Origin of the sequence: Nonomuraea antri (assembly GCF_013283785.1) — a bacterium.
GTDB lineage: Bacteria > Actinomycetota > Actinomycetes > Streptosporangiales > Streptosporangiaceae > Nonomuraea > Nonomuraea antri.
In genome coordinates, this window is the sequence record NZ_JABCPZ010000066.1 from 1 (window position 1) to 44,891 (window position 44,891).

The following is a 44,891-nucleotide window of genomic DNA, read 5'->3' on the forward strand; positions in this document are numbered from 1 at the left end:
GGTGGAGAGTGAAGGCGGGGCCGGGGTGGTTGCGCCAGTAGCGATCCCAGGTGGTCACGTGGTCGTGCAGCCTCTGCACGAGTCGGGCGCGATCAGGGCCGTGACCGTAGACGCCGAATTCCCTCCAGCACTGCTCGTCGTCCCCAAGGAGTTCACGGAAGGTGAGGTAGGCGAAGCTGCGAGGGGTGATGAGAGCGGGACAGTACCAGCGGAGGGCGGGCTCGACGAGGCGGCCTTCCTCGCGGGTCTCGTCTCTCCAGATCGTGCCGAAGGCGTCGTCGGCCGTGGCGCCCCACAGGTTCAGCGAGTCGAACGGCTGCGCCCAGTCGAAAGTGACACCGGTCCACAGCTCGCTCCGCTCACCCCGCAGCGCACTCTCAAGCGCGGCGACGTCAAGCGGAGGCCCGCTTTCCAGTGTCAGCTTCACCGCTCCACCCGCCAGAGCCACCACCTGATCCGGCAGCGCGCCTTGTCCCTGGCAGGCGACGAACCCGCACACAGCTGGATCCAGTCCATCGAAATGATCGCCATCGCGGATGAAGGTGAGCGACCTGCTGACCGTGGAGAACCTCAGAGGCACCACCATGCGGCCGGCCGGGGCGAGCAGATGTCCCCAGGGAACGTCGTAGACGCCGGCGGTGACGATGATGGCGTCGAAGCCGCCCTCGGGGGTGTGCTGCTCGACGGTGTGCTCGGCGTCGCCGAGGACGACCTTCACCTGGGGGAAGCCGGTTTCGGTCAGAAAGCGGGTCGCCCGTTCGACCACCCATGGGTCGATGTCGAAGGAGACGACCAGTCCCTCGGGCCCGACGATTTCGGCGATCAGCGCCGCGTTGTAGCCACCGCTTCCGATCTCTGCGACTTTCGCCCCGCGAAAGAGCCGGGCGGCTTGCAGCATCTCGGCCTGGAGCCAGGGCGCGCTGATCGAGCTGGTCGATGTGCCTGCGGCGTCGCGCTTGGTGGTGACGGTGTCTCTGGCGGAGTAGGCCGCGGCCAAGGGCGCTTCGGGCGCGAACCGGTGGCGCGGGACCTTGGCGAAGGCCGCTTCCACCTGAGGCGATCGGACCGAACCTCGCTCGATCAAAGTGGCGACCATCTCGGCCCGCAGGCGATCCGGAGATTGCGGGGAGACGGCGTCTGTGGTCATCGAAATAACGATACTTTCGCTCGTCGACGGAGTCAGGCGACTGGGACCACAGTGGGCGGTCATAGCCGCCTGCGGGACTGTTCCTGGCCGTCTCTTGCAGCTCGCGCATATTGAGCGCGGGGCACGTCCCAGTTGGACGTGGCGCTGGTCCAGATGGTCGGGATAGTCGATAGTTGCCCTGAAACTCTCGCTCTCGACAGAGTGACCGGCCTGACCGGGGAGAAGCTTGCGGCCGCAGTCGACGCGGTCCGCGGGCGCGCTCTGGCGGTCGCTACCGGCCTGGCCGCGCTGGCCACGGTCTATTACAGCTACTTCTCGACACGTTTCTTGGACGCTCTGGCGGCGGCAATCATGAGATCGAAGAGACCTTAGTGGGTTTGCCGAGAAAAGTTCGATTCTCCGACACCTCAGACCGTTCGTCAGTCCCACCAGAATTCCCACGAATTGAGTCCGACAAGACGCTCCGCGTAGGCGGCAAGCGTGGAGGGGTGACTGTTCTGCCAGATGTTGTCCGGGCAGAAGGCGAAGTGCTCGGCTGCGACGTGGAACGCCTCCTGCAGCGTCGAAGGCGGGGCGGCGATGCTCAGATACAGGGTGGCGTAGCCGACGCCGACGACCACGGCGCCGAATCGGTCCTCCCAACTGCGCACGACGGCGGCGATCTCACCGGTGTCGTTGGTGTAGTTCACCGGGCCCGTCCATCCAACGGCGGCCAGGGCATCCGCTCCCCGGCCCGCTAACGACTTGCCCGGCGCCAATCCGGGCCAGAGCTGACCGTAGGGTGCGGTCACGGCGATTCGCTCGGTCTCCGGCAACCAATCGGTGTCCGTATCGACCTTGGTGCATCCTGCCCACCAAGTCTCCAGGAGAGCAGCGTGGTCGTGGAGATCCGGAGAAGTGATCATCTCTGGCAAGAGTTCTCCGGAAGATCGGCCGAGGCCGAATCCACCGTCATCCATAGGCCCGGATGGCCTTCGCCCTCGTCCGTGTCGACGAGGCGGCCGGGTGGCAGCAGGCCGCACAGTTCCACGATGCTGTCCACGCGACCGGTCAGTGCTGCCAGTTCCGACAGAAGCCGCTGTTGCGAGCACATCCCAGCACGATAGGACATGATCGCTACAGGCGGCTGAGGGTCAGAACGCCCCCGGCTTCCGAACGCCATGCAGCCGCGAAGACATCGCGTCATTTACCGTCGAGAAGCACATACCGGGGCGTGGCCGACCGGGCTCACCGGGGCATCGCGGACGATCAGGACCGTGTCACCGCAGATAGTGCGTCACTATCTGCGATAGAACTCGTAATCGTCTCTGGCTCCGATCCGATTTCTGCACTCAGACTCCTCGCAGGCCAACTCGATCACATCGATCGCCAAGCTGCTGGGTCTCACCTGGGGCGCCGGGCAACCACATCCTGACCTGCGTCAGCTAGCCGAGCGCTGCGAGGTTGCCGCGCACCGCGATCGTCAGCGGATGATCCGGGCCCAATACCCGCTCGCAGTCGGCCAGCGTCGCCTCCAGCAGCGGGATCGCCCGGCCCAGGTCCCCCGCCGAGTAGTGTGCGGTGGCGAGGTTGTTGCGGGAGGTCAGGGTGTCAAGGTGGTCGCCGCCCAGCACCCGCTCCCGATCAGCCAGCGTCGCCTCGTACAGCGAGATGGCCCGGTCCAGATCCCCCGCCGCCTGGTAGGCGTAGGCGAGGTTGTTGCGGGAGGCCAAGGTTTCGGGGTGGTCGCCGCCCAGCACCCGCTCGAATTCAGCGAGCGTCTGCTCGTACAGCGGGATCGCCCGCCCCAGATCCCCCACTTCCCGGTAGGCGTAGGCGAGGTCGTTGCGGGAGGTCAGGGTGTCAAGGTGGTCGCCGCCCAGCACCCGCTCCCGATCAGCCAGCGTCGCCTCGTACAGCGGGATGGCCCGGCGCAGGTCCCTCGCCGAGTAGTAGGCGGTGGCGAGGTTGTAGCGGGAGGTCAGGGTGTCGGGGTGGTCGCCGCCCAGCACCCGCTCACTGTCGCCCAGCGTCGCCTCATAGAGCGGGATGGCCCGGCCCAGATCCCCCGCCGCCTTGCAGGCAATGGCGAGGTTGTTACGTGAGGTCATGGTGTAGGGGTGGTCGCCGCCCAGCACCCGCTCACAGTCGGCCAGCGTCACCTCATGAAGCGTAATCGCCCGGCCCACATCCCCCGCCTCCTGGTAGGCGTAGGCGAGGTCGTAGCGGGAGGACAAGGTGTGGGGGTGGACGACGGCCAGCACCCGCTCACAGTCGGCCAGCGTCGCCTCGAACAGCGGGATCGCCCGGCCCAGGTCCCCCGTCGTCTGGTAGGCGGTGGCGAGGTTGCCGCGTGAGGTCATGGTGTTTGGGTGGTCGACGCCCAGCAGTCGCTCGTAGGCGATGTTCGCGCGCTGGAAATAGTCGATCGCGCGGGTGACGGCTCCCTGATCTTCGAGGAAGAGGCCGGTCTCGTTGAGCAGATAGGCGCTGACTGGGGTATCGGTGCCGGTGTCTGTGTGGTCGGCCAGGGCGGAGATGTGGGGCAGCAACGTTCGCCAGGTCGGCCGGCCTTCGGGGTGATCGGGCCGGCCGGGGATGGCGTTGTTGAGCAGGGTGGTGGCCTGGTCGCGGGCGGCGTCGATGTCGGCCGGCCGACGGTGCGGGTCTGCGGGGTCGGGGGTGCGGGCGACGGCTTGCACCAGGTGGTGCACCGTGACCGTCTCGGCGTCGAGGGTGATCATGTTGTAGGCGGCCAGTTCCCCCAGCGCATGGGGCACATCCGCGGGCCTCGCGTCCTCGCCTTCCAAGACCTGCAGGTCGTCCAGCAGGGTGCGGGGAATCGGCTCGGCGCCGTACCAGGCCAGGATGCGCAGCAGCGGCCCGGCCATCGGGACCTCGGCCAGCCGGTCGAGGGTGAGCCGCCAGATGCGGGCGATGGTGCGCTCGCCGTCGGCGCCGCGGGCGGTCCGGTCGTACATCACCGCGGGCCGGCGTCGCAGAAGGTCCAGGTAGGCGCGCGCCGACAGCCGGCTCTGGTGCAGGTAGGCGCCGGCCTGCTCGATCGCCAGCGGCAGGCGACCCAGCTCCGCCACGAGCTCGGCCGCGCCGTCCAGGCTCTCGTGTCCGCTGGGGCCAGGATCAGGACGATCATGGGTGGCGATCCGCATCAGTAGCTCGATCGCCTCCTGTTCGCCGAGCACGTCCAGGCGCAGCACCCGCGCGCCGGCCCGGTGCCGGCCCTCGCCCAGCCGGCTGGTCATCAGCACCTGCCCGGCCGGCGTGCGGTCCAGTAGTGGTGCCACGTCGGCCGGATCGACGACGTCGTCGAGCACCAGCAGCCAGTTCTCATGAGCGGCCAGCCAGGCCGTGGCCCGCTGCGCGAGCGCCTTCAACGGCAGCGCCGTGGCCAGCTCCGGCTGCAACGCCACCGCTAATCCGGCCAGGCCCGCCTCCACCGCCGCGGGGCTGTCCGCGGTGATCCACCACACCGGATTCGGCCCGCCGCCAGCACTTCGAACGGCCTGCGCTTGGGCGTAGCGGGCGGCCAGCGTGGACTTGCCGACCCCGCCCAGCCCGTGCACCGCGGCCACCACCACGTCCCTGCCGCCGCGCAATGCAGCTTCCAGAGCGGCGAGTTCCGTGTCGCGTCCGACGAACACGCCGGTGTGGCGGGGCAGGTTCATCAGCCGGGGCGGCGCGGCCACCTCGCTGACCGGTCGTATGGCGCTGTCCGGCAGCGCGTACCGGGTGACGCCCGCTTGGTCGGCGGCTCGCGCGTGCCGGCGCACGTGGTACGCACGGTCGATGGTCGAGGCGATGCCCGCAGTGCCGTCCTCGACCGTGATCGACGATGACCCGGCAGATTTCTGCCTGGGGCTGTGTGGCCGTTCGCGCTCAGGACCCTGATCGCGGGAGTTGGCGACCAGCGCGTACCCGGCCACGGCCAGCCCGGCCAGGCCGACGAACAAGCCGATCGCGCTGGTCAGTTTGTCGGCCTCATCCAGGCCGACCTGGGCCAGGTAGACGGTCAACCCGGTGAGGGCCGTCATCGCCACCACGCTTCCCGCCCATAGCGGCATGCGTCTGCGCATACCGGTCATCATGAAACCTCACCCAAGATCATGCGAGGTTTCTGCGCCGTTGCAGCCTGAAGGCGTTGTTCATCCCGATGGAAACCAGATCCCCCGACCCGCAGCCCGTCCGCAAACGCGCTTTTGGGACGAGCTCTCACCAGCGCCAACCCGCCGTTGCGCTGGACGCACCCGATCGCGAGCCGTGGGCGAAGGCGCCGGCCCCGTGCCGGTCATGGGGCCGGCATGGGTTGTCTCCGTAGCGGGCGTTCGGGTTCGGCCGGTTCTTGGCACCAGGGACGGTGCGCATCGCGACCGCGGCACGTACGGGACGGGCCAGTTCCTCATGGCCTGCGGCGGGCAGCCACACCAGGGCCGCATACAGGTGCTCGGCGTCGCAACGGCTGCCGCTGTCGTCGGCCACTTCATCGCCGCGGATGAGCTCGCACGCCGAGGTGGCCACGGGCGACGGGGCGGAGCCGCTGGTCGTCATCGCGCGTGCGCTGCTCGGTCTCCGTGCGCAGGCACTCGACAGCATCCAGCAGTTCCATCAGGTACCAGGTCAGATCCTGATCTTTGCGGCTGTGGAAGGCGTCGGCTCTCCGAATATCGGGGTCGGCCGGGCCCGACGACGCCGGGCGTGGCCAGCCGCCGCTCGGTCAGCGTCAGCACTGGCGTGCCGAGCAGCTGATGCCTGCCTTGGTCGTCCGGCCCGCTGACCTGCTCGCCCGGCCCGGCGACCTGGCCGGACTCGTTGGCGAGCGTGCGCTCGCGCTGGGCCACGAGGGCCCGGGTGTGGGGATCGGCGGGGTCGAAGCCGGGCGTCGCCGATGAACGCCGGGGCGCCGGGGCGCCGGGTTCGACGATGGCGGCCGCAGCCGTCCCACACCCGTGATTCCCAGGTCAGTAGACCTCATATGCCGGCAGGCGGCTCGTCATTGCCGATCACTCGTATCCGGAGAGAGCCGCCCGGTTCTCGTGCTTCCGAACCTGGAACCAGCCGTCGAAGCCGACGATGAACCAGTCGCCCTACGTGGCGTCCTCACGCCGAGCGCTCGAGCCTCGGGAGCCAGCCCCGAAACCGTCGGGGAAATGCCGGCCGTGTCCGGTGGCGCCGTCACGAGGTTCGCCATCCGCCACACTGGTGGCCCTGCCCCGGCTCCGAGATCATCACCCCATGAGTCTGACCCGTGCTCTCGGCACGCTCCCCGCGCAGAAGTCGTTGTCCTCGCTAGTCCTGTGCGCGCTGACCGGCCTCGCGCTGAACGCCTTCACCGGCCCTTTCACCTGGATGGCCGCGGGGCTGGGCGTCGTGCTGGTCGTGGTCTCGTTCGTGCTGGCTTTCGCGCTCGGGTTCATCTTCAAGAGCGCCGTGCCGCAAATGGAGGTCATGGTGCAGGCGGCCCTGCTCAAGGAGCTCGTACGAGCGTCGGTGCTCTACAAGTCACAGGCGGGCGCCGCCGAAGCGGCCTGGATCGGCTTATCGGCGGCAGTCGCGATCTCGGTGACCAGCCTGCTCGTCCTGATCAACGCCGTGGTGAAGACGGGCGAAGTGCTCGACGACTGGTGGTCCAGGTCCGCCTGGCACCCGCTGAGCCTGATCCGCAGCGGGGGCACGATCGCCGCGGAGATCGGCTTCTGCCTCCTGCTCGCCTGGAACGGCTGGCTGATCATCGCCACGGGACTCGCGGTGATGATCACCATATGGATCTACTCGGACGAGACGCGGGCCAGGTACAACACGGCCGCGGGCTACCTGGCGTTCGCGGCAGGAGCGGCGCTCTGGATGGTGGCCGGGTGAGCGTGTGCCCATCCGGGTGAGCGCGTACCCGGTCAGGTGAGCGCGTACGGCTCGGCGGAGCCGTACTCGGGGCATGACGAGCATCCGCCCGGCATGTCCCGTTAGGGGCTGTTCGAGGTTCGGATCTTGATGAGGGCCGCTGACGGGCTGTCCATCGCTGGTACAACTCGGATGTGGCACTGCGGGTGCCGAATATTCATCCGTGCATGTCATGGAGGTGGTGCGTTCTCTTGCGCTCCCGTAGCGCGCACTCCACGACATGATGCTGCAGCGGCAGGTGACCAAGCCCGCGCTCACGTCGGCTGAAGCGCGCCTCGCGGACATGCCCGGTCCCGGCTAGAGCTGCGGTAGCCGGTCGGCAGGCGAGAGAGCCCGCCGCTCGTGGAGCCAGAAGAGATAGACCTGGAGGTGTGCCGCCAGCTCTCCGTCGAGGTACGCCATGTAGTCGTCAACGGCCTGGGCCGTACCCTGCCCGGACCTCTCGTCATCGGCCTCCCACGCGGATCGCCGAGCCACCAGATATTCTCTGATCCGAGCCCGGTCGCGCCACCATTCCCGAACCGCCGCCGGAGTCCAGTGGACATCGCCGTCACAGCCGTAGCCGGAGAACACCTCGGCCTGTGCGGCGTCGACCAGTTGCCGCAGTTCCTCCGTCGTGCGCGGCTGCCGGTAAACGTACTCGGTGAAGTATTCGCCCTCATAGAGCACGAGCGCCGGGGCGTGGATCCGGCCGGTGCCGCAGTTGTCCGTGGCGGCGCCGTAGAACGGGCCGGGCACGTTGAGCCACTGGCGATCCGCCCACCGTCCCTGGAACGCCGCTCGCGCCTCGCCGAGCAGAGGCACCGGATCGAAGTAGAGGTCCACGGCGGAAGGGTAGCCGAGTCGCTGAAGGATTCACCGGGTAGGCCCCCGTGCCGGGGCAGGAGCTGGGTTCCGCGGCCGTTGACGAGCATTGTGCCTGCCGATAGTCATATCCGCCCAGGTCATGGCCGTCTGGAGGCTTCGCGTCGCGGCGCGAGTTCCAGCTACCGGGGAAGGGCAAACACATACGACATGATGATTGGCCGTGCTCCTTTCTCTGGCCGCTCTCACCGTCACGAACACGTTCGCAGCGCTGCGGCTGCGGCCTTGGGCGATCGAGACAAGGACATCGAGATCCTCGCCCTACGCCACCAGATCACCGCCCTCGAACGCCGACTCGGCGCCGACACCGAACTCGGATTCGTTTTCGAGGTCCGGGCCTTTCTCGCCGTTCTCCTGACCTCGCTGCCCCGCGAGGTCCTACGTCGGCTACAGATGCTCATTCAACTGGACATCGTCCTGCGCCGGCATCGTGATCTGATGAAACGGCGTCATCCCCGTACCTGCCGGCCGAAGCGGCCTGGCGCGCCCACCCACCGTCCAGTCCATCCGAGAGGCGGGTCCACGGTGAGTTCACCACCCTCGCTATCAAGATCACCCTGTCCACAGTGTGGGAGAACCTCAAGCAGGCGGCGCATGATCCGGCACCTGAGCGGGCGTCCACCACATGGGCCGACCTCCTGCGCTCACAATCCGATCCTCACCTGATCCTCACCAGCGGGCAACAAATCAGCGCCGGCTCGCCGCCCAGGAGCAACTAGCAGGACGGCAACCACCAGGAGAGCAACTCCTCCGCCGTCCCCGCCCGGCCAGGCTCTGATCGGCCGTATGCACACCGGTGACGAGAAACGACGTCACCAGCTACCGACACGCGACGATCACCGGCTAATTGGCCACAACGGGCCATCCGGTGGTGGCTCCTACAATGCGTGGCATGATCAGCCGCATTGCGCTCAACCGCGCCACCCTCGCCCGCCAGCTGCTGTTGCGCAGGCACTCGTTGACGGCGCTGGAGGCGGTCGAGCACCTGGTCGGGTTACAGGCGCAGGCGCCGTTCCCGCCGTACTTCGGGCTGTGGTGCCGTCTGTCGGGCTTCCGGCCGCAGGAACTGGCCGAGCTGCTGACCGGGCGGCAGGTGGTGCGGATCGTGCTCATGCGCGGCACCGTCCACCTTGTCAGCGCCGCCGACTGCCTGTGGTTGCGTCCGCTGACGCAGCCGATGCTCACCCGCTCCTTCCAGCACGCCTTCGGCGCCCGCATCGCGGGGGCCGACCAGGACGCGGTGGTCAAGGCGGGGCTGGAACTGCTGCGCGAGGGGCCGATGACGGCGGCGGCGCTCGGTACGGCGCTGGCCGGCGCCTTTCCCGGCACGGCCGCGGCCGACCTGTCGCAGATCCTGCGCAGCCTGGCCGCGCTGGTGCAGGTGCCGCCGCGGGCGGTGTGGGGGAAGTCGGGCCAGGCCGCCTATGCCACGGCCGAGGCATGGCTGGGGAGGGAACCGCACGCCGAACCCTCTCCCGAGGAGCTCGTCCTGCGCTACCTGCGAGCCTTCGGCCCCGCCACGGTGGCCGACGTGCAGGCCTGGTCGGGACTGACCGGTCTGCGCGAGGTGGTGGAGCGGCTGCGGCCCCGGCTGGTGATGCTGAGCGACACGATGTTCGACCTGCCGGACGCTCCCCGCCCCGACCAGGACGTCCCCGCCCCCGTACGCCTCCTGGCGCCCTTCGACAACCTGCTGCTCAGCCACGCCGACCGCACCCGCGTCATCGCCGACGAGCACCGCAGGCGCGTCATCACCGTCAACGGGCAGGTGCACGGCACCGTCCTGATCGACGGCTTCGTGCAGGGCATATGGAAGCGCGACAAGACGACGGTGACCGTCGAACCGTTCGCGCCGTTCACCGACGACCAGGCCGAACAGGTGCACGCGGAGGCGGCGGCGCTGCTGGAGTTCGCCGAGCCGGGCAAGGCGCACCGGATCGAGGGACTGTAACGCTGTCATCGCGCACCCGGACTGTCTGGAACGCGACTCGGGTCCGCTTCAGTGGTGACGGAACGTGAGGGCTCGTCTCGGTCCACGATCCCCTCTCGCCGTGCTGTGGGAGTGGACGGACCTGGTTACGTCGTCATCCGCGACGACAGGTCTGGCGACAAGAGCAGCACCCGCCGCCGCCCGTTTCTGCCGTATTCCGGTGGCACCTGTAGAGGGCACCAGCGCGTCTCCTTCAGCAGCCTGCTCAGTGCCGTGTCGGCCAGTTGTCCGGGCGGACGATGCCGGTTTCGTACGCGTACCGCACCAGCTGAGCGCGATCCCGCAAGGCGAGTTTGGCCAGCAGGCGGTTGAGGTGGGTGCTGACGGTCGACTCGGCGATCGACAGCGCGCCGGCGATCTCGGAGTTGGACAGCCCGCCGGCGACCAGGCGAAGCACCTGCTCCTCTCGGGCGGTCAGAGGCGAAGGCGGGGGACGGCGGGCGTCCGTCGCCGGGCCGCTGGCCGCGGGCATGGTGCGGCGGTAGGCGTCCACGACGCGTCCGGTCACCGCGGGGTCGAGCAGGACGTCCCCGCGGGCGGCGCTGCGGACGGCGGCGAACAACTGCTCCGGCGGCGAGCCCTTGAGCAGGAAACCGCTGACGCCGGCATGCAGGGCGCGGTCGAGGTTGATGTCGGTGTCGTACATGGTCAGCATGATCACCCGTGGTGGGGCGGGCGCGGACAGGATGCGGCGGGCCGCCTCCAGACCGTCCAGCCGGGGCATGTCGATGTCGAGCAGCACGACGTCGGGGCGCAGGGTGCGGGCCAGCTCCACGGCCTGGCCGCCGTCGCGCGCCTCGCCGAGCACGGCCAGGTCCGGCTGCGTCTCGATGATCAGCCGCAGTCCCGCTCTGATCATCGCCTGGTCGTCGGCGAGCACGACGCCGATCTCGTGCCCGTGCTCGGGGTGGGTGCTGGTCATCGGGGCAGCACCGCCTGCACGCGGAAGCCGCCGGAGTGGTCGGGTTCCGCGGTGAGCGTGCCGCCGAACAGCGCGGCCCGCTCACGCATGCCGATCAAGCCGTGTCCGGCCTCGCTCGTCCGGCTCGGCCTGGCCCGCCGCTCCGCCGGTCCGTGGTCGATGATCTCCAGACGGAGCTCGCCCGGCCGGTAGGCGACGGTAACGGCGGCGCGCGTGGGGCCGGCGTGTTTGAGCGCGTTGGTCAGCGACTCCTGGACGATCCGGTACGCCGACAGGTCGAGTGCCGCGGGCAACGGCGCTGGCTCGCCCCGCACGTCCAGGGTCACCTCCAGTCCCGCGGAGCGGATCTGGTCCAGCAGGTCGGGCAGCCGGTCGAGGCCGACGCCCGGCGGGGCCGGATCGTCCTGGGACGTGCGCAGCAGGCCGACCATGCGGCGCAACTCGATCAGCGCCTCCCTGCCGGTCTCCTCGACCGTCACCAGCATCTGCCGTTCGCTCTCGTGGTCGTCGCGCAGCCGCAGCCGTACGCCGCTGCTGTGCATGGTCATCACGCTGACGCTGTGGGCGATGATGTCGTGCAGCTCGCGGGCGATCCTGCCGCGCTCCGCCGCGACCGCTTCGCGGGCCAGCAGTCTCCCACGTTCGGCGGCCAGCACGGCGAGCTCGCGGTGGCGGTGTACGGCCAGGCCGGACCCGGCCGCCAGCGAGGTCATCACCAGGGCGACGGCCACGTCACCCCATCCGGGTGAGGACGAGCCGAGGGTGGCCATGACGACGACGTACCCGAGGGTCGCGGCCAGGCCGGTGACGGCCTTCGCGCTGCGCGGGGGCAGCTCTGACAGGAGTGTGAACAGCAGCAGGAGCTGCGTGTAGAACTGCCAGGCCGTGGCGGGTCCGCCGGTCAGGGCGAGGGATGCGGAGTTGACGGCCGAACAGGCCATCAGGATCGCGAACGGGAACCTCCGCCGCAGCAGCACTCCGATGGCCACCGCCACCACCACCGCGGCCGCCGCCCACGGGGAGAAGGATTCGCGCGAGAGCGCCAGCGATCGCTGCGTGACCTCCTCCGCGATCACGAACAGGCTCACGACGGCGGTGACGAGCCAGTCGATCGCAGTGAGGCGGTGAGGGGAACGCATGCAGGGAGAGTAGTGGCCGACGGGAAATGGAGTGTTCCCAGGTGAATATCCACCGGGAGGAGGATGGCGGGTCAAAGGCTGCTTTGACGACGAAAGCGGTGGGTGATCCGTAGGGTCCTCCGCGTGATCGCCAACGCCGACTCCTTCCGCCGCGTCGCGGCCGGCGCGAGCCTCGTCCTCGCGCCCCTCTGCCTGCTCGCCGGCATGATCGCCGACCCCAAGGAGCCAGGCGTCGACGACCCCCTGGTCTACGCCCACAACCCCGGGGCGGCGGGACTCAGCGCGACGCTCCTGCACTACGCGTGGGTCCTGTTCGTGCCCGGCGTGATCGGGATGGTCCACCTCGTCCGTCGCAAGGGCGTGGTGCTGGCCAACCTCGCGGGCGCGGTGGCGGTCATCGGCCTGATCAACTTCTCCGCCATGATGGTCGCCGACTTCTTCGACATCGCCCTCTACCGGGACTTGTCCGAGTGGCAGGCGGCCAAGATCATGGCGGGCTCGGCGCATCCCGCTCTCATCGCCGGCTGGCAGTTGCCGGGCATGATCGGGTCGACCGCGGGCCTGGTGCTCGTCGCAGTCGCCTACGCCTGGGCGGGGCGGGCGCGATGGTGGTTCCCCGCGGCCGTGCTGGTGGGCCTGGTCGTGTGGATCGCCGGCACGCGGAGCTGGACCCCCGTCCTGGCGTTCGGCGGCCCGGCCATCCTGCTGGCGGCCTTCGGCCACGTCGGCTTCTCGATCATCCGCATGCCGGACGGGAAGTGGTGGCCCCGCGAGCACGCGGCGAGCTGAACATTCTTCGGCGACCCCGGGAATCCTGCGCCGACGTCGGCGAAGGCCACTACACAACCCCGCGGCGCACGGTCGTGTGCCCATTTGACGAAAGGATCGCGATGAAAGCGACAGCGTTGCTGCTGAGCATGGTCGTGCTCGGCGGGCTGCTGGCCGCCGCTCCCCCACATGCCGCCGCCGCTCCCGCACATGCCGCCGTCCCATCCGCCGCGCCCGTCAAGACGGCGGTGGCGAAGGTGAAGGCGTCCCCCGCCGCGCAGTCGGGCGCGTGTCCGACCACGGTCGGGTTCTCCGCAGTGGTGGCGGCCAAGGGCAAGGGCACCGTGCGCTACCGGTGGGTGCGCGGCGACGGCACCAAGAGCGTGGTCAAGAGCTTCCGGGTGAACGGCGCCCGCAAGGTGACCGTACGCGACCGGCAGACCTTCGACCGCGAGGTCACCGGCTGGCAGGCGGTCGAGATCATCGGCAGGAAGGGACTGTCGGGCAAGGCCCGGTTCAGCGTCTCGTGCGACGGCCCGCCGCAGGTGTGGGACGCCTCCCACCCGCTGCCCGCCGACGACACGCTCCGCTCGGCCGCCGACGTGGACGTCAGCCCGGCCACCCACACCGGCGTCTGCCCTACCACGGTGACCTTCACCGCGACCGTCCAGGTCTCACGCGTCCCGGCCACCGTCCGCTACCAGTGGATCGACAGCCTGACCGGCGAAGACCGGCCCGAGACCCTGCACTTCCCGGCCGGCGGGCCGCGCCTGCGCGAGGTCAGCCTGCCGCTGACCGTCGGCGGTTCGGCGAGCGGCTGGAAGGCGATCCGCATCCTGAGCCCCGGAGGGCGCGACTCCGGCCGCGCCGCCTACACGGTGACCTGCCGGCCCGGCCCGACCCCGACGCCGACCATCACCGTGACCATGACGCCCACGCCGACGCCGACGACCACGCGGCCCCCGGCCGTCCCGGGACGGCAGATCGTCCTGGTCTCCCCTGGCGACTACATCGGCTCGTGCGTCGAACCGGTCCCCTACCATGCCACCGGCAGCATCACCCTGCCCGCCGGCGCCGCGCAGACGGTCACCGCCTGGTGGATCATCGACGGCGTCGCCGGTCCGAAGCTGGACATCCCCTTCCCCGCCTCCACTCAGGCCCGCGCCTACCTCATGAACAGCCGCTGGAGCCTGGGCAAGGACGCGGCGGGCACGCACCAGGTCGGCCTCATGGTGCAGGGCGGCCCCGTCCAGCCCGACACGCGTTCCTACACCTTCACCTGCGACGACGGCCCCAACGACGCCACGCTGACCTTCCGCTACGCCCGCGTGCCCCACCACACCGGCGACTGCGACGCCCCCTTCGCCTTGAACGCCGCGGCCCTGTTCATGACCGACCGCGAGACCCAGGTCAAATACCGGCTGGTCGCCGACGGCAAGCCCGGCCCGGTCAGGACCAAGACCCTCAAACCGAACCTCCGCAACGAGCTCGACGACCTCTGGAACGTGCCGCGGCAAACCGGCAGCGGAAGCGGAACGGTCCGCATCGAAGTGCTCAACCACAACAAGCCGTATGTCCAGTACCCCTACACCTGGACCTGCGTGCCGAAGGAGCCCGACCCGGGCACGGTCCGCATCGGCAGCGTCGTGAGTGAGAGCTACCACGGCGACTGCAGCCTGAGGCCGAGCACGCAGGCGTCGGCGCGACTGCACGCCGCACCGGGCACCGCGATCTCCTTCCGATGGCTCGTCGACGGCCGCGCCATTCATATCCTCACCCAGACCACAGGACCGGACGGCTTCACCGACACCACGTCCTCCAACTGGGCGGCCAACCCCAGCGGCGGCACACTCGCCATCGAAGTGGTCAACCACAACAAGCCGGTCAAGCAGGTCGCCTACCAGGTGCAGTGCACCTGACCCCAACCGGGGCCACCGGGCCTGCCCCTCAGGGAAGAACAACCACGATCAGCACCGCGCGCAGGCTCGCCGCCGGCGCACTCGTCTTGGCCCGTGAGGAGGATAAGAACGGAGGTCAGCGGTGGCGAGCCGTGTTCGGCATCGGTCTGGTGACGAGCCGTCAGCCCCGCTGATCGAGCAGCAGGCCGGCCGGCGCGGTTCACTCCATGAGTGCGAGACTCCGTGGGTGCGAGCGCGGGCCGGGATGGAGGCGCCCTGCTCGCGGAACGCCGTCCACACCTCGTCGGTGAGTTCGTTTCACAGGTCGCGCTGGGACTGGCCGACCGAGGTGACGACATCGATGATCAGCGCGGTGGTCGAGTCATTTGCGGTGAGGCCGTAGAAGTTCGACAGGACGCGCAGGGCGACGCGACGGGCTCTGCACCGGTTGCGCACGTGGTGGATGTCGACCGTCTCCCGGTCCCGAATAGCAGCACCCGATCGGCGGGCGGAAGCCTTCGGTGTGCGACAAGAGGCCGGCCTCGGTGAGGATGTGGCGCTGACGCAGCAGCGACGCCTGGTGGTCAGCGTTGTCCCTGGCGTGGCGTTGTCAGATGTCGTGTTCGATGACCGCGCGCGGTGGCCGGATGCGTTCGGCGGCGAAGCTCTTCCGGTCGAGGTTGGTGTGGGGACATGACCGGCCGTGCGCGGTGAACGCCGCTCCCGTCTCGGCGCTCATGATCGGGAAGAACTTCTCGGCCTCCGGGGACTGTCCCGAGGTGACCCAGGCGTACGCGGGGCCGTCGCGCAGGGCGCGGTGGATCAGGCGGCGGCCGAGCCCTTGGCGTTGCGATTCCTGGTCGATGGAGATCTTGTTGATGCTGCCGCAGCGGCAGACGTCGCAAACCTGCCAGACGAGGCGGGCGATGTCGTAGTCGCCGGGATCGTAGACGTAGATTTCGCGCAGGCCGGCCGGAAGTGCGGGCGGGTGGTAGACGAAGCGCAGCGGGGCGTGTGGCGTGGTGATGCGAGTCCACCACCAGCGCAGGCGGGAGACCCGCTGAACGCGAACGGGGGTTCGGCCACGAGGCATACGATCACCGCCGGTGAGCGGCAGGGTCTTGACCGTGGTCACGGGGTTCGGGGCCTTTGGTGTCGCGGAGGATGAACGTGCTGTCCATGAGCGCGTTCATCACCGCGGCGATCTCGCCGAAAGGCCGCGAGTGTGCCTGCGGCAAGCTGCCGGTCGGGTAAGGCTTGGCGCGGATTCGGGGATCACCGGCAGGCTCCTGTATGACAGGGAAGGCATCGCCTTCGACCGTAGAGGCGCGAGGCGGAACCACCGGCCGGAATGAGGGAAGGACCTTGCATGCGACAGGGAATGGCTACTTCCTGGGTGTGTGGTCTCGCGACTTCCTTGACCGGGTGCGCTCTGGACATGCTTGACGCTTCGGGCGTGCCTTGCCAGCAACAAAGGTCTCAGGAGATGTTGGACGGTTTGCCTGGGTTGGAGTGGCGGGCGTGGACCTTCAGCTGGGTGATCGGAGTGGTGTTCTTGCGAGGCCGGACGGCGATCTCCTCCTCGCCGTGCAGGATGCGGAAGTAGGTGTCCTCGATCACCACGGTGACGATCTTTCCGGCATTGCCCTTGCCGAGCTTCATCCGCTGGTTGCCCACCATGATTCGGCCGTCCCGGCCCACCCGCCGTTGCACCCGGATGGACCCGGTCGGCAGCGGTGGGGGCGGCAGCGGGGTGGCAGCGGCCTGGGCGCCGCGCATCGAGGACAGCCGGTCTGCGGACACGGGACAGGGCCAGGTGGCCACCAGCGCGCCCTGGCTGACGGCGTGCATCAGGTGACCGTCCAGCCGGACGGTGAGGCGCTGCCCGGCATAGTCGCGACCGACCAGAAAGGCCCGGTCCGCGACCATGATGAAGCCATTCCGACGGACGTTGCGCTGCACTTCGACCGGCTGGCCGACGGGGACGACCTGATGGCCACCGGTCCTGGCGAGCGCGGGTGGTGCGGGCGGTGGCCCGGCCGGGCGGGCGCCGCGCATGGTCAGCTGGTGCAGATGATCGGCCGATAGGCGGGAGGCCAGAGTCTTGAGGTGATGGCCGTTGACCGACAGGTGGATGCTGCACTGGTCGGCCCAGACGGTGATGGTCCGGCCCGCCCAGACCGGTCCGATCCACACGCTCTGGCCGGTGGAGGCGAGGGTGGTTGCGCCGCTGGGCGGCACGACGATCTCGAACTCCACCGCGCCGGGGAGGGGCGTGGGCAGTGGGGACGGGCCGATGACGGCGAAGTCGTCGGCGAGCGGGTCGTCGGGTTCGAGTTCGTCGATGGGGTGGGCGTCGACGAGGGTGACCGGCATGTCGGACGGGCTGGAGCTGGGCCGGAAGCGTTCGCTGGGGGTGGCCATCTGCAGGGCTTGGTGCGGGCGCTGGTGGTTGTAGGCCTCGACCCAGCCGTCGATCGCTTCCTGGGCGATCTGTGGCGACTCGAACGGGCCGGCCTGGTCGAGGAACTCGCGCCGGAATGTCTTGTGCCAGCGCTCGATCTTTCCGGTGGTGGTAGGGGAGCGCGGTCTGGTCAGCCGGGCGGTGATGCCGTTGTGCCGGCACAGCCGCTCGAACATCACCTCCACCGGCAGAGGCTTGGTATAGCGGCCGGTGAACTGCTTGCCATTGTCGGTCAGCACCTCGGCGGGCACCCCGTAGCGGCGCATCGCCGCGGCGAACGCCTCACACACCGCCCGGCCGCTGGCCACGGGCAGCACCGTAGCGAGCACCACGAACCGGGAGTGATCGTCGATCCCGGTGACCACCTTGCAGGTGCGCCCGTTCGTCAGCGGCACGCCGTCGACCAGGTCCAGCTGCCACAACTGCATCGGCGCCGCGCGCTGCCACCGCTTCCAGACCCGCTTGCGTTCCTGGGTTTGGGCGGTCACCAGGCCGTTGCGCACCAGGATGCGATGGATCGTCGCCCGCGACGGCACCGGCTGGGCGCCGCGCCGCTCCATCTCGTATCGGATCCGCTTGGCGCCCCATCGCGGATGCTGCCGCCGCAGCTGGCAGGCCAGCGCCTCGAGGTCGGAGCCGGTGCGCGCCGGGCTGGTGCGCGGCCGCCGAGAGCGATCGAGCAGACCAGGCAGGCCCTCGGCCAGGAAGCGCTTGCGCCAGGTGTCCAGCGACTGCCGTGACGTGCCGTACCGGACGGCGACCTCGCCGATCGCCGATCCGTCGAGCACCTCACGCACCGCGCGGTAGCGGTACTCCTGTAACTCGCGTGGTTCCATGCCGCACCCCCACCGCAGGCATCATCACGCCTGGCAAGTGGGTGCGGACCGGCAGATTGCGCTAAGCGACGGAGATGTCACGGGGAGGGAAGTCAAGCATGTCCTGAGACGGCGGGACATCCCTGCAAGATCGTCGGTCAAGCAACTCCCGAGCTTCGCCCGTCAACGATGTCCTGAGGCCACACAACCATACTTCCCTGTCCCATCGGGCCACGGTGCGCGGCGGACGCTCAGTCGTCGGCTGCCCATCCTCCTGTCTTGTCGGCGGCAACCGGGCCCGGCGATCGAGCGGCTCCTTCCCGGGAGCGTTGCCGACTTCCCGCTCAACGAGGTCAGAGCGATGGTACGAGCGCTGCGATGGCGTCGAGGACGCGATCGAGTCCGTGCCCGAAGCGTTCCTCAGGGGCGAGGTGGGCGGTGCGGGAGTCGAGAACCGATCGGTTGAACAGGGGGAAGGCGCCGGATTCGACCACCTGGCGGACATAAGGCCCCATGTAGTCCCGCTTCCAGCGCTCGGGGTCCAGGCCGGTGCGGCGGGCCTCCTCCAGCCAGCCGATCTCGCGGCGGATCGCGCTGTGGACGTAGTCGTTCAGCATGCCGGCGAAGCCGGTGATGTCGTCGATGTCGAGCCCGGTCCCGTTGAAGGCGCTGAGTGCGAACTCGTGCACGCGCAGCAGGTGGGGGCCCAGCGTGGGCCGGCTGGTGAGCAGCGCGATCAGCCAGGGATGGCGTAGGCCGGCGGCGCGGGTCTGCCGGGCCAGCAGCGTCAGGTCGCCGCGCCACTCACCGGACGGGCCGTCGGGGAGCTCGATCTCGCTCATCGCCAGGTCGATCATGAGGTCGAACAGGTCGTCGCGCCGGGGTACGTAGCGGTAGAGCGACATGGCGCCGGTGCCCAGCTCGCCCGCGATCCGCCGCATGGTCGCGGCCTCCACTCCTTCGGCGTCGGCGATCCGGACGGCCGTTCGGGTGATCTGCGCACGGCTGTAGCCGGGGCGCCGTCCCGGGCCGGAGCGTTCGTGCGCCTCGGGCTGCATCCAGATGCTGGTGATGGGTTCCTCGTCGGCCATGCGCACCCCTTCCTCCCATTTGCGTACATGGTACCTGAATGAGCTATGGTCCATTTCACGTACGAAGTACGCGAAATGGAGGACGCATGGATCGATCCCGGCCCGATGCTGGGCATGATCACAGCCCCGTTGGACGGCATGATGCTCGACCCGGCGCTGCCGGTGATCGCGAAAAACCTCGGCGGGCTGGGAGTACTTCTCCTGGGTGGCGACCGGCTACCTGATCTGCATGGCCGCCACGACGCCGATCTGGGGCAAACTCGGCGACCTGTACGGCCGCAAGGTCGTCGTGCCGCCCCGGCACAGCGGCAGGCTCATAGGGCTGTTCGGGGTCATGATGCCGATCGCGTTCATCGCCGGGCCGCTGCTCGGCGGCCTGTTCGCCGACGTGGGCCGGCGGTGGGCGTTCTTCGTCAACCTGCCCGTCGGCGCGGCGGCCCTGCTGCTCATCGGCGCCGCCGTACGGCTGGAGCCGCGCCGGATCAGGGCGCGCATCGACTATCCGGGGGCGCTGCTGCTGACGGTGGTACTGGTCGCGCTCAGCCTGGTCGCCGGCTGGGGCGGCACCCGGTACGCCTGGGGATCCGCCCCGATCCTCGCCCTGATCCTCGTCGCGCTGGTGGCGCTGGCCGCCCTGCTGCCGGTGAAACGGCACGCGGCCGAGCCGGCCACCACCCCCTACACCGCATGAGACAGAAAGGCACATCATGACGACATCGACCGGCAGGACGGCGCTGGTGACCGGCGCGAGCCGGGGCATCGGCCGCGCGATCGCCACCCGGCTGGCCCGCGAAGGCGCCCGGGTCGCCGTGCACTACGGCGGCGACCACGCCGCCGCCAAGGACACCGTCGCCGCCATCGAAGCGGCCGGCGGGCGGGCCTTCGCCGTCCAGGCCGAGCTGGGCGCGCCCGGCGACGCCGAAGCCCTGTGGGCCGCCTTCGACGCGCACGCCGACGGGCTGGACGTCCTGGTCAACAACGCGGGCATCCTCGGTGACCAGAGCGAGATCGACGGCGTCACGCGGGAGGGCTTCGAGCGCCTGTTCGCGGTCAACACCACCGCACCGTTCCTCATCACCCAGCAAGCCCTGCCACGGCTGCGCGACGGCGGGCGGATCATCACGGTGGGCACCATGCTGACCCGCGGGGCCGCCATGCCCAGGGCGATCGACTATGCCATGTCCAAGGCCGCGCTCGACGTCATGACCGTCGCCCTGGCCAAGCAGCTCGGGCCACGCGGCATCACCGTCAACCTCGTCGCCCCCGGCGTCATCGACACCGACATGCACCAAGGACGCCTGGTCGGCCCGGCCCTGACCTGGCTGACCGCCCAGACGCCCCTCGGCCGGCTCGGCACACCGCAGGACGTGGCCGACGCCGTCGCCTTCCTCGCCTCCGACGACAGCCGCTACATCACCGGACACCGGCTCGACGTCTCAGGCGGGACGACCATGTAACCCCGCGAGTGCCGCCCCGTGACGAGCCCTTCCTACCTGCGGGACGCGGGCGTCACGGGGCGGCGGGTGCGGCGATCTTCGCCAGTGCCCGCAGCCCCTCCAGCACTTCGGCCGAGGTGGGTGCGCTCGCCGGATTGCTGAGACTCTGGACCATCACCCCGGTCATCAGCGCGGTCTGCACCATGCCGAGGGTGCGGGCGGAGTGATCGGAGACGGTCTCCTCCGGCACGCTCTGCAGGATCGCGGCCATGCCACGCCAGCCCTGCGCGACACCGCCGGCCAGGTGGGCGGCCAGGTCGGGCTGCCGCTGCGCCTGCAGGAACAGCTCCACCGTGGCCAGCCACAGGTCGGGATGCGCGGTGAACTGCTCGATGAGCCCGTCCCACATGCGCTCGAAGCCGCGGGCCGCGTCGTCGCCCGCGCCCGGGGCCAGGGCGCGGCCGAGGCTGTCTCCCCACTCGTCCAGCAGGTCGAACAGCGCCTGGGTGAGCAGGGCCTCCCGCGATCGGTAGTGGTAGCCGATCGCGGCGGTGCTCACGCCCGCCGCGCCGGCGATGTCGCGCACGCTGGTGCGGTCGTAGCCCTTCTCGCGCAGGCACCGCTTGGCGGCCGCGAGCAGGTCTTCACGGTTTCCCATGCGGCACACCCTACCAACAGATTAGCGCAATCGTTTCATTCGATCGTTTTGCTCGTTCGTTTGACTCGATCGTGCAAATCTGGCTATGGTCCTCCCATCGCTTGACGGACAGGGAGACCGAACATGAAGAAGACGATCGCGGCGACGGGCCTCGGCCTCGCTCTGCTGGCCACCATGGCGCCGACCGCGCAGGCCGCCGCCGACCCCTCGGTCGTGGTCACCTCGAAGGGCGCGGTGCGCGGGAGCGTCGGCCAGCAGGTGCGCTCCTTCCAGGGCATCCCGTACGCCGAGGCCGCCCGTTTCGCCGCGCCCCGCCCGGCCACCTCCTGGACCGGAGTGCGTGACGCCACCAGGCCGGGCGCCGTGTGCGCGCAGCCCGCCGGCTACCCCATCGGCAAGCCCAGCACGGACGAGGACTGCCTGAACCTCAACGTGACCACGCCCGTGGGCAAGCGCGGCAAGCTGCCGGTGATCGTGTGGATCCACGGCGGCAGCATGATGTTCGGCATGGGCGACCTGTACGGCCCCGACCGGCTCGCGGCCGGCGGCGCCGTCGTGGTGTCGATGAACTACCGTCTGGGCGTCGCCGGTTTCCTGACCCACCCGTCGCTGAAGGAGTCCGGCGGCCTCGCCCTGGACGATCAGCGCCAGGCGCTGCGCTGGGTGGGCGAGAACATCGCGGCCTTCGGCGGCGACGCGGGCAACGTGACGATCATGGGCCAGTCGGGCGGCGGCTTCGCCGTCTGCGGCCATCTCGCCTCGCCTGCCTCAGCCGGGCTGTTCCACCGGGCGATCGTGCAGAGCGCGCCCTGCGGCATCCCGGGCAACGCCTCCCGCACCCCGGCCGTGGCCCGGGCCGAGAGCAAGGAGGTGATCGAGAAGGTGGGCTGCGCCGACGCGTCCGACGTGGCCGGCTGCCTGCGCGAGGTCCCGATGGACCGGCTGCTGAAGGCGTACGGCACGGCGCGGGAACCGCGCCCGGTCAGCGGCACGCCCGCGCTGCCGCTCCCGGTCGACGAGGCCCTGCGCACGGGCCGGTTCAACCGCGTCCCCGTCCTGTACGGAGTCAACCACGACGAGGAGAACGGCATGATCCTCGGCCTGGAACTGGCGACGGGCAAGCCCCTGCCGGCCGCGGACTACCGGCCCGCGATCGAGCAGGCCTACGGCAAGAGGGCCGGCGCCGTGCTCAAGCGCTACCCGCTGGGCGCCTCGGCGGGCAGGACCCTGGCGCGGGTGAAGACCGACTCGACCTGGTCGGCGCCGACCCTCGACACCGCCCGCACGTTGTCCCGCTGGACTTCCACGCGCATGTTCGAGTTCGCCGAGCGTAAGACCCCCTGGTACGCGGGTTACCCGAAGCCGAGCTTCCCCGCCGCCGCCCAGCACATGGCCGAGCTGCCGTACCTGTTCGACCTGGCCCTGTTCGACAAGCTCTCGCCCCGGCAGGCCGCACTCGGTGACCGGCTGATCGGCGCCTGGATCCGTTTCGCCGCCACCGGCGACCCCAACGGCGGCGGCGAGCGGACCTGGCCCCGCCTGCGCGACGACCGCGGCCAGGCCGGCTGGCACGTGCAGTCCCTGACGTCCGGGGCCTGGAAGCGGGCCGACTTCGTCACCGACCACGGCTACCGCTTCTGGAGCGGCAACTGAGCCGCAGCCGCTGAAAAGGGTGCGCCCCGAGAAGGGGGCGCACCCTTCGGCGTGCGGAAGCTCGGGCCGCTGCCACCAGGCGCCTGCCTGACGTTTCCGGTGATCTACTGCTCAGCCGGGTCAGGCCGGCCGCCCAGACGGGGAAACTCGATATGAGTGAGGAGTTCGGAAACCTCCCAGAGCTTTTGCGCGATGTCATCGTCGAGTGCTTCACCGGACAATTCTTCGAGTGCGGCGGGGCCGCGTACCCCGAACCGGCTGGGGCCGGAGAAGCTTGCGCCGGGGACGTCGCCGACGGTGGCCAGCAGGGTCGGCCGGGCCCCGCCTTCTGGGCTTTGGGCCAGCAGCCGCGTTCCCAGTGCGAGGGTGCGGTCCAGGATCCGCCGGCCGGTGGTCATGGTGAATCCGGTGGCTGCCCAGCCGGGATGCGCCGCCGTGGCCAGGATCGGCGAGCCGGCTCTGATCAGGCGGCGCTGCAGTTCCCGGGTGAACAGCAGGTTGGCCAGCTTGGTCTGTCCGTAGGCGCCGAACGGCCGGTAGGGCCGTCGTTGCCACTGCAGGTCCGCGAAGTCGATGTGTGCGCTGCGGTAGTTGGTGGACGACACGGTGATCACCCGCCTGGTGATCCGGCTCAGGAGCAGATTCGTCAATGCGAAGTGCCCGAGATGGTTGACGCCGAACTGGCTCTCGAAGCCGTCGGCGGTGTGCCGCAGGGTGTCGGTCATGGAACCGGCGTTGTTGATCAGGTGGTCGATGGGGCCGTCCATCGTGCGGGCGAACTCGCGCACGGAGGTCAGCGACCCGAGGTCGAGCGGGCGCGACTCGGTGAGTCCGCCTATCTCGGCGGCGGCCGCGCGCCCGCGGGTCTGGTCGCGCACGGCGAGAATGACCCGTGCGCCCTTCGCCGCCAGCGCGGCAGCGGTGGCCTTGCCGATGCCGCTGCTGCCGCCGGTGATGATGACGGTCCGGCCGGTCTGATCGGGGATGTGCATGGTCATGAGGTGATGGCGGTCTTTCGGTGATCGTGTTGCGCGGTGTTCGAGATCGACGGCTTCCGAATGCGCCGGTTCACAGGCTGTTCCAGAAGTCCGACAGCATGCGGGCGGCCCGGGCCGGGTCCTGAAGCATCCACCAGTGACCGAGCGCGTCGAGGTCGACGGCACGGGCGCCGGCGCGCTGGGCGGCGCGGTGGCGGAGCGCGACGCTGCCGGCGGTGAGGTCGTCGGTGGCCACGGGAACCAGACCGGGCCGGGCCGCGACGTCTCCCGAGAAGGTCTCCTCGACGTGGCGCTCCCCGTGGTCCAGGAAGGTGGCGCCGAAGTCTGCGGGAAGTGCGGCGCCGAAGCCCGGAGGTGAGAGCCGGACCACGTCCTGCCGCTGGGACCTGGGCAGTTTGCTGATCAGCGGAGCCCAGACCGCGGAGGTCACCGGGACGCCGTGGACAAAGACAATGGTCATGCCAGGTATGACACCACCGGACCGGCGGAGGCGTCCAAGGCCTGTATTGCACCCCGTCATGCGAGAAGTGCATAACGCGGGACTAGCCTGGGGGCATGCTTCCCGATCTGGATCTTCGGCTGGTCCGGTACTTCACGGTCGTCGCCGAGCAGTTGAACTTCGCCCGGGCGGCCGAGGAACTGCGTGTTGCCCAGCCGTCCCTGAGCCGTCAGATCCAGCGTCTGGAGAACACTCTCGGCGTGCGTCTCCTGGAGCGCACCACCCAGGGCAGCCGCCTCACCGCCGCGGGCGCGGCTTTCCTGCCCAAGGCACAGCAACTGCTGCACAACGCCCAGCAGGCGGTCCAGGCCGCCTTGGCCGCGGCGCCGGCGCGCACGATCACCATCGGGTACGTCGACGATCTCGTCATCACCCCCGCCGTGCGCGACCTGCGCCGGCGATTTCCGGACGCCCACGTCCGCACTCGTCACCTCGGCTCGCAGGACGCCTCCATGCTGCTGGAGCGGCAGGTCGATGCCCTGGTCACCCGTACGCCGCTGCCGATCCCAGCCGCGGATCTGGCGGTGACGGTTCTGTACTCCGAGGCCCGGGTCCTGCTCGTGCCCGCGTCGCACCGCCTCGCGGGGAGAGAGGCGGTCACGGCCGGCGACATCGCCGCGGAACCACTCGTGGGCTGTACCGGGATGGGCGTCGAATGGACCACCTTCTGGCGGCTCGAACCCCGATCGGGCAGCGAACCCGCCCCGGTGGGTCCTGTCTTGGCCGAGGCCTACGAGGACAAGCTCGAGGCCATCGCCGACGGCACCGCCATCGCCATCGTCCCGGCCGGCGACCGGCGCCACACCCTGCGTCCCGACCTGGTCACGGTGGCGCTCGACGGGATCGAGCCTTGCCAGATCGTCGTGGCAACCCGGACCGCGGACACGAACCCACTCGTCACAGAGTTCGTGCGATCCGCGAAGGATCTCCTGGTGGGACAGGCACTTCCCGCACCTGCCTGACCGGGAAATCGCCGCCCCGCGGGCCCTGCCGGATCTGGACCCGATCGAGGCTTGTACCGAAACTGTACCGGCTGACCGGTATAGTTTGGGTATGCCACGACCAAGCTCGAAGGACCGTCTCCTCGACGCCGCCGCCGACGTGCTGCTGTCGCAGGGAGGCGAGTCGCTCACCCTCGAAGCCGTCGCCAAACGGGCCGGGGTCTCCAAGGGCGGACTGTTCTACCACTTCCCCACCAAACAGGCCCTGGTCGCCGCCATGGTCGACCGGCTGACCAAGGCCTTCGAGTACGCGCTCGCCCAGGCGGGCACCCAACCGGGCGACTTCCTGCGCGCCTACGTCGAGGCGACGATCCCCGAGCGGCACACCACCGCCACGTCGCCCGCCGACCGCGTCACCGCCGCGCTGCTCGCCGTGGTGCTCGTCGACCCGGCGGAGCTCGAGCCGTTGCGTCAGCGGTTCGCCGCCTGGCAGGCCAGGCTCGCCGACGACGGCATCGACCCGGCGGCGGCGACGGCCGTACGACTGGCCGTGGACGGGTGGTGGGCGGCCAGGCTGCTCGGGCTCGGCTCCCCCGGACCCGAGCTGCATGACGGAACCCGCCGCTACCTGATGGAGGCCATCGACCGTGCTGCGCGCGACTAAGTGCCTGATGCTCGTCACGGATGTCGGCTTCGTGGTCTATTTCGCCGTCACCGGTCTCGGGCTGATCCCGCCGGAATGGGCGTTCGCCGACTACGCCAACCCGCTGATGGCCGACTGGAACTGGTCGTTCCTCTGGATCGACCTGCTGGCCAGCGCCACCGGGCTGACCAGCCTGTGGCTCCTGCGCCGCCGCAGGGCGAGCGGCCCGTCACTGATGCTGGTCTCGCTTGTGCTGACCATGGCCTCAGGGCTCATGGCGATCGCGTTCTGGACGCTGCGGGGAGACTTCTCACTCGCCTGGTGGATACCGAACCTCTACCTCATGCTCTTCCCCGTTCCCGGGATCATCTGCCTGACGAGGCAACCCGTCGGGGTCCGCGCATGATCTTTCAAGGTCCTGCCTGAGGGCCGGCCCGATCCCGGTGGGACCACTGGGACAGTTGGACCGCCCCGACACCGCGGACTCTTAGAGATATCGCCCCACGACGTCGGAGATGCGTCCCCCGCGGACCAGGAAGCTGTAGGTGAACAGCTCTTGCCCGCCGTGCCCGGTGTCGAAGGTGAACGCCACGGTCAGGCGCTCGCCTTCGACGCGGCGCGAGGTCTCGCGGTAACGGCCACCCGCATCCGTCACGTCCGGTTTGAGAAAGTCGTCCACGATCGCGGCGCCCGTGAAAACCGTTCCCGCCCGGTCGAAGCGCGCGTCCGGGGCGAAGAGCTTACGCAGGGCGGCTGCGTCCCCGCTGTTGGCCGCCCGGACGAAGGCGTCGACGACGTCCTCGGTCCGCCCGCTGGTCGGGACCGCGGGGGCCGTACTCCCGCTGGTGGCGATGGGTGAAGGAGTTGCCTGGGCGCAGGCACCGGCTGTGACGGCCAGCGCCATCACAGCCACCGCCAGGTTGGCCACCTTCATGCGAGCCGCTCGGGGACCGGGGCGAGCCGGTAGTTGGCCCAGACGAAGGCATCCATCTGGTGCTGGTCGCCGGACAGGTTGACCACCCGGTCGACCTTGCCGTCGGCGTCGAAGTGCCACACCAGCGCCCACAGAGTGTCGACCCGGCCGACGCCCTGGGTGGTCCAGCCGCGGTGGATGTCGACGACGTACTCGTGGTCGGCCTCCAGGAAGACCGGCTCGGCCTGGAAGCCGGCCTTGCCGAGCTCGGCCAGGAAGGCGGCCACCTCCTCGACACCGTGCTTCACGCCGGAGAGCGGGTGATGGCCGGGAATGGTCCACGCGACGTCGTCGGCGAGGACCGCCCGCATGCCGTCCAGGTCGTGGGCGGCATAGGCGGTGAAGAAGCGCCGAATGGCTTCGATCTTGGGGTCGGGCATGCTCATGTGATTCTTTCTGCAGGTAGTTTGGCGTCGATCTTCGGCCCCTTCTTGATGACGTGCACCAAGGCCATCGCGTGTCCACGTCCGAGGTCGTAGTCCTGTTTCAGCCAGTCGACGATCACTCCAGGCTTTCACGGACGGCTCGTCGAAGCCGCGTTCCTTCGCCAGCGCGATGAACTCGCGTGGGGTACGGCGCCGGTCACCGACGGCCGGGATCGGCACGATGTGATCAGAAGCTCACGTCGATCAGCTTCAGCGCCTCCTCCCTGAGCCCGCCCAGGGTCCGCATGTCGTACGGCGGGTGCGGATCGTATTCGATCGCCAGCTGTACGGTTTGCGCCGTACGCTCGCCCGCCTCCCGGGCGAGCAGCTCCAGCGCCATGTCGATGCCCGACGAGACGCCCGCGGCAGTGACGATCTTCCCGTCGAAGACGACCCGCTCGTCGACCGGCTCGACGCCCAGTCCTGCCAGGTGCTCGACCCAGCCCCAGTGCGAGGTGGCCCGTCTGCCGGCGAGCAGTCCCGCCGCGGCCAGGACGAAGGAGCCGGAGCAGACCGAGGTCGTCCACGTGGTGTGCTCGTGCGCGCTGAGGAGCCAGTCCGTCAGCGCCTTGTCGGTCATCGCGGGCACGGTGCCCGGCCCGCCCGGCACGACGATGACGTCCGGACGCGGCACCTCCTCGTAGGAAGCCGTGGCCATCAGGGTCATCGTGCCCTGATCGTCGGTGACGGGGCCGGGCAGCCCGGCGACCAGCGTGACCGTCCAGCCCGGCGCGAAGGCCAGGGCCGTGTACGGGCCGACGACGTCCAGCGCCGTGAAACCTGGATACAGGGGAATGGCAACGTCCATTTTCAGCCTTCGTTCGAACGGAACCGGCGACGGTAGTCACCGGGTGAGATCCGCCAGTGCCGGCGGAAGACTCGGTACAACGTCTCCGGAGCACCCAGTCCGGTGAGCCTGGCGACGGTGTCCTGCGAATGATCGGTGGCCTCCAGCAGCCTCCTGGCCGCCTCGGCGCGTGAGCGCTCCACGTAGCGGCCGGGAGACAAGCCGCTCTGCTCGGTGAACACCCGCGAGAAGTGCCGCTCGCTCATCCCGGCGCGGTTGGCGAGGGCCGGAACGCTCAGGTCCTGGGCCGGGTGCGAGTCGATGTAGGCCAGCAGATCACGCAGCGGTTCACGGGTAGGGGCCTGTATCTCCATCGGCGTGCTGAACTGGCTCTGCCCACCCGGCCGGTGCAGGTAGACCACCAGACCGCGGGCCACGTCCCTGGCCACCTCGTGGCCGTGATCCTCCGCCACCAGGGCCAGCGCCAGGTCGATCCCTGCCGTCACTCCGGCCGAGGTCCAGATGTTGCCTTCCTTGATATAGATCGGATCGGCGTCCACCCGCACTGCCGGATGCCGCTCGGCCAACTCCCTGGCGGCCAGCCAGTGCGTGGTCGCACGCTTGCCGTCCAGCAGGCCCGCCTGCGCGAGCAGCAGGGATCCGTTGCATACCGAGGCGATCCTCGTGGCCTTTCCCGCCAGCCGTACCAGGCCCTTGATCAGGACCTCGTCGTGCCGCACCCGCGGGACCGACAGGCCGCCGGTGACCAGCAGGGTGTCGATCTCGCCGTCCAGCGAGTCGAGCGCGTGCTCGGCCATCGTGGTGATGCCGCCGTGCGCCTTGACCGCGCCTGCGCTGGGTGCGGCCACCTCCACCTGGTACGCGTCACGACGGAACAGGCTCGCTGTCGCGAACACATCGGCGGGACCTGCCATGTCGAGAAGCTGGAAACCTTCGTGGACCACGATGACGACTCGCATGGCATTCATGCTGGTCGTAGTGGGGTTATGGCGTCAACGACACACATATTGCAAATTACGCCATGGTCAAAGGTTGGAACGGGATCCGGCGTCAGCAGGTTCCCGCTGATCAGCGGGCCACCTTCCCTTGCCGACATTCCGTCCGGATCGGGCGTCCGAAGGATCTGTGAGTCTGGTGGTGGCGCTTGAGGCGACGGGCCGCTACGCGGCGCGGTGGTACTCGTTGATAAGTCCGCCGAGCACCCTCCGGAGTTCGATCCGGTCTTCCAGCGGGACGGCGGTCTGCTCGTCGTGATCGGGTGGCCGCTGCACGCGGGACTGGTGCGGCCGATGCCTGTTGTAGTGATCGACGTACTCACCGAGCACCGAGTGCAGATGCCGTTCGCCGTAGATCAGCATGCGGTCGGTGCACTCGGCCCGTACGGTGCGTACCCACCGCTCGGCGTAGCAGTTCGCCCGCGGTGTGCGCGGCCGGATTTTCAGCACCGTCACGCCCGCGCCGGCGAAGTCCGCGTCGAAGGCACCGGTGAACTTGGCGACTCGGTCGCGGATGAGGAAGCGAAAGGATCTGACCCGGTCCCCGAGGTCCATGAGCAGGTTGCGGGCCTGCTGAACCGTCCGGGCTCCGGTCGGGTGGGCGGTCACACCCAGGATGTGCACGTGCCGGGTGGCGACTTCCATCACGAACAGCACGTACAGGCGCTTCAAGGAGACCGTGTCGACATGGAAGAAAGTCGACGGCCAGCAAACCGTGCGCCTGAGCCCGCAGGAAGGTCCTCCACGAGGTGTCGGTGCGTGGCGGAGCCGGGCCGACCCGCCGGCTGCGAAGGATCCGGCGTACGGTCGCTTCGCCTGGTAGCCGAGCCGGATGAGTTCACCGTGCACCCGGCGATACCCCCAGGCCGGATTCTCCCGCGTCAGGTGCACCACCAACTCTCGGATCTCCTCGCTCGTCCTTGGGCGGCCGGAGCGGCTCGGATACGTCCACCGGCGTCGGATAAGACGCCGATGCCAGGCCAGCAGCGTGCCCGGCGTCACCAGCCGATGAGCCGCAGCCCGGGCGGCAGGAGTCGTGTCAGCGCGGATAGGAGCGCTCGATCGGCCCAGTCCGGCTTCGGCCGGGTGCCTTGTCTTCGCAGTATCGCCACCTCATGCCGCAGCACCAAGATCTCGACGTCCTTGGCCGCCTCGCTCCGGCACCGCAGCGCCAACCAGCCGAACACCCGGATCATGATCAGGTACAGGAGACGGACAGGCATAAGAGCCAATCTTGCCCACACCGCTGCATCAGCCCGACCTTCAGGTCAAGCACTCTGCGACGACTTTGAAGCGGTACAGCCTTCCCCCACCTGGACCAGGTCGCCCGTGTAATCACTGCGTCATCGGAGCACATCGTTCAACCGGGGTCCCTGCTGGTCGCCTCGACCCCCAGCGAGGTACAGATTGTCGAGACCCTTGTCCCGGTGATTCCCAGCCGCGGCATGCTCGCGGTCAGTCCGTTCTACGAGTCTGATCGCATGTGGCTCCTGCACGATCTGCGGGCCAGAGCTGCTGAGCTTGTGCTGACAGCCCAAGGGAGGCAGGCGCGCGAGCTCAGCAGGAGGATCTTTGAGCAGCAAACTGTCCGATGGCCTGATCCAACGGTGCGAGAGGCGTTCGGGCGCATTGCCGGACCGCTTCATGAGCGGGCGAAGCTGGCGACCGCGGAGAACCGGACCTTGGACGCCCTCGCCAAAGCGGCATGGCGTGAGATGACTCCCCCAAGCGACTGGCCACCACGCGACTCGTAGCCTCCGGCCCCGGAGAAGAGGACAACTGAGCGATTCAGAATCGCTCACGGTAGGTGCCAGGAAGCGGCTGCGATAAGCGTGGCAATGAGAGCTCCGATATGAGGCCAACTCTGCTGGCAAATCGGCTTTAGAGTGTTAGTGCGGATACTGCTGGGCTCGACCACGTTCCCGTATCAACCCCCAAGCGTCTGCTCGTCCGTTGAGCGAACTGAAGCAACAATTCAGGACAATCTACCTTTCCCCTTGTTTCATCGTCATACGTCTGGCAGGTTCCATATGTTCAGGTCGAGAAAGGACGATGTATGTACGAAGACGTCCGGCCGGTTGCCGAGCCACGAGCGTGGATGATTCGCGGTGGCCGGGAAGGGCAACGCGAAGCGCGGGCGCTACATGAGGGGCTGGTCATCGTGGGCTGGCAGGAGGCCGGCGACCTCAGCCGCTACCCGAATCGAGAACAGCTGGCCGAGGCTCTACGTCTGGCATTCCCCACGGCGGCTGCGAACGTTATCTCCAACTGGACTGGGCAGCTCTGGCGATTCACCACCGAGATCCGTACCGGAGACCTGGTGGTCATGCCCCTGAAATCGCCCGCCGGCCACATCGCCATCGGCAAAGTAACCGGCCCCTATGAGTACCGAGCGCACGAGCCGGAAGACTTCCAACAAGTGCGCACGGTCGACTGGCTCCGCTGGGACGTGCCCTTAACAGCCCTCCGACCTGACCTGCGCGCCAGTCTGAGCTCGTTGCTCACCGTCTGCGGCCTGACGCGCAACAACGCCGCCGGCCGGATCGCCGACATCGCCGACACCGGCGTCGATCCCGGCTTGGCAGGCGAGGAAGAAGTCACCAGCGCAGACGAACTCCTCGAAGACGCGGCCTCTCGCGACCCGGCCAGTCCACGCCAGATGACCATCCGCAGTCTGCTGGAGCACTGGGGGCAACGGCGACGTACCGGCCCCGTCATAGCCACCATCAAAGCCGATCTGGCCAACAAAGGGCTGACCACCCGCCCGCCCTTCACCGAAGGCTCGGTCAGCGACGAGATCGCCCTCGTCCCCCTCGGCGCTGAACCGGCCTCCGGCGCCACCACCGTTGACGACACCACCAACACCGAGGACGTCTCAGAACCCGAGCATATGAGCCTGCGCCTGGGCAGCCTGCCCACGCCGCTAGTCTCCGTACCCAGCACGGTCACCCTGACCTACGCCAAAACTCTGATGGTGCAACGCCGGTTCTCCCAGATCGCTGTGATCGACCCCGACGGCACCTACCACGGAGCGATCAGCTGGGAGTCCATCGGCCGCGCTCACATCGCTGCGAACCAACCTTCCCTCCAAGCCGCGATCGCGTCGGCCCGGGTCGTGGACCATGACGCGCTTCTACTCGATCAGATCGAGGCCATCTACGCCGACGGCTTCATCTTCGTCCGCGACGCCGATCGCGTGCACGTTACGGGTATCCTCACCGCCGCCGACCTCACCGGGCAGTTCGGGAGCCTCGCCCGTCCCTTCGTCCTCATCGAAGAAGCGGAGAACAGGCTCCGGCGCATCACCGACGAAGTCTTCACCGTGGACGACCTCAGAGACGCCGTACAACCACACCGCAAATCAAAGGTGCACCGAGCCGCCGACCTCACCTTCGGTGACTACATCTTCCTTCTCAAGGACCCACAACGTTGGTCTCTTCTGCAGTGGCAGCTCGATCACCAACTCTTCCTTGCGCACCTGGACGAAGTCCGAGAGATCCGCAACGATCTGATGCACTTCACCCCGGATCCGCTCTCTCGTGATCAGTACGGGACCATCGAAGGACTACTCAGCCTGTTGCGCACGGTTGATCCCAGACCATGAACAGGTACGCACGGAGGAACGCAGCTCAGCACGCCCATCTGGCGAACGTCACGTGAAGTATCCACACAGTCACACACTCCGGGTTAATGTCAGTCATGGAGATCGGGGAAGAGTGGGCCTATCGCGAGCGGCCGAGGGCGCTGGCCGATCCCGTGCACCGCGTCACGATCGTGAAGATTCGCGATAACGACGACTCAATCAGGATCCGCCGACTGGACGGCGACGACGCCGGGCTACAGGAATGGGTCTCCTACGCCTCTCTGCTCGACCGGTGGACCGACATCGAACCGCGGCTCAACGACGAGCGGCGCCTTGTGGCCGTCAGAGAAGCATCGTCTGCTGCCGGCGACACGATCGAGTACAAAGCCGCGTTGCTCGTCGTGAAGGTCTGTGGGCTTGGCCGACGGGTGATCCTCGGACGAAGCAAGACCGAGACGGGGGTCCTGCGGATCGACAAGCCTGTGGGGGTAGCTGATCGTCTGGGACTCACCGTCGAAGAACTAAGCGGCATTCCAGAAGTCCTGCACGTAACGGGGCGTGAGATCGCAGACGCGGGCAGGCATTGACAGGGACCTCGCCGGGGGTTGGATCGAAGTTGCCTGCAACGCCCACCCACCCGGCGAGGTCGTGGTCAGTATGCGCCCGGTCAGCGTGTTCGCCAACGGTCCCCAAGGCTCGATCGAGCAGGTGCGCGCCGACCTGCGCGGCCGGTGGCGGCAAGCCAGGCGGGCGATGATGGTGCTGTTGTCGGTGCACGGGCTGTCCCCGGCCCAGATCGCCGACCTGCTGGAGTGCGACGCGAGCACGGTGCGGCGGTGGATCGGCCGGTTCAACCGCCACGGGTCCGCAGGCTTGGCCGACCGGCCCCGTCCAGGACGACCGCGTATCGGCGGGCCCCGCCTGCTCGCCCGGATCACAGCGCTGCTGGAACGAGCCGGACCGTGGACGGTGTCCAGGTTGTGGCAGTACCTGGGCCGTCCGAAGCTGAGCCCGCGTACCCTGTATCGGCGACTGCGCCTGGTGGCGATCTGGCGCCAGCCCAAGCTGGTGGCCCGCGGCGATCCTGATCGCTGGCGGGCGGTGGCCGCCATCAGCGCCCGGCTGCGACGGTTACAGCGCGGCGCGGTGGTGTGGGCCACCGATGAGACCCACGTCCACCTGCTGCCACACCTGCGCGCCACCTGGACGCTGCGCCCGTGCCGGCCCGAGATCGTCACACCTGGCAAGAACCGGCAGGTAACGGTGTTCGGCGCGCTGGAGATGACCACCGGCCGGTGGGTGTATCGGCTGGGCCGCCGCTGCGCCGCCGACTTCATCGCCCTGCTTGAGCAGGTCCGCCTGGCCGTCCCGACCGCCCCGGCGATCGTGGTCATCTGCGACAACGACAGCATCCACCACGCCAAAGCCGTCACCGCCTACCTGGCCGAGCACCCCACCATGGAGCTGCTGTTCGGAGCCCGCTACAGCCCGCACGACAACCCGGTGGAACGCATATGGGCCGCGCTCAAGGTGTTCATCGCCAACTCCGCCGTCAGCTGGCCCGGCAGGCTCAGACAGATCCACGCCTTCTTCCGCGCCCGCTCACCCGATCAGATGCTCACCGCAGCAGCGCCCTGGACCAGCCCCTGGCTGCCTGCGGGTTACAAGCGGAACTTTTGGAATGCCGCTTAGCCGACGACCCTCTCGCCTTCCATGATCGTCATGGGACGCTGATCAGCCCTTGGCGGGCAGCACGGCGGCTGATGCCGACGATTGCTACGACCTTCTCCGAAGGGATCATAGAAGCGATCCACCGGGAAGAAGCGGAACTGCGTTCGGAGAACCTCTACGGGTACCCGTACCGTCCATCCTGGGAGGACGTCCGCAAGGAACGCAAAGTACGGCTGCGCGAGCGCGAACCTGTGCACGCCTTGGTGCGGCAGTGGTGCGGGCAGGAAGCCGTTGAGCGGTTCGATGAGCTGATCGCCTTGCGCAACGAGGTTGTACGGCTTGGCAAGCTCCTGGACCGGGCGGTCGAGGCACTGCGCAAGCGCGGGGCTACGACTACCGCCGCCACCATTGAAAGCGACCTGGGCGTCCCCATCGCCATGCTGATGGATAGAGATCGTCGCACCTGACGCCGGCGGGTTCTTCCGGTCGTGATTCTCGTTCGCCTCGGCTCTCCTCCCGTAGGTAGCGGTGCAGGGCCTCCGGGGTCGGTTCGATGTCGAATTTCGCCTCGGTCAGCACGCTCGGCGTGTGCAGGGGATCCATGTGATCTGCCTGTGCTCGCGCCCACGTCACCCACTGCGTAATCGTTGCCTCCTGTGCAGGCAGAGTCGCCGCAAGTGCTTCCAGCCCTCGACAGAATTCGCGGATCTCCGCGGCACAGGCCCATCCCTCCAGCGCCTGGCCGAAGACTCGCCGCCGATGCTCCTCCCTTGCCTGGTCGGCGGCCTGCGCACGTTCCTTATCGCGCGCTGCTTGCCGCTCCGCCTCCCGCCACCGCTGTTCCTCCTCCTGGCGTCGCCACTTCTCAGCGCGTTCCCGCTCAGCCTTCTCTCGCGCCAGGCGTGCCGGCTGGTCGACCTCAGCGCGCCGCTCAATCTCCTTGACGGCCGCTCGTATCTTGTCCTCCAGACGTGAACGCTTGTCGTCCGCCCAGCACTGCAGACCGCGCCCTTCCCCCAACTCGAGCCGGAGCCGGCCCGAAGGGACCTCGTCGTACTCGGGCGTGAGCCGTTGCCAGGTGTAGAGCTTTCGGCTCCGGAGTTCGTCTTCGGTGTACACGTGAGGAACGCGGTCGAGTTCCTCCTTGATGTTCAGCTGTACCGCTTCAAACCTCGTACACGTAGTTTGATCTGGTGTTTCTTCGGGTAGCTCAGGCGGCTCGGTGGTACTCGTTGATGGCTCCGCTGAGCACCTTCCGGCGCTGAATCCGGCCTTCCAGCGGCACCACGACGTCCTCGTCTTGATCGGGTGGACGTTGCCGCCGGGACTGGTGCGGGCGGTGCGCGTTGTAGTGCTCGACGTACTCGTTCAGGACCGATTGAAGGTGGCGTTCGTCGTAGATCAGCATGCGGTCGGTGCATTCGGCTCGGACGGTGCGGATCCAGCGTTCGGCGTAGCAGTTGGCTCGGGGCGTTCGTGGCGGTGTCTTCATCACCGTGACGCCCTGGCTGGAGAAGATCTCGTCGAAAGCGGCGGTGAACTTGGCGTCCCGGTCACGGATGAGGAACCGGAACGAGGTGGCCCGGTGTTCGAGGTCCATGAGCAGGTTGCGGGCTTGCTGGGTGGTCCAGGCACCGGTGGGATGAGCGGTAACGCCCAGGATGTGCACACGTCGGGTTTCCACCTCCATCACGAACAGCACGCACAAGCGCTTCAAGAAGACCGTGTCGACGTGGAAGAAGTCACTGGCCAACAGCCCCTTCGCCTGCAGGCGGAGAAACGTCCGCCACGAGGTGTCGCAGCTTCGTGGCGCCGGATCGCGCCTGCTCGCACGCAGGATCCGCTGAACAGTCGCCGCGCTGACCCGCACACCGAGCCGAACCAGTTCACCATGGACCCGCCGATACCCCCACCTCGGGTTCTCCCGCGCCAGACGGAGGACCAGATCCCGGACCTCCTTGGTTGTTCCGGGACGGCCAGCGCGGTGTGGGTATGTCCATGCGCGTTTGATCAAACGCCGATGCCAGGCCAACAAGGTGCCGGGGGTGACCAGCCGATGGGCGCGCAGCATTGACGGCAGGAAACGGGCCAGCGCCGCCAGGAGCGCCCGATCGGCCCAGTCCGGCTTCGGACGCACAACCTGGCGCTTCAGCACCGCAACCTCGTGGCGGAGCACCATGATCTCGACATCCTTGGACGCCTGGCTACGCCCCAGCAACACCAGCCAGCCGAACACCCGGATCAAGGTCAGATACAGCAGACGAACCGACACAGACCGCGATCTTGCTCGCAGGGCCTCTGAACGTCAAAGCCGCAGATCAAGCACCACGCAATAAGTTTTGAAGCGGTACAGGTGACCAGTCACGTTTTCTCCGGGTTGGCGCTTTTTCATTCTGTTTGAGCAGCTCGCGCAGCGAAATCGCGGAGACCTCCTCACACAGACCGGATTCTGCATCAGGGCAGCACTCACTTGAATTCACTCCCCATGAGCGCGTCGTCACATGGTGTTGTAGTTTTCGGCGAGCCAACCCAGGGCTGTGTAATCGCCGCGTCTGGTGAATATCGCCGCTCCCCTGTCGGCGTCGTCCGGCTCGTCAGCTGATCGTGGCGGGATGTCGACGGCTGCCCGACCCGTTACGACGGTGCTGGTGGTGGTGCGACCGTTCCAGGCGATCAGGATGCCAGCGGCGATGTTGTCTACGCTCACCTCGTCAATGCCCTGGGTAAGTACGCAACCGGTTGTGCGCTCGCGCAGGAGGAGGGTGTAGTCGCCTGGCTCGAGCTTACAGTGGCGCGGTGGCGTGGGATTGGGCCAATCCGGAGCTGTCATACCTGCTGTCGTGGCCGAGGCCCATAGGGTCGGGACGAACTCTTTGACGTGGAGTGGCGTGGCCATCTCTTCACACATCCACAGCAGTCGCCCGGCCCCGCGCCGCGGCCCGCAGCGCCGCCAGCGGACCCGCTGTTCGAGGTCGGCCGCGACGATGGCGACCCATGGGTGGACGGTGTTCAGGTAGCCCTGTGCAGCCAGCCAGGCGAAGTAGCGGGGCGCCTGTTCCAGGATCGGGAAGATGGTGCTGGAGGGAAGCCCGGCCACCACCCGGCTGCCGCGTACGAACAGTTCCGGGGAGTGTGCGACCAGCAGCAGAGCTGCTTGGGCGAGGTCGCCCGGCGTGTACGCGTTAGCGGCCCCTAGTCCGCTGACGGCCGTGGTGGTGTGGAGCCGATCACGATGGCCTCCGGCTTTGAGCACGGTGGCCACGACGGGACGCAGCGAATCGGTTACCGGGGCCAAGAGCAACTCCGGCACGATCACCGCCAGGACGTGAATCAGGAGATCCTCGGCAAGGTCAGGACCGTTGGGAACGGGCAACTCGGCCAGGATGGTGCGAAGGTCCGCGCCGACTTCGGTGTTGACCATCAGCCGGGTGGTGAGCAATCCCAGTTCGGTGACGGTCACCTGTGTGCTGCCGTCAGGGCGCGCCGTTTGGGCGAGGTAGCCGTGGTCGATCAGGAAATCGACCGCTTCGATCACCGGCTCGATGTCGTCGTCGCCTTGGTGATGGCACAGGGTTCGCCGCCACCACTGTTCGGCGTGCTCAACAGTGGTGATCCGACCCTGCACGACTTCGGCCAGGACGTGATCGGGCAGGCTGGCGTGAATCTGGGAGTTGACGGTGTAGCCGTCGACCAGGGCTCCTTGCCAGTTAGCTCGCTCCAGTTCGCTGGTGATGAGATAGGCCCAGCCTTGGTTCTCGCCAGCGCCGATCCGGCCGGCTCGGCCGAACATCTGCAAGACCATCGCGACGTCGAGGCTGTCCAGCCCGATCTGGGTGTCGCGGACGATGACGGCGCGGGCGGGCAGGTTGACACCGGCTGCGACGGTGGAGGTCGCCACCAGGACGTCGAGGTCATGGTTGCGGAAGCCGGCCTCGGCCTGGCGTTTGAACTCCCAGTCCTTGTAGTGCAGGCCGATCCCGGCCGATGAGCACACCTCATGGAGCCGGTCGATGTCGTCGACGTCGATTCCGCTGCACGGTGCGCCGCGGGCGGCGGCCAAGGCCAGCGCGGTGCTGCGTACGTTGCGTTTGGATCCGCAGAACACCAGCACGCTGCCGCCATCGCCGGTGACCCACTGGGTCAGCTCGACGGCGGTACGGGTCCGCAGTGCGTTGTCCGCCTTGCGATCCGAGGACGCAGGGATCACAGGCAATTGCCAGGTCAGCCGCGCAGGACGCCAACTGGTCGTGATGAGCCGGCCGTCCAGCCATTCCGCGATCTCAGCAGCGTTGGACACCGTGGCGGACAGTCCGACAATTCGCACCGGCGAGTCCACGCCGCGGACCCGAGCCAGCAGCGCCTCCAGCAAGGGGCCGCGCCCGGCGGAGCCGAGGAGATGGATTTCGTCGACGACCAGACAGCCGACCTCGCTCAGCGCGGTTTGCAGCGAGCTAGCTCGGCAGATGGCCTCGAACTTCTCGGTGGTGGCCACCCACAGATCCGCGACCCGGACTCGTTCGATGTCGGTGCTGTACTCCCCGGATAGCCGTTCGACACGCAGACCCTGACCGCGCCAGCGTTCCAGCTCCCGGTCCAGTTCGTCCGTGAGGGAACGTTGCGGGACCAGCCACGCCGCCTTGCGGCCTTCACCCAGGATTGCGCGGAGCACGGCGAGCATGCCCACGACGGTCTTACCCGCTCCGGTGGGCGCGGTGATGACGAGGTGATCACTCGAGTTCAGCACCACCGGGGCGGCTTGAGCCTGCGCCGGATTTAACCGCTCAAAAGGCAGGTAACTCAGCCAAGAGGCAGGCACCAGATCAGCGGCCGGAACCAGTCTCGGCGGATCAACCAGGCCAGGCTCCTCATGGCTGTCCCATATCTTCTCAAAGGCATCACGGGCGTCGTAGGCCGGCTGCTCCAAAACCTGCGCACCCCAGGTGATCACGGTGCCATCGGCACGTGTCAGCGCCGTGGCCACCGACAACGGCAGAGTCTCCCCTTCCGCCCCGACCGTGGAAATGACTTCGTCTTCTACCCAGTAGGCCACCGACCGGTAGGGAACGTCGGCTGCGGTGAGGTCCTCGCGCAGCAGGTCGAACTCGGGGACGTCCGGCAGTAGCACCCGGATGTCGGTATCAGCCGGTAGCTGAGGTAGCGCCAAGGCCGGGTCGGTGGTCTTGCGCCAGTACAGCAGGCGCAGTTCACGTGGTGGCGGCACGGCCACTTCGCGAGGAGGACCGAACCTCGGGTTGCGGCCAGCGAAAGAGTGCGGCGCGCGTGTGGTCAGCGATCCCAGCACCTGGCCTGGATGGAACGGTTGTACCCGCACCTGCGGTCCGCTCGGCCATGCCGTGTCCGCAACGCCGTCGCAGACGTCCCTCGTGTCCACATTCCCGATGCGGATCACCGCCCGTAGCCCTCCCTCGAGGACCGAAAAGGCAGTAGTAGCCGTAACGTCAGGGCGCCCAGCGGTGTTCTCCGTGTTCGGCTTTTCCAGCACCATGCGGCGCGAGACCTTGAGTTGCTGCAGTGTGAAGGTGGCGGGGCACGCTGGGCAAACCGCGGCGGCCTGAACCCGTGGCTGCCCTTGAACGTGGTGTGTGCGTCCCAGCCCATGTAGCAGGCCGCTGCATCGTGGGCAGACAAGCTCGGTTTGGTGGAGATACCGCCACCCCGGCAACCCGTACCGGACCGCCGCCAGACCGGGGCGCACCCCCCACATTGCCTGAGCGATACCGGTCACGCTCGTGTCTCCAGATTCATCCGTTTCATCCCGAGCCGGAACCGTTGGTCGTACGGCGTTCGCCTTCTTGACGAGATCAGCACGCGTTTTCAGCCCGAGATCAGCGAGGGTGAAGGTAGCGGGGCAATCAGGGCAGACAATGGCCACGTAGTGGTAGGACTTCCCGCCGCTCTCATACGGCTTGCGCATGGTGTGGAGAACGCCACGGCAACGCGGGCACGGCACGTTGACCTGCTGCTCATAGGTCCAGCCAGGCTGAGCGAAACGTTCGATTGCCAGTTTGGGACGCACCTGCCAGCGCTGTTCGGCCAGATCAGCAACGGACAGGTCACTGCCTTGAAGAAGATCGTCGCTCATTCACACCTTCGCCCGAATAAGGCACATAATCCCGACCGAAGAAGGGGGAGGTCAAGACCACAGGTATAGCCGCTCCAGCATAGTCATCTGAGGCTCTTTGCGCAGGTTGAACCCGGGGCCTCAGCGTCACATGCTCCGCACCGCTCATCTACAAGCTCGCGGCCGCAGACCTTAAGGAAGATTTGTCATGATTGGACCCGTTAAGGCGCGAGCGCGACTCTTGCCGGAAAATTCACTCGGAGCCCTCATCGCCCGATCCTCATGCCACTCAGAGCCACCTCACGGCAGCTAACTGTTGCGGAACGCTATAACCTGAGCGGCGCCGAGACCAGAAAACAGGGCTTGGAAGGCCCCAGGTTGGGGCAGTTGAGCTCTATGATCCGAGCATGCTGTCTGGAGATTGGACACGCGAGGATCAGGAGAACGCTCGGCAGGCGTTCAAGGATGCGTACCGCGAAATTCGCCAAGCCATGGCCTACTACCAGCAGGCTCGGCACGGTCTTCGGGCGGGAAATAGCTCCACCCGCGATCTCAGCCACGCCCAGCAATCCTGGTATTGGGCACTAAAGGAGTGGGTTCGCGCCTTGGTCCATCTCGCAGAGGTCAAGGATGGCATCGACCTATCCGCCTATCTCGGGACGGACACGACCCAAGCCGACACCGCTATCCTCTCCACCGAGGCCACGGCCCTGGCCGAGGCCAGAGGAGCCGTCGAGGCGGACTACGAGCGTTACGTGCAACGGCGCCGTAACGACAAGGCAAGCCCTACTGAAGTCGCAGCCGCATGGAAGGCCTGGGGCGATGATCTGACCCGCTGGTCATACGCTCTAGTCCACCGAGAGAAATCCCTGGATCGATTGGCGCACAGCCAGAGAGATGTCGTGGACCTCGTCGGATCGCAGATCAATGACACCAGACCCGGCGCCTACGGGGCAGGCACGTCACGCATGGTGCAGGAGATAGTTGATGCCAGCAACGAGCGCGAGCGAGAGCGCAGCAGGAGCGACCCTGCCCGTGGAGGCCGGCTACCGAAGGGAAGCCCGCTACCGTATGGACGGCGACCAGACGCGCTCCTGACGACGGGCGTCGAGGAACGTCACTATCGGCTCATCGTGGAGCGCCGCATCCGCGTGGTCACAATACCTGCGCATCCGTCAGCCCGGCGGCTTCGCCCGGGCGCCTACATCGGGCTGGCCTGTGGAACCGAGCTCCACTATGCCAAGGTTCGCCGGATCACGGGCTATCCATCGGCCGAGGCCCTGGTGAAGGCGGAAAATCCGAGATGGATCGACCCCGACCGTACCGCTCTGCAAACCCTGGGCGACTGCCACCAACGCTTTGTGTCATTCAAGACACGGAACCCGAGTGTAGATGTAAGGGGATTGTTCGCCATCGAGATCGCTCTGCAGCCGGAACCGCCTGCAGCTTCTACGGCACCTTAACGGGGACGCGGGTTCTAACGATGGCACCGAGTTCCGCTTGCAGGTTGCGAGCCGCGACGGAATGCCCGTACGAATTCAGCTTCTCGATCGCCTTCTCCACGAGCCTGGTCATCCGATCAAATTCTTCCCGGAGCGCGAGCAGTTCATCGAAGCGCTCTGCTGGGAAACCGCACCACGCGCGGACGAGATTGAAGGTCGGCTGCTCCTTGAGCAGCCGCTCCTTGCAGTATTCCAGAGGCGCTTCGACCGTATAGGTCTTGTGGTCGTGCCGGTAGCCGTAGACGGCCTGGTGGCGCAGCTGGTCTTCGCGTGCCACCCCGCCGGCGAGGACAACATCCGGCATCAGCTCGCAGATCCGCCTGGCGATCCTGAGCGCGATCTCCCAAGGGCCGAAGTAGGTTCCGTTTCGATCAATAAAAGCCAGCGATGCCGACAACAACTCGTGCTGGTCGAACCCGAGGTCTCGGGCCAGGCCTTGGACATCTTCTACTTCGACCGTAGCGCCGTCTCGAGCAGGGCATCCGTAGGAAAGCCGGTGAGAGCGAAGCTGTAAGTAGCCCCGCGCAGCGTAGTGCGCCGCACGATGCTCGAGTGTCTCGAAGGCGTGTTCAGAGGCCGCACGCGCGGCCTGAAACCGCCGTTTGTCGTCGAGGATGAGCTCGATCTCCGGCCAGGGGGCGACCAGGCGAACCATCGGTACCCATTCGGCAAAATCCTCGTCCTCGCCATCGAGATAGCGGACTTGGGCAATCTTCTTCTTCGAAGGGTGGATCTTCACGATCTCCACGCGGCGTGCAGGTGCCCCCGGTGTGCGTGGCTTTTCTCGATACGCCCAGATCTCGCCAATGTTCATCATGGCTCCGGCATCTCATTTCAAGGATGCTCAAAGCTAGCTCGATCACGCTGTCAACGACGTCTGAAAACGGGATCAGGCACACATTCCGTGATGGATCCATCGGATAGATCACGGTTCGAGTGTTCCGGCCGGTAGCCACTCCTCTGCTCACGAGCATCTGCAGCGTGTTGATCAAGGAGCTGGTCGCTGTTCTGTTCCCTCATCTGATCGGTGTGTGCGTGGAGCAGGTGTTCCGGTCGGGAACCACGGTGCGGATTCGGGCCAGGAGCGGAACCGTGAAGGCCGCCTGCCCGGCCTGTGGAACGCCGTCGCAGCGGGTGCACAGCCACTATGAACGGCGGCTGTCCGATACGGCGGTCGGAGGCCAGGAGGTACTCCTCCACCTGCGGGTTCACCGGTTCTTCTGCCGCACTTCTACATGTGCGAAGGCGACGTTTGCCGAGCAGGTCCCGGGGCTGACCGTCCGATATGGCCGCCGCAGTATTCGGGCGGCGGGCGTGTTACAGGCCATCGCGCTGGCTCTGGGTGGCCGCGCTGGAGCCCGGCTCGCCGGCCGGTTGGCAGCCTCGGTCAGCCGGATGACGCTGATCAGGCTGATCCGCGCCCTCCCAGACCCGGCTGCGGAATCCGGTCCTCGGGTGCTCGGCGTGGACGACTTCGCCCTGCGGCGAGGCCACTCCTACGGCACCATCCTCATCGACATTTCCACCAGCACCGTGGTGGACGTGCTCGCTGACCGGACGGCCGACACCCTCGCCGCCTGGCTCCGCGCTCATCCCGAGGTCGAGATTGTCTGCCGCGACCGAGCCGGCGCCTATGCCGAGGGCATCGCCCGGGGCGCGCCACACGCGACCCAGGTCGCGGACAGATGGCATCTCTGGCGGAACCTCGGCGAGGCCGTCGAACGCACCGTCACCCGCCACCGCGACCATCTCCAAGCCCTGACCGCCGCACCCAGCACGCGCACCGACACCTCGCCACCTGCGCCGCCGACCGTCCCGCCCCGCTCGCCCGCCGACCGTCAGGACCGCATCGCCGCCCGAACCCGTGAACGGCACGCCACCGTTCACGCCCTGCTCGAGCAAGGCCAAGGACTGCGCGAAATCGCCCGCCTGCTGTCCCTGGGCCGCAACACCGTCCGGCGCTTCGCCCGCGCCGCCAGCCCTGAAGACCTGCTCGTTCACAACGGCACCGGCCGACGGCCCAAGAACCTGGAAACCTACGACTCCTACCTGCGCAAACGCTGGGCCGAGGGATGCACCAACGCCGAACTCCTCCACCAGGAGCTGCAGGCCCTGGGCTACCGCGGCGGCGGCACCACCGTCCGCCAGTACGTCCGCCCCTGGCGCCACGGAACGCCTCCCGCACCGACATCAACGCGACCGCCCACGGTCCGGCAAGCCACCGGCTGGTTCCTGCGCAACCCCACCCACCTCGACCCCGACGAACACCGCCAACTCCAGACGCTCACCACCACCTGCCCCCAACTGGCGGCGCTTCAGCTACACGTGCGCCAGTTCGCCGAGATGATGACGCACCGCCACGGCCAGAACCTAGAGACCTGGATGAACGCCGTCCTGGGCGACGACCTACCTGAGCTGCACTCCTTCGTCACCGGGCTACGCCGGGACCAACACGCCGTCACCGCCGGGCTCACCCTGCCCTACAGCTCCGGGCCCGTCGAAGGGCACGTCAACCGGACCAAGATGCTCAAGCGACAGATGTACGGCCGCGCCAACCTCGATCTCCTGCGGAAACGCATGCTGCTGGCCGACTGACCAGGGTCCGATCACGGAATGTGTGCCTGATCCAGTTTTCAGCCGTCGCCGTCACACGCATCTGCTGAACAGACATATGCGGCGTGCCCGTCACCGCCCCGGTCGAGCTGAAGGAGAACGGCCCGACATCACCCCGCGCCGCCTGACAAGTCTCCTGCTCACCCACCCCAACCGGCTACGCGACAGCGACAACCAGCTGCTGCAGGAACTCATGCCCGCCTGTGCCGAGCTGGCCGAACTCGCCCGCCATGTCCGCAGCTTCTGCCGGCTTCGACCTGCTGCGCCACCGCATCCTGCTGCCCTGAAATCACCTAGTACTCCAGCCGCACTTATTGATCTTTGAGTTGTTGTCGCTGGTAGTGACTCTGCCGGGCGCGGGCTTGGTGGCGTCTTCGCCAGCGTGACCAGTGCAGGATGTGCCCTTCGTCGATGAGGGGAC

At 67.9% G+C, this 44,891-nt stretch carries 41 protein-coding genes and 1 pseudogene; 16 read left to right on the forward strand and 26 right to left on the reverse strand.

The features are described 5' to 3' along the window. The 5 genes from fxlM to HII36_RS22350 all read right to left on the reverse strand — a co-directional run. Nucleotides 1-1,147: methyltransferase, FxLD system (gene fxlM, locus HII36_RS22330; protein ID WP_173525177.1), on the reverse strand; the 1,147-nt coding region annotated here is incomplete at its 3' end. A 419-nt stretch (nucleotides 1,148-1,566) separates the two neighbouring features. After that, the gene (locus HII36_RS22335) at nucleotides 1,567-2,052 is read right to left on the reverse strand and encodes a DUF4253 domain-containing protein (RefSeq protein WP_236003751.1); all 486 of its coding nucleotides are present in this window, start codon (nucleotides 2,050-2,052) and stop codon (nucleotides 1,567-1,569) included. Continuing rightward, nucleotides 2,049-2,240 carry a hypothetical protein gene (locus HII36_RS22340; RefSeq protein ID WP_173525176.1) on the reverse strand — a complete coding sequence of 64 codons (192 nt, stop codon included), beginning with the start codon at nucleotides 2,238-2,240 and terminating at the stop codon, nucleotides 2,049-2,051. The genes HII36_RS22335 and HII36_RS22340 overlap by 4 nt, the downstream gene beginning before the upstream one ends. 331 nt (nucleotides 2,241-2,571) lie before the next feature. Further along, a complete protein-coding gene (gene fxsT / locus HII36_RS22345) occupies nucleotides 2,572-5,220 on the reverse strand; it encodes an FxSxx-COOH system tetratricopeptide repeat protein (protein ID WP_217369821.1) in 2,649 nt (882 codons plus the stop codon). Nucleotides 5,221-5,356: 136 nt separating this feature from the next. Next, nucleotides 5,357-5,692: a hypothetical protein gene (locus tag HII36_RS22350; protein ID WP_173525179.1), complete on the reverse strand. Its 336-nt coding sequence runs from the start codon at nucleotides 5,690-5,692 to the stop codon at nucleotides 5,357-5,359. A 684-nt stretch (nucleotides 5,693-6,376) separates the two neighbouring features. Between HII36_RS22350 and HII36_RS22355 the strand changes: the two genes are divergently transcribed. Further along, nucleotides 6,377-7,000, forward strand: a complete 624-nt coding sequence (locus HII36_RS22355) for a hypothetical protein (RefSeq protein WP_173525180.1) — start codon at nucleotides 6,377-6,379, stop codon at nucleotides 6,998-7,000. Between the two features lie 336 nt (nucleotides 7,001-7,336). Here the strand turns inward: HII36_RS22355 and HII36_RS22360 are convergent, their stop codons facing one another. Then, a complete protein-coding gene (locus tag HII36_RS22360) occupies nucleotides 7,337-7,864 on the reverse strand; it encodes a ferredoxin (protein WP_173525181.1) in 528 nt (175 codons plus the stop codon). A 931-nt stretch (nucleotides 7,865-8,795) separates the two neighbouring features. Between HII36_RS22360 and HII36_RS22365 the strand changes: the two genes are divergently transcribed. Further along, the gene (locus tag HII36_RS22365; RefSeq protein ID WP_236003752.1) at nucleotides 8,796-9,854 is read left to right on the forward strand and encodes a winged helix DNA-binding domain-containing protein; all 1,059 of its coding nucleotides are present in this window, start codon (nucleotides 8,796-8,798) and stop codon (nucleotides 9,852-9,854) included. Between the two features lie 244 nt (nucleotides 9,855-10,098). Here the strand turns inward: HII36_RS22365 and HII36_RS22370 are convergent, their stop codons facing one another. Both HII36_RS22370 and HII36_RS22375 read right to left on the reverse strand, forming a co-directional pair. Then, nucleotides 10,099-10,815, reverse strand: coding sequence for a response regulator (locus HII36_RS22370; protein ID WP_173525183.1), 717 nt, complete (start codon nucleotides 10,813-10,815; stop codon nucleotides 10,099-10,101). Then, nucleotides 10,812-11,954: a sensor histidine kinase gene (locus HII36_RS22375; protein WP_173525184.1), complete on the reverse strand. Its 1,143-nt coding sequence runs from the start codon at nucleotides 11,952-11,954 to the stop codon at nucleotides 10,812-10,814. Before HII36_RS22375 ends, HII36_RS22370 begins: the two co-directional genes overlap by 4 nt. 123 nt (nucleotides 11,955-12,077) lie before the next feature. On the opposite strand from HII36_RS22375, the gene HII36_RS22380 reads away from it, so the two are divergent. Next, nucleotides 12,078-12,743: a hypothetical protein gene (locus HII36_RS22380; RefSeq protein ID WP_173525185.1), complete on the forward strand. Its 666-nt coding sequence runs from the start codon at nucleotides 12,078-12,080 to the stop codon at nucleotides 12,741-12,743. A gap of 101 nt (nucleotides 12,744-12,844) precedes the next feature. Continuing rightward, entirely contained in the window at nucleotides 12,845-14,641 is a 1,797-nt protein-coding gene (locus HII36_RS55820; RefSeq protein WP_217369822.1) for a hypothetical protein, read from the forward strand. 297 nt (nucleotides 14,642-14,938) lie between these two features. Here the strand turns inward: HII36_RS55820 and HII36_RS22400 are convergent, their stop codons facing one another. The 4 genes from HII36_RS22400 to HII36_RS22415 form a co-directional block, all read right to left on the reverse strand. Then, nucleotides 14,939-15,076, reverse strand: a complete 138-nt coding sequence (locus HII36_RS22400) for a hypothetical protein (RefSeq protein ID WP_173525189.1) — start codon at nucleotides 15,074-15,076, stop codon at nucleotides 14,939-14,941. A 154-nt stretch (nucleotides 15,077-15,230) separates the two neighbouring features. Beyond that, nucleotides 15,231-15,713, reverse strand: a complete 483-nt coding sequence (locus HII36_RS22405; RefSeq protein ID WP_173525190.1) for a GNAT family protein — start codon at nucleotides 15,711-15,713, stop codon at nucleotides 15,231-15,233. A 386-nt stretch (nucleotides 15,714-16,099) separates the two neighbouring features. Beyond that, nucleotides 16,100-17,920, reverse strand: a complete 1,821-nt coding sequence (locus HII36_RS22410; RefSeq protein ID WP_173525191.1) for an IS481 family transposase — start codon at nucleotides 17,918-17,920, stop codon at nucleotides 16,100-16,102. 332 nt (nucleotides 17,921-18,252) lie between these two features. After that, nucleotides 18,253-18,990 (reverse strand): TetR/AcrR family transcriptional regulator, encoded by a 738-nt coding sequence (locus HII36_RS22415; protein WP_173525192.1) that lies wholly within the window; start codon nucleotides 18,988-18,990, stop codon nucleotides 18,253-18,255. Between the two features lie 205 nt (nucleotides 18,991-19,195). Here HII36_RS22415 and HII36_RS22420 point away from each other — a divergent pair, with 205 nt between their 5' ends. Beyond that, on the forward strand, nucleotides 19,196-19,681 hold the full coding sequence (locus HII36_RS22420; protein WP_173525193.1) for an MFS transporter: 486 nt from the start codon (nucleotides 19,196-19,198) through the stop codon (nucleotides 19,679-19,681). A gap of 16 nt (nucleotides 19,682-19,697) precedes the next feature. Further along, nucleotides 19,698-20,447, forward strand: a complete 750-nt coding sequence (locus HII36_RS22425; RefSeq protein WP_173525194.1) for an SDR family oxidoreductase — start codon at nucleotides 19,698-19,700, stop codon at nucleotides 20,445-20,447. A 52-nt stretch (nucleotides 20,448-20,499) separates the two neighbouring features. Here the strand turns inward: HII36_RS22425 and HII36_RS22430 are convergent, their stop codons facing one another. Then, nucleotides 20,500-21,084 carry a TetR/AcrR family transcriptional regulator gene (locus tag HII36_RS22430; protein ID WP_173525195.1) on the reverse strand — a complete coding sequence of 195 codons (585 nt, stop codon included), beginning with the start codon at nucleotides 21,082-21,084 and terminating at the stop codon, nucleotides 20,500-20,502. A 123-nt stretch (nucleotides 21,085-21,207) separates the two neighbouring features. On the opposite strand from HII36_RS22430, the gene HII36_RS22435 reads away from it, so the two are divergent. Beyond that, the gene (locus tag HII36_RS22435; RefSeq protein ID WP_173525196.1) at nucleotides 21,208-22,737 is read left to right on the forward strand and encodes a carboxylesterase/lipase family protein; all 1,530 of its coding nucleotides are present in this window, start codon (nucleotides 21,208-21,210) and stop codon (nucleotides 22,735-22,737) included. Between the two features lie 104 nt (nucleotides 22,738-22,841). Here HII36_RS22435 and HII36_RS22440 read toward each other — a convergent pair whose 3' ends face one another. After that, nucleotides 22,842-23,735 (reverse strand): oxidoreductase, encoded by an 894-nt coding sequence (locus HII36_RS22440; RefSeq protein WP_173525197.1) that lies wholly within the window; start codon nucleotides 23,733-23,735, stop codon nucleotides 22,842-22,844. Between the two features lie 70 nt (nucleotides 23,736-23,805). Then, on the reverse strand, nucleotides 23,806-24,195 hold the full coding sequence (locus HII36_RS22445; RefSeq protein ID WP_173525198.1) for a hypothetical protein: 390 nt from the start codon (nucleotides 24,193-24,195) through the stop codon (nucleotides 23,806-23,808). A gap of 95 nt (nucleotides 24,196-24,290) precedes the next feature. On the opposite strand from HII36_RS22445, the gene HII36_RS22450 reads away from it, so the two are divergent. The 3 genes from HII36_RS22450 (at nucleotide 24,291) to HII36_RS22460 (ending at nucleotide 26,224) form a co-directional block, all read left to right on the forward strand. Continuing rightward, on the forward strand, nucleotides 24,291-25,196 hold the full coding sequence (locus HII36_RS22450; protein ID WP_173525199.1) for a LysR family transcriptional regulator: 906 nt from the start codon (nucleotides 24,291-24,293) through the stop codon (nucleotides 25,194-25,196). A gap of 91 nt (nucleotides 25,197-25,287) precedes the next feature. Further along, on the forward strand, nucleotides 25,288-25,839 hold the full coding sequence (locus HII36_RS22455; RefSeq protein WP_173525200.1) for a TetR/AcrR family transcriptional regulator: 552 nt from the start codon (nucleotides 25,288-25,290) through the stop codon (nucleotides 25,837-25,839). 7 nt (nucleotides 25,840-25,846) lie between these two features. After that, nucleotides 25,847-26,224, forward strand: coding sequence for a DUF5360 family protein (locus HII36_RS22460; RefSeq protein WP_173525201.1), 378 nt, complete (start codon nucleotides 25,847-25,849; stop codon nucleotides 26,222-26,224). 81 nt (nucleotides 26,225-26,305) lie between these two features. Here HII36_RS22460 and HII36_RS22465 read toward each other — a convergent pair whose 3' ends face one another. The 7 genes and pseudogenes from HII36_RS22465 to HII36_RS55825 all read right to left on the reverse strand — a co-directional run bounded on the left by HII36_RS22465 (nucleotide 26,306) and on the right by HII36_RS55825 (nucleotide 30,242). Further along, nucleotides 26,306-26,752, reverse strand: a complete 447-nt coding sequence (locus tag HII36_RS22465; protein ID WP_173525202.1) for a nuclear transport factor 2 family protein — start codon at nucleotides 26,750-26,752, stop codon at nucleotides 26,306-26,308. Continuing rightward, the gene (locus HII36_RS22470) at nucleotides 26,749-27,177 is read right to left on the reverse strand and encodes a nuclear transport factor 2 family protein (RefSeq protein WP_173525203.1); all 429 of its coding nucleotides are present in this window, start codon (nucleotides 27,175-27,177) and stop codon (nucleotides 26,749-26,751) included. The genes HII36_RS22465 and HII36_RS22470 overlap by 4 nt, the downstream gene beginning before the upstream one ends. 20 nt (nucleotides 27,178-27,197) lie before the next feature. Beyond that, nucleotides 27,198-27,399 (reverse strand): annotated as a pseudogene (locus tag HII36_RS22475) (DUF4287 domain-containing protein); the annotation flags it as partial. Between the two features lie 4 nt (nucleotides 27,400-27,403). After that, nucleotides 27,404-28,024, reverse strand: a complete 621-nt coding sequence (locus HII36_RS22480; RefSeq protein WP_173525204.1) for a DJ-1/PfpI family protein — start codon at nucleotides 28,022-28,024, stop codon at nucleotides 27,404-27,406. A gap of 2 nt (nucleotides 28,025-28,026) precedes the next feature. Further along, nucleotides 28,027-28,983, reverse strand: coding sequence for a GlxA family transcriptional regulator (locus HII36_RS22485; RefSeq protein WP_236003753.1), 957 nt, complete (start codon nucleotides 28,981-28,983; stop codon nucleotides 28,027-28,029). 201 nt (nucleotides 28,984-29,184) lie between these two features. After that, nucleotides 29,185-30,021: an integrase core domain-containing protein gene (locus tag HII36_RS58735; RefSeq protein WP_217369823.1), complete on the reverse strand. Its 837-nt coding sequence runs from the start codon at nucleotides 30,019-30,021 to the stop codon at nucleotides 29,185-29,187. Beyond that, nucleotides 30,018-30,242, reverse strand: a complete 225-nt coding sequence (locus HII36_RS55825; protein WP_217369824.1) for a hypothetical protein — start codon at nucleotides 30,240-30,242, stop codon at nucleotides 30,018-30,020. Before HII36_RS55825 ends, HII36_RS58735 begins: the two co-directional genes overlap by 4 nt. Nucleotides 30,243-31,075: 833 nt before the next feature. Between HII36_RS55825 and HII36_RS22495 the strand changes: the two genes are divergently transcribed. From HII36_RS22495 to HII36_RS22510, 4 genes are all read left to right on the forward strand, one after another. Further along, complete coding sequence (locus HII36_RS22495; RefSeq protein ID WP_173525206.1) at nucleotides 31,076-32,623, forward strand: CBS domain-containing protein; 1,548 nt, start codon at nucleotides 31,076-31,078, stop codon at nucleotides 32,621-32,623. 95 nt (nucleotides 32,624-32,718) lie between these two features. Then, nucleotides 32,719-33,189 (forward strand): hypothetical protein, encoded by a 471-nt coding sequence (locus HII36_RS22500; protein WP_173525207.1) that lies wholly within the window; start codon nucleotides 32,719-32,721, stop codon nucleotides 33,187-33,189. Between the two features lie 70 nt (nucleotides 33,190-33,259). Further along, the gene (locus tag HII36_RS22505) at nucleotides 33,260-34,294 is read left to right on the forward strand and encodes an IS630 family transposase (RefSeq protein WP_173525208.1); all 1,035 of its coding nucleotides are present in this window, start codon (nucleotides 33,260-33,262) and stop codon (nucleotides 34,292-34,294) included. Between the two features lie 71 nt (nucleotides 34,295-34,365). Continuing rightward, nucleotides 34,366-34,740, forward strand: a complete 375-nt coding sequence (locus HII36_RS22510) for a hypothetical protein (RefSeq protein ID WP_173525209.1) — start codon at nucleotides 34,366-34,368, stop codon at nucleotides 34,738-34,740. Here the strand turns inward: HII36_RS22510 and HII36_RS22515 are convergent. The 3 genes from HII36_RS22515 to HII36_RS22525 form a co-directional block, all read right to left on the reverse strand. Then, the gene (locus HII36_RS22515; protein WP_173525210.1) at nucleotides 34,667-35,392 is read right to left on the reverse strand and encodes a hypothetical protein; all 726 of its coding nucleotides are present in this window, start codon (nucleotides 35,390-35,392) and stop codon (nucleotides 34,667-34,669) included. The genes HII36_RS22510 and HII36_RS22515 overlap by 74 nt on opposite strands. 91 nt (nucleotides 35,393-35,483) lie before the next feature. Then, nucleotides 35,484-36,545 (reverse strand): integrase core domain-containing protein, encoded by a 1,062-nt coding sequence (locus HII36_RS22520; protein WP_173525211.1) that lies wholly within the window; start codon nucleotides 36,543-36,545, stop codon nucleotides 35,484-35,486. A gap of 225 nt (nucleotides 36,546-36,770) precedes the next feature. After that, nucleotides 36,771-40,376: a DEAD/DEAH box helicase gene (locus tag HII36_RS22525; protein ID WP_217369826.1), complete on the reverse strand. Its 3,606-nt coding sequence runs from the start codon at nucleotides 40,374-40,376 to the stop codon at nucleotides 36,771-36,773. 386 nt (nucleotides 40,377-40,762) lie between these two features. On the opposite strand from HII36_RS22525, the gene HII36_RS22530 reads away from it, so the two are divergent. Then, complete coding sequence (locus HII36_RS22530; protein WP_173525212.1) at nucleotides 40,763-41,818, forward strand: hypothetical protein; 1,056 nt, start codon at nucleotides 40,763-40,765, stop codon at nucleotides 41,816-41,818. Here the strand turns inward: HII36_RS22530 and HII36_RS22535 are convergent. Beyond that, a complete protein-coding gene (locus tag HII36_RS22535) occupies nucleotides 41,805-42,674 on the reverse strand; it encodes a hypothetical protein (protein WP_173525213.1) in 870 nt (289 codons plus the stop codon). The two genes, HII36_RS22530 and HII36_RS22535, sit on opposite strands and share 14 nt — an antisense overlap. A gap of 164 nt (nucleotides 42,675-42,838) precedes the next feature. Here HII36_RS22535 and HII36_RS22540 point away from each other — a divergent pair, with 164 nt between their 5' ends. Then, nucleotides 42,839-44,452, forward strand: a complete 1,614-nt coding sequence (locus HII36_RS22540) for an ISL3 family transposase (protein WP_173525214.1) — start codon at nucleotides 42,839-42,841, stop codon at nucleotides 44,450-44,452. The last annotated feature ends 439 nt before the right edge of the window (nucleotides 44,453-44,891 follow it).

Bases quoted from the DNA above. Each gene is read 5' to 3' on its own strand.
- HII36_RS22335 (WP_236003751.1), bottom strand. From the start codon at position 2,052: ATGATCACTTCTCCGGATCTCCACGACCACGCTGCTCTCCTGGAGACT.
- HII36_RS22340 (WP_173525176.1), bottom strand. From the start codon at position 2,240: ATGTGCTCGCAACAGCGGCTTCTGTCGGAACTGGCAGCACTGACCGGT.
- fxsT (WP_217369821.1), bottom strand. From the start codon at position 5,220: ATGCGCAGACGCATGCCGCTATGGGCGGGAAGCGTGGTGGCGATGACG.
- HII36_RS22350 (WP_173525179.1), bottom strand. From the start codon at position 5,692: ATGACGACCAGCGGCTCCGCCCCGTCGCCCGTGGCCACCTCGGCGTGC.
- HII36_RS22355 (WP_173525180.1), top strand. From the start codon at position 6,377: ATGAGTCTGACCCGTGCTCTCGGCACGCTCCCCGCGCAGAAGTCGTTG.
- HII36_RS22365 (WP_236003752.1), top strand. From the start codon at position 8,796: ATGATCAGCCGCATTGCGCTCAACCGCGCCACCCTCGCCCGCCAGCTG.
- HII36_RS22370 (WP_173525183.1), bottom strand. From the start codon at position 10,815: ATGACCAGCACCCACCCCGAGCACGGGCACGAGATCGGCGTCGTGCTC.
- HII36_RS22375 (WP_173525184.1), bottom strand. From the start codon at position 11,954: ATGCGTTCCCCTCACCGCCTCACTGCGATCGACTGGCTCGTCACCGCC.
- HII36_RS55820 (WP_217369822.1), top strand. From the start codon at position 12,845: ATGAAAGCGACAGCGTTGCTGCTGAGCATGGTCGTGCTCGGCGGGCTG.
- HII36_RS22405 (WP_173525190.1), bottom strand. From the start codon at position 15,713: ATGCCTCGTGGCCGAACCCCCGTTCGCGTTCAGCGGGTCTCCCGCCTG.
- HII36_RS22410 (WP_173525191.1), bottom strand. From the start codon at position 17,920: ATGGAACCACGCGAGTTACAGGAGTACCGCTACCGCGCGGTGCGTGAG.
- HII36_RS22415 (WP_173525192.1), bottom strand. From the start codon at position 18,990: ATGGCCGACGAGGAACCCATCACCAGCATCTGGATGCAGCCCGAGGCG.
- HII36_RS22425 (WP_173525194.1), top strand. From the start codon at position 19,698: ATGACGACATCGACCGGCAGGACGGCGCTGGTGACCGGCGCGAGCCGG.
- HII36_RS22430 (WP_173525195.1), bottom strand. From the start codon at position 21,084: ATGGGAAACCGTGAAGACCTGCTCGCGGCCGCCAAGCGGTGCCTGCGC.
- HII36_RS22435 (WP_173525196.1), top strand. From the start codon at position 21,208: ATGAAGAAGACGATCGCGGCGACGGGCCTCGGCCTCGCTCTGCTGGCC.
- HII36_RS22440 (WP_173525197.1), bottom strand. From the start codon at position 23,735: ATGACCATGCACATCCCCGATCAGACCGGCCGGACCGTCATCATCACC.
- HII36_RS22445 (WP_173525198.1), bottom strand. From the start codon at position 24,195: ATGACCATTGTCTTTGTCCACGGCGTCCCGGTGACCTCCGCGGTCTGG.
- HII36_RS22450 (WP_173525199.1), top strand. From the start codon at position 24,291: ATGCTTCCCGATCTGGATCTTCGGCTGGTCCGGTACTTCACGGTCGTC.
- HII36_RS22455 (WP_173525200.1), top strand. From the start codon at position 25,288: ATGCCACGACCAAGCTCGAAGGACCGTCTCCTCGACGCCGCCGCCGAC.
- HII36_RS22460 (WP_173525201.1), top strand. From the start codon at position 25,847: ATGCTCGTCACGGATGTCGGCTTCGTGGTCTATTTCGCCGTCACCGGT.
- HII36_RS22465 (WP_173525202.1), bottom strand. From the start codon at position 26,752: ATGAAGGTGGCCAACCTGGCGGTGGCTGTGATGGCGCTGGCCGTCACA.
- HII36_RS22470 (WP_173525203.1), bottom strand. From the start codon at position 27,177: ATGAGCATGCCCGACCCCAAGATCGAAGCCATTCGGCGCTTCTTCACC.
- HII36_RS22480 (WP_173525204.1), bottom strand. From the start codon at position 28,024: ATGGACGTTGCCATTCCCCTGTATCCAGGTTTCACGGCGCTGGACGTC.
- HII36_RS22485 (WP_236003753.1), bottom strand. From the start codon at position 28,983: ATGCGAGTCGTCATCGTGGTCCACGAAGGTTTCCAGCTTCTCGACATG.
- HII36_RS55825 (WP_217369824.1), bottom strand. From the start codon at position 30,242: ATGCCTGTCCGTCTCCTGTACCTGATCATGATCCGGGTGTTCGGCTGG.
- HII36_RS22495 (WP_173525206.1), top strand. From the start codon at position 31,076: ATGTACGAAGACGTCCGGCCGGTTGCCGAGCCACGAGCGTGGATGATT.
- HII36_RS22500 (WP_173525207.1), top strand. From the start codon at position 32,719: ATGGAGATCGGGGAAGAGTGGGCCTATCGCGAGCGGCCGAGGGCGCTG.
- HII36_RS22505 (WP_173525208.1), top strand. From the start codon at position 33,260: ATGCGCCCGGTCAGCGTGTTCGCCAACGGTCCCCAAGGCTCGATCGAG.
- HII36_RS22510 (WP_173525209.1), top strand. From the start codon at position 34,366: ATGCCGACGATTGCTACGACCTTCTCCGAAGGGATCATAGAAGCGATC.
- HII36_RS22525 (WP_217369826.1), bottom strand. From the start codon at position 40,376: ATGAGCGACGATCTTCTTCAAGGCAGTGACCTGTCCGTTGCTGATCTG.
- HII36_RS22530 (WP_173525212.1), top strand. From the start codon at position 40,763: ATGCTGTCTGGAGATTGGACACGCGAGGATCAGGAGAACGCTCGGCAG.
- HII36_RS22535 (WP_173525213.1), bottom strand. From the start codon at position 42,674: ATGATGAACATTGGCGAGATCTGGGCGTATCGAGAAAAGCCACGCACA.